Raw genomic sequence first — 57671 nt, forward strand, 5'->3', positions numbered from 1 at the left:
CGGCAAGCGGATCTGGCATTATCAAACGGTGCACCATGATGTTTGGGACCGGGACCTGCCTACAGCACCGATGCTGGTGAATGTAAAGAAAGACGGAAAGGAAGTGGCAGCGGTAGTACAGGTAACCAAATCAGGATTCATTTTTTTACTGGATCAGCGTACCGGGCAACCGCTGTACCCGGTTACAGAAACCCCTGTGCCGGCAGATACGGCCCTGCCCGGAGAGTACCTGTCTCCCACACAACCTGTTCCTACATTTTTTGCGCCTTTTGTCAGACAATCTTTACCCGTAGCAGACCTGAACCGCCTGGTGCCGGATAGCTCTTACCAGGATATCCTGCAACGACTACAGACTTATAAAACCGGCCATCTCTTCAACCCGCCTTCGCGGCAGGGTACCGTCATTTTCCCCGGCTTTGATGGAGGCGCGGAATGGGGCGGTCCGGCTATAGATCCCACCACTGGTGTGTTGTACGTTAACGCCAGCGAAATGCCATGGATACTCACTATGGTTGATGCAAAAGAGAAAGCGCCGGAAGTGAATGAAACACAGCTGCAGGCAGGAAAACGTTTGTACAACACGCATTGCATGGCTTGTCATGGTCCGGAACGTAAAGGCAGCAGCAACTTCCCTTCGTTGGTGCATACCCGTGATAAGTATAACGAGGCCGCTTTTATGCAACTGGTAGACGGTGGCAGAAGAATGATGCCTGCCTTCAAACAGCTGGACAGCAGCGAGAAAAAGGCATTGGCTGCTTTTATACTCGATATAAAAGCACAACAGTTGCACCCCTTTACCGCACCGCGGAGAAACGTGGACGCCTATACGGATTTACCTTACCGGGCTACCGGGTATAATAAATTTTTAACGAAAGAAGGATACCCTGCGGTATCGCCACCATGGGGCACATTGAGCGCCATTGACCTGAACACCGGGCAACTGTTGTGGAAAGATACCCTGGGCGATTACCCGGAACTCAAAGCCAAAGGGATTCACAGTGGCACCGAAAATTATGGAGGGCCGGTGGTGACTGCCGGCGGACTGGTATTCATTGCAGCTACGGCCGATAGTAAGTTCAGGGCATTTAACAAAAGAACCGGTCAGTTGCTATGGGAAACCACGTTGCCGGCCTGTGGTTTTGCCACGCCGGCGGTGTATGAAGTGAACGGAAAACAATTTGTAGTGATTGCCTGTGGCGGTGGAAAGCTGGGCAAAAAATCAGGCGATACTTATCTCGCCTTTTCGCTGTAAAGAAACGTATCTGTCAATATATAAATTAGCTTTCTTATGAGTATTTCAAGAAGAAGTTTCCTCAGGCAAGGTACCCTGGCGCTAGCCGGTACTGCCATGCTGCCAAAAGGTTTGCTGGCCACTGCTGCTGCCAAACCGGTGCTGGGCATCCAGTTGTATTCTATCCGCGCAGACATGAAAAAAGATCCGGCCGGTACGCTGAAACAACTGGCAGCCATGGGCTATAAAAACGTGGAACATGCCGGCTATGCAGCGCGCAAATTCTATGGCTATACGGCCAAAGACTTTAAGAAATTATTAGGCGACCTGGGCTTAGTAATGCCAAGCGGCCATACCGTCATGGGTAAACAACACTGGGATGCCGCCAAAAAAGATTTCACCGACGAATGGAAATATACGGTAGAAGATGCGGCTATCGTAGGACAGCACTATGTGATCAGTCCATGGCTGGATGAAGGTTTGCGTAAGAACTACGACGACTTCAAAGCTTATATGGATGTATTCAATAAAAGCGGCGCCTTGTGCAAAAAACAGGGGATGAAATTTGGCTATCATAACCATGATTTCGAATTCAGTCAGCAATTGAACGGACAAAAAATATTTGATCTCATCTTACAAAATACAGATCCTTCGCTGGTGGCACAGCAATTGGATATCGGCAATATGTATCATGCCGGTGGTGTGGCGTTGGATATTATTAAGCAGTACCCTGGCCGTTTTGAGCTGATGCACGTGAAAGATGAAATTAAAGCGGAGAAAGGAGAAATGGGTAGCAACTACGAAAGCACCGTGTTGGGCAAAGGTATTATCCCGGTAAAAGAAGTGATTGACCTCGGTAAAAAATCCGGTGGTACACGTTATTTTATTGTTGAGCAGGAATCCTACCAGGGTCAGGCGCCACTGGATGCTGTGCGCGACGATCTGCAGGTGATGCGGAAGTGGGGCTATTAATCATTTTTATCGACCTAAAATCAAATCATTGCATGAATGTATTTGCAAGGCTGCTGGCTATGGCCACTCTCAGCCTGCCGGTGACCCTTTGCGCGCAAATCCGTTTACAGGGCGCGGAAGGGGAGCTGATTGCAGGACCGGAGCAGCCGTCGCAACGGGCGCAGTGGCTGGACTCCCTGCAACGGTGGCGAACACACGAAAAAGATCACTTACAATATAACGGTAAAGCCTATACGGACAAAGCATTGAGCTGGATACCCGGTACATTTATGTATGCCCAGATCATGGCGCACGACCGTTATCTCTACGACCCGGCAACGCGGCAATATACCGTGAACCGCTTCCTCGATGACCTGACTACCCGCTACGGTGGTCTGGACGCCGTGTTGATATGGCCTACCTATCCCAACATCGGCATAGATAACCGCAACCAGTTTGACCTGGTAGCAGATATGCCAGGAGGGAAAGCAGCCCTGAAGCAAATGATCCGCGACTTCCACAAAAGAGGCGTGCGGGTATTTTTCCCGATCATGATATGGGACCACGGCACCCGCCGTATCAGTATTCCTATGGCTGATGAGCTGACGGCAGAAATGAAGGAGCTGGGCGCCGACGGCCTGAATGGGGATACCATGCACGGGGTAACGTCCGACTTCAAAGAAGCGTATACCCGTTTAGGTTATCCGCTGGCATTACAGCCGGAAATCCATATCGGCGATTTAAAAATGGTAGAATGGAATACCATGAGCTGGGGCTACTACTGGGAAAAATGGGGAAGCGCCGGCTTCAGGTATATACCGGGCGTGAGTTTGTACAAATGGCTGGAACCCCGGCACCAGGTACATGTCACCAATCGCTGGGCGATCGATAAAATAGACGACCTGCAATATGCATTCTTCAACGGCGTGGGGTATAATGCCTGGGAAAATATCTGGGGCATCTGGAACCAGGTACCACCGCGGTATGCAGCCATGATCCGCAGCATAAGGGATATATACCGGCAGTTCCCGGAAGTATGGAACAGCCCCCGCTGGGAGCCTCATATACCTACACTGCAGGCAGGCGTTTTTGCATCGAAATTTCCTGGCACTAACGCTACGGTATATACGCTGGTGAATCGCGACAGTACCGGTAAAACCGGTCCGCAGCTCACCATGGAAGCCATGCCTGGCGATCGGTACTATGATGTATGGAACGGGCAGGAGCTGAACGCTGTGAAGGCTGGTGATAAAGTAACCCTTGACTTTCGTATACCGGGTCATGGTTTTGGCGCCGTAGCGGTGATTCCGGCCACTGTTTCCAACAACACGCTGGAACGTTTCCTGGCCGGCCGGCGGCAGTTGCTGGCAACACCACCGGAGCAATTATCTGCTACCAGCGCGCCACTACCACAAGAGATGACGCCTATTCCTGCCACTAAAAAAGTGGCAACAGCACCGGAAGGCATGGTGCATATCCCTGCTGCCACGGCATATAAATTTGTATCTACGGGTGTGATGATTGAAGGGAATGAGCTGCCGGATGCCATCGGCGTACAATATCCATGGGAAGCACATCCGCAGCGCTCGCACGTAAAAGAGATGGCTATCGCCTCTTTTTTTATAGACCGTTACCCGGTCACCAACCGGCAGTTTAAACAATTTATGGATGCCACGCATTATCGTCCGGCAAATAGCCATCACTTTCTGAAAGACTGGAAGAACGGTACCTATCCGGCGGGCTGGGAGCAGAAGCCGGTTACCTGGGTGAGCATAGAAGACGCCCGGGCTTATGCTGCCTGGGCAGGCAAGCGGCTACCACATGAATGGGAATGGCAGTACGCGGCACAAGGTACTGATGGGCGGCTTTATCCCTGGGGCATGACGGCCGACAGCAACCGGATTCCCCCCGCAGATACCGGTCGTGTACTCCGTGGCCCTGCTAACGTAGACGCCTATACTAACGGTGCCAGCCCTTTCGGCGTTATGGATCTTACCGGCAACGTATGGCAGTGGACGGATGAGTATAGCGATGCACATACCCGTTCGGCGGTATTGAAGGGAGGCAGTTACTACCACCCGCAAACGTCTTACTGGTATTTCCCGCAGGCGCAACAACTAACACAGCATGGCAAATACCTGTTGCTGTCGCCAGGAATGGACCGGGCCGGCACGCTTGGGTTCCGCTGTGTTGTAGATCAATGATATTATCACTATTGGCGATTGCACGGAAGGCAATCGCCGGAATGAAAAAAACGAAGCATGAAAAAACGAATGATGGTGAGTACAGCACTGCTCCTGATGCTGGTGAATATAGCTACCGCACAAACGCCCCGTAAATTCAAGAGTTGGGAGCCTGCCACAGATAACAGCATCTATGCACTGGAAGGACAGGGCTGGCGCGGCGATACCAGTGATTATTATACCCGGCTGCCACCAGCCGCAAAAAGTAAAGTACGCGATCATGTATGGAATTTATCGCGCAACAGTACCGGGCTGAGTCTGCGATTCAAAAGTAATGCGGATGAAATAGTAGTGAAGTACCGCATTACAGGAAGCGCCAGTATGCCGCATATGCCGGCTACCGGTGTGAGTGGTGTGGACCTGTATGTTAAAAGTATAGACGGGAGATGGATGTTCTGCGCGGGCGACTATGCCTTTGACAGTACCGTTGTTTACCGGTTTAAAAATCTGAAGACAACAGATCAGCATGTAAAGAATGTAGAATATACATTGTTCCTGCCGTTATATAATTCCGTAAAATCGCTGAGTATATCGGTGCCGGAAGAGAGCTATTTTAAACCGATGCCGGTTCGTGCAGAAGCACCGGTTGTAGTTTACGGTACTTCTATTGCACAGGGTGGCTGTGCTTCCAGGCCCGGTATGGCCTGGACCAATATACTGGAACGAAAATTAGACCGGCCGGTGATCAACCTCGGCTTTTCCGGCAACGGGCGTATGGAAAAGGAAGTAGTGGCATTCCTGGCGGAGATACCTGCCAGCCTGTATGTGCTGGATTGCCTGCCAAACCTGACGCCTGCAGAATATACCAATGCGGAAATAAAAAGACGTATAGCCGAATGCGTTAAGCTGCTGCAGGAAAAGCGCCCGGGCATTCCGATATTGCTGACCGAGCACGATGGATACACCAACGAAACCAATGTGGAACGTATGGACTCTTACGTGCGTGTAAATAAGGCATTGAAAGAAGTGGCGGATTCTATGCTTAAGGCGGGGATGAAGAATATTACCGTACTTACCAAAGAAGAAATTGGCCAGGACCCCGACGCCATGGTAGACGGCACCCATCCCACCGATCTTGGAATGATGGCTTATGCCAACGCCTATGCGAAAAAAATCCACGCTATTTTTAGAGAAAGAGAAGGGAATACGGTTACTACCACGCCTGTTACACAGCGCCGCGATGCCGGTATTTACGACTGGGAAACCCGTCACTATGAAGTGTTGGCGTATAACAAAGCGCATTCCCCTAAAGTGCTCTTCATCGGCAACTCCATTACTAACTTCTGGGGTGGCAACCCGGTGTCTTCAGTGATCAGGGGCAGTAGTTCCTGGGATAAATATTTTGCGCCTAAACAAACCGTTAATATGGGCTTTGGCTGGGATCGGGTAGAGAATGTACTGTGGCGCATGCAACATGGTGAGCTGGATGGTATCCAGCCGGAATATATTGTACTGATGATAGGGACCAATAATTTGCAACTCAATACAGACGCAGAAATTGTAGACGGATTGAAAAACCTGTTACAGGTGATACAGGAGAAGCAGCCGGCTGCAAAGATCATCCTGATGGGAATATTGCCACGTAAGAATATGGAAGCCAGGGTAGCGGGGATTAACAAGTTAATCGCCCGTATTCCGGGAAATAATAAAATCCGGTTCGCTAATGCGGGATCGCTGTTTTTGCAGGCAGACGGAAAGCTCCGGGAGAACCTGTTTTCCGATGGATTGCATCCTAATGAACAGGGATATGAGAAGCTGGGAGCGTTTATTGATAAGTATTTGAAGTAAGAGCAGAAAGCTATTGAAGCGAATGATCGGAGCGAGTGATCGCTTCAATAGCTTTTTGCTTTCTGCTTTCAGCTTTCTGCTCCTTCGAGCCAGCTTTTGAATTCCGTAACCCTTTCACGGCTAATAATAACATCAGTATCAACATCGGGTGCTAATTGAAGAATTAATCTGCTATTGTAGTAAGTGGTGATTTTCTTGATGGCATCTATATGAATAATAAATTGCCGGTTAATACGAAAGAACTGATTCTTATCCAGTAACTTTTCTATCTGGTCCAGGGAATAGTCCAGCGGTACCCGCTGGTTGTTGCTGGTGGTGGCCCAGGTAGTACCTTTCGCAAATTGCAGCCAGGCAATATCTTTTGCTTTGACGTAAATGAGCTGGTTATTGATGCGTCCAATAAATCGGGTGCTGTCGCGACGCAGGAATTCTTCTGCCAGTTTACTGATATCTACGGTATAATTATTGGCGGGCCTGAACTGTTCATATTTTTTCAGGGCATTCCTTAATTCTTCCAGGTCAATAGGCTTCATTAAATAGTCGATGCTATTTACCTTGAATGCTTGTAACGCAAAGCCATCGTAGGCTGTGGTGAAAATAATAGGTGTGCGGACTTTCGTTTTATTGAATAATTCAAAGCAGTTGCCATCTGACAATTGTATATCCATCAGCATGAGATCTACCGGCTGTTTTTGTTCCAGCCATTTCAATCCCTCTTCTACAGATTCAAGCACCGCTACTACTTCCATGTCGGGGTTACACTTGTGCAATAATTGTGTAAGCCGCTCGGCGTTGTGCATCTCATCTTCAAAAATTACTATTTTCATGACGCTGTAATAATGGGTAGTTTTACAATAAACATTTCATTTTCCTGGTAAATTTCCAGGTTGTTGTTGCTGATCAGGGCATATCGTTTCTGAATATTTTCGAGGCCTATACCAGAAGATATTTCGGGACTGGCCTTGGGTCGGATATGATTGGAAACGATCAGCGAATTGCCTTCGCTTTTGATAGTGATCAACAGCGGATCCTGTGCGGAAAACCGGTTATGTTTGATCGCGTTTTCTATGAGCATTTGTAGGGTTACCGGTGGTATCATCCCTTTTGCTTTTACTTTTTCTGATATATCGCTTGCAAACTGAATGCTTTGCTGGTGGCGGATGCGTATCAGGAAAAGATAGGAGTCGAGGAAGTCCAGTTCTGTTTGTACCGGTACCAGGTTCTCAAATTTTTTATCTAATATATATCGATAAGTTTTGGCCAGTTGTGTGATATAGTCGGCCGACAAATCAGGGCTTTTGTATACCAGGTTGGTGAGTACACTGAGTGAATTAAAAAAGAAGTGTGGGTCTATCTGGTTTCGCAAGGCATCATAACGGGCCTGGATATTTTCGCGCATGAGTCGCTCTGTTTGAAGTTGGTATTCTTTCCATTCAGAGTAGTAAAAAATGATGCCATTGAATGTTAGTATCAGCAGGTAAAACATGAAGATACCGAAGTTCAGGTCGTAGCTGAAGTGACGGAAGCTTTCCCAGGCTTCATAGCGGTGAAACAGTACAATGTCGGCCACGCCGTAGCAGAAGCCGAAAGCGAAGGCTACCAGCATGCCATAGCCCACCTGGCTGCTACAGAGGAATACCAGGCGGCTGGCGGGTTTTCGTTGCTGTGTTTTTTTCTCTACCGTCCGGGCCAGCCAGGTGGCACCTTCCCAGGCGATGAGCCCGAATATGACATAGAAAATGCTGAACACCTGTCCCCTTAAATCCATCATCTGTAACCCGGTAGTGAAGGTATGATCGAAGGATTTGAAGATGGTACTGAAAGTGTACAAAATCAGTATCCTGGATAGATACAGAAATACTTTACTTGAAAATAATTTTTCGTTTTCCTGAAAATTCATTCCTCGTTTGTATAATACTAAATGTAGTTATTTTCCTTAAACCACGTGAATGCGCCGGAAACGGCGGTTTCTACCGGGGTATATTGCAAGTGTAATTCCCGCTCTGACTTTTTACCGGAATAGTAATTATCCAGGCATAGCATATATGCGGTGCTATAATTTAGTTTTCCGGAGATGCCCGGCAGTGACCCGATCATACCGGCAAATTTCAACACGAACCTGGGGATCCGGATCAGTAGTTGCCGTTTCCCGGAGATCTTTCTCAATAGCCTGAAAAACTCGCCATAGGAGAGGTTTTGGCCAGCCAGCAGGTAGCAGTCACCGGTTTTTCCTTTTTCGATGGCGTTGATAATACCGCGGCATACATCTTTGATATGCACGAAATTTTTGCCACCGGGAGGATAGAACAACAGCCGGTGTTTCAGGCCATAGAGGATAAGTTTCCCGGAACTGGGTTTCACATCGTTGGGTCCTATCATAAAAGTGGGATTAACAACTACGGCTGGTAATTGTTTGGCAGCTACCTGCTCCAGCACATATTGCTGGGCGAGGTATTTACTGTTGATATAGCCGGAGTTGGCGTTGAACAAGGTAAATCCGTTGAGTTCATTGCCTGGATTTTGTTTGTTACCCGGGGCAATAGTATTGGCGGTGCTTACATAAATAAACTGTTGTACCTGGTATGCCAGGCAGGCAGCGGTAATATGCCGGGTGGCGATGAAATTCACTTTCTCATATTCTTCAAAGGAAATGCCCCATTGTTCCGTGATACACGCTGCATGGATCACGATATCACAGCCTTTAACCGCATTGAGTACATGTTCGATATTATCAATCTGGCCAAAGAAAACTTCACAGGGGATGTCGGCAATACCTTTCAGATCGGCGTTAGGGCGCACAATGATCCGGATATCGTATCCCAGCCGGTATAATTCCCGGGTGAGGTTGGAGCCAAGGAAGCCATTAGCGCCGGTAATCAGTACTTTTTTCATATGTCTTAAACAGATAATGCAAATGGTATTTCTTTCTTTACTTCCCGCGACACGATCCGCATTTTGAGGGATAGTGGCAGCAGTTGCATGAGCAGGTGATTCACCTTATTCATCAGTCCGGGTATGATCACCGGATGTTTTGCCAGCGTGCCTTTGAGGGCAATCCGGGCAATTTCGGGGGTAGGCAGCAGGCCCATTTTTCCTTTGCGTCCCTGGCTGATAATACGGCGGGAGGTATGGGAATTGGTCATAATAGGACCGGGGTATACTACGCTGACGGATACGCCTGTACCGGTCAATTCTTCTTTTAATCCGAGGAAGAAAGAAGAGATGAAGGCTTTGGAAGCCGGGTATACCGTTTTATATGCGATGGGCGTAAAAGCCGCCATGCTGGCGATATTCATGATATAGCTCTGTGGGTGCTTCAACAGGTGAGGTATCAGCAGGTGCGTAAGCAATACGGTACTTCTTACGTTGAGCATGATAATATCATCTATCCGTTTCAGTGAGGTATGGGTAATGGAAGAAGTACCACCCACGCCGGCGTTGTTGATGAGAAAATTAATAGCATATTGCTCCGTGATGATATGCAGTTGTTGTTTTAGTATCTCACTATCTGACAGGTCGAATTCAAATACTTTAACGCTCACTTGGTATTCCAGTTCCAGGTTGTGTGCGATGGAGGACAGGTTACCTCCCGGCAGGGCGATGAGAATGATATTCATGCCCTTCCTGGCGCATTGGATGGCGAACTCTTTGCCAAGCCCGGAGCTGGCGCCGGTGATCAGTGTATAAGCAGGTGTTGACATAATCATTATTTTTCCAACAGGTCTTTGAACCGGGTCATTGTTTTGAACAGGTTATCGTGAATAATTGGATCAGATACCCAGCGGGGTACTTTTTTACTTCGGTCGGTGGTCACCATATAGGTAATTTTCATTTGTCCGCCAGCGACCGGTTCCATGATCCATTTGCCCCGGGTGCCCGTGATGCGGGTGGTTTTGTCCGGCAGCGGAAAGCGGCTGTCGGCGGTACTTTCAAAGATCACTTCCGCAGTATTGCCGGCGCCGGACGGGTGGCGGTACTGGTAAAGCAGGCAGCAGTCCTGGTCGTCCATGGGCCAGGGGATATTGTAGCGGATATAAGTAACCCAATGTTGTTCGTCTGCCTGGGCTGCAATTTTATAATCGCTGGCATTGGTGTTCCATTGCATGCCGCGGGATTGGTCCTTGAAGAGGCCGATGACCGCAGGTACGCCGGCTTTGACGAGAAATACCGCTTTTATTTCTCTTACGTTTTCACCACCGGCTCCCGGAATCCACCGTTCATACAGCGTTATCGCCTTGGTCTGCTTTACCAGCTTAAATTCGCTGGTATCGCCAAACAGGGAGCGGATAAAGAGTGCGCTGCTGATCAATAAAACAGGTAAGCTTTGCATACAGAATAATTTGAAGCAAATGTGCGGCTGGATATGTTGATGGCAAACGATTTTCCGCTGAGTTGTGGGATAAGGGCATTGACCTGTAGAAAATAAGAAGCAGAAAGCGGAAAGCATAAAGCAAAAAGCTATTTTCGCGAATATCTCCGGGGCAATGGCTTTTTGCTTTCTGCTTTCAGCTTTTGCCCTTTCACTTAAATACCTATATATGAAACGATACCTTTCCCTATTCCTTCTTTGTAGCAGTATTGGTGTAATGCAGGCCAGTGCTCAAACCAATGCAGAAAAAGCCAGAGAAAAAGTAACTGAAGCGGTAAAGCTGATGGACGACGGTAAAGCGGCAGAGTCTATCCCTTTATTGGAGGAAGCCATGATGCTGGATCCGGATAATAACAATATCCGTTATGAGAAAAGTTATGCGCTGTATATGATGAAGGACTACAAGGCAGCCCGCAATTTGTTAAAGAAATTAAGGGATGACAGAAACCTGGGGCCTAATGTGTATCAGCTGTTAGGGAATACCTATGATGATTCCGGAGATCCAAAGCAGGCGATTAAAACCTACGAAGAGGGAATAAAAGAGTTTCCTGAAGCCGGTAACCTATACCTGGAGCGCGGTGTGATGGAGATGAAAGTAAAGGATTATGGTAAAGCATTGAATTTTTTCGAGAAGGGGATAGAAGCAGCTCCTATGTTTCCTTCGAACTATTACCGTGCTGCCACCCTGTTTTGTTTGGTTACAAACGAGAAAGTATGGGGAGTGATGTATGGGGAGATATTTATGAACCTGGAGCCGAATACGGCTCGTACGGCGGAAATAAGTAAGCTGTTATTTGATACCTATAAATCACAGATCACATTTTCCGGAGATACAGGCATTGCTGTCAGCTTCTCTAAAAACAGGAATATTAACATTACCTATAACGTTGATTCCGGCCCGGAAGCCTTGATGGCAGCCTTGAAACAAATAAAAGTGCCTTTTGGTACCGGTGTTTATGAGCCTACGTTGGCGGTTGCACTGGCGGGAGAGCACAGTGTTGACCTGGCTTCATTGAGCCGTACCCGTGATCGCTTCCTGCAGGCATATGAACAGCTTGGGCATCAACAGAAAACACCTGTTGTTTTATTTGATTTTCAGCGGGAGGTGAAAGCAGCTGGCCACCTGGAAGCCTATAACTATTGGCTGTTAAGTGAAGGTGATAAAGTGGCTTTCAATCATTGGGAGTTAGCTAACAATGATAAATGGCGACGTTTTGCAGAATGGTTTTCTGAACACCACCTTACTATCACGGCGGATAACAAATTTAATATGACGAAGTACTGAGTATAATTTATTATTTTGTTCGCCACGCCACGCCTCGATTTAGCGTGGCGTGGCGAACTTGTTTATAGCAGATGGTTTTAAAAACAGCGCAACATATGAAGCGTTACCCGTTATTGATTGTTTTTTCTTTTATAATGTCTTCGCTGGCTGCGCAGCAGCGCTGCCCGGTGATTCCCCTCCCGGTGAAGGCAGTGCCAGGCACCGGCACGTTTATGATGAATGCACAAACCACCATCCGGGTGGAAGATGCCGCCTTGCGCCCGGTGGCTATGTATCTGCAGGAGGAGCTATGGCGCCGGTATCAGCTCCGTGTATCCGTAGGGGGTGGTAACAAAAAGGGTTCCATCTTGCTAAAAAAAGGGAAAACAGATAATAACGCTGAAGCCTATACGCTTACAATGAACACCGGCACAGCAGTCATTACAGCAGCGCAACGGGAAGGGATGTTCAATGGTGTTATTTCCCTGTTACAACTAACCACCGTGGCGCCTGCAGGTAAAACGCTGGCAGTTCCCTGCTGGAATATCAGTGATGCCCCGCAATATGGCTGGCGTGGAGTGATGCTGGATGAGTCGCGCTTTTTCTTTGGTAAAGAGAAAGTAAAGTCTATACTCAACTGGATGGCATTTTACAAGTTGAACCGTTTCCACTGGCACCTCACTGATGTGCCTGGCTGGCGGCTGGAGATAAAGAAATATCCTCTATTAACCACTGTAGGTGGCATTGGTAATATCAAAGACCCGAAGGCGCCGGCAGCTTACTATACCCAGGATGATATCCGGGAAATAGTGGCCTATGCGCAGGCACGTAATATTGAGATCATCCCGGAAATAGATATGCCCGGACATGCCGCTGCTGCAAATCGTGCGTATCCGGCGTTTGATGGAGGCGGTACGTCGCATTACCCGCAATTTACTTTTAACCCTGGCAAAGAAGGTACTTATCAATACCTGGCAGATATCCTAACGGAAACGGCTCAACTTTTTCCTGCAAAGATGATACATATTGGTGGCGATGAAGTGACTTTCGGCAACGCCGGATGGGACACGGATAGTGGTGTGATACGATTAAAGGCCGCCCATGGCTTACAAACACGTAAGCAGGTGGAAGACTATTTTATTCAGCGTATGGCCGACACCGTATTAGCATTGCATAACCGCGTATTGGCCTGGGATGAAATTGCTACCAGTAACCTGCCCGCCAACCGCACCATTGTATGCTGGTGGCGGCAGGACAAGCCGGAGAGCCTGGCGATGGCGCTGGGCAAGGGATATTCCGTGGTATTATGTCCGCGGTTGCCTTTTTACCTTGATTTTGTGCAGGACAGCAGCCATAAAATCGGGCGTCGCTGGAAGAATGGAGAGCTGAATAATTTGTCGGCTGTTTATAATTTTACGGCTGCTGACCTGCCAGCTATAGCAGGGCATGAGTCGTTGATACTCGGCGTGCAGGCTTGCGTCTGGACCGAAACGGTACATAGCAACCAGCGTCTTGACTTTCTTTTATTCCCCCGTATTGCCGCAGTAGCCGAAGCTGCGTGGACAGCGCCCGCGCAGCGGAATTTTGACGGGTTTAAGGACCGGCTGAAGGAGCAGCAGTTGCTCTACGCAAAAGACGGCCTGTATTATTTCGACCTTTTTGCACCAGGAAAACATACAGAATCCGGGCAGGCGCGTACGGATTATATTGATTAAAAGGTTGTAAATTTAGGTATGTACTACGCAACACTTCCACCACCTGCTCACCTCGCGCATGTGATCCGGTTTTTCTGGGTCATGGAAGGAGAGAATGGATATACCCACCATAACATGGCGGATGCCTGTGTGGAAATGTTGTTTCATTACCGGGGATGTTTTGATGAGATAGAAAACAACGGCAGCCGGACTACTTCTTTCACGGCCGGTTTGCACGGGGCTACGCATGTCCTGCGCAAATATACCATTGATGCCGGCTTCGGTATTTTCGGGGTATACTTTTATCCGCAGGCGATTCCTTTACTTTTTTCGATGCCTGCTTCTGAGCTTACCAATGCAACTGCTGAATTGAGTTATTTGTTGAAAAGCGCCGGCTTACAGCTGGAAGCGGAGATAGCAGAAGCTAAAAGTCATGCAGAACGTTGCCGTATTATCTGCCGCTTTACGGAGCAACGGATGGCTCGCCATTATGATGCAGAACCACCTGTGTTTGCAGCTATCCGGCATATTATTCATCACCAACCGGCGATTCCTATTTCAGAGTTGTCGAAGCAATATTACCTGTCGGAGCGGCAATTTGAGCGGCAGTTTAAGCAATATGCAGGCTTAACGCCCCGGTTGTTTTCGCGTATTATTCGTTTTCAGGCAGCTACTTCTTTTTACAAACGGGATGACCTGAGCTTAGGTAGTATTGCGCTGGAGTGCGGGTATTATGATCAGTCGCATTTTATCAGTGACTTCAAATCCTTTTCCGGGTTACATCCCAAACAGTTTTTTTCTGGTCGTTCTGCGGCTACGGCGTGGCGGGAATAATGTCGGTTTTTTCCAATTTTAAGCGCTTGACCTTCTTCATCTTTGTGTTGCAATATCACCTTAAAATTTTGTTATTATGAAATTACCTGAAGGACATCAGCGCGTGATACCTTACCTGATCCTGCAAAATGCAGTAGCTTTTTTCGATTTCACCAAAGCAGTATTTGATGCGGAAGAGCGTTACCGCGGCTACCAGGAAGATCAGCGTACACTGCGACATGGAGAGATCCGGATCGGCGATGCCACTATTATGTTTGGGCAGAGCAGTGAAAACTGGGGAACAGAAAATGCGGGTTTGTATATTTATGTAGAAGATGCAGATGCTACTTTTCAGAAAGCATTGGATGCAGGAGCTACAGTAGTGATGCCGGTGGCGGATCAGTCGTACGGCCGTTCCGGTGGTGTGAAGGATCCGTTTGGCAATACCTGGTGGATCACTGCCGTATAGAGTATTTGTCGATAAAGTGTTTTGCAGACATGCCGGCCTTAGGGCCGGCATTTTTTTATGCAGGGAGTTCCAATGTTAAGTTTTTATTATCGCCAAATAGCCGCAGTAGTACATTCTAATTTACAAGAATGCGTTGCAACACTGTAGCGCATTTGACCGGGAAACGCACCTGTGCCAGCCGCGTGCTGTTTGTCTCACCCACTAAATTTACTATGAAAATGATTATTGATGACTATCCTGCAACAATAAGATTTTTGTTATCAACCAAGTCTGAAGCAACGACCGAATCCTCACCTTTGTTACCTGTGCATTACCAGCATAATGCTTTAAGAGGTGCATTTGTAACCTATACAGAAGGAGGATTTGGTTGTTTTGCTGCCCAGGAAGTACGTAGTCCTCATTGGGTGATGGGATGGTTGAATTTTTCCATCCGGCACCCGGTAACGCTGAATTTTTCCGCCAGCAAACCGATGGTGGCATTGATATGTACGCTGAGGGGAAGGGCTGTGTATGAGCTGCCTGGCTTTGGTAATTTTTCATTGCCCAAGGGCAGGTATGGATTTTATTATATTCCACCTCACCTGGCCGGCAACATGTTCCTGGCCGAAGAAGAGCATCATACCGTTTACTTTTCTTTTTCTGCCTCTTTCCTGGAATCCTTTGCAGGGCAACATATTAACTTCCAGGAATTGTATGCCGCGCAGCAACAGCAGGTAACTGCCGCCAATGTGTTGCCAGTGTTTAAAATTGGTGTTGAGGAGCGTAAGATCCTGGATGCCATCCGGAACAGTAATTTAACAGGTCCGGCTAAACAGATATTCCTGCAGGCAAGAATCAACGACTTACTGGTAAGCTATTTTGCATCGCTGGAAACAAGCGATAAAGGCCGTTTGAGGATAGAAGATCAGCAGGAACGGTTTAAAGAGATTGAAAAGTTTATACAGGAAAACTATCACCTGCCACTTAAAATGCAATTTTTAAGCCGCAAAGCCGGCATGAACCTGCGTAGTTTTGAGAAGGGCTTTAAGGCCAGTTTCGGTGTCAAGGCCAAAGAGTATATAGAGCAGTTGCGTGTAAAACTGGCAGCAGATCTACTGAAAAGCAGCGACATGCCGATTACGGCGATCGCCTACCACGTGGGGTTTGCGGGAACGAATTATTTCTCTTTTGTGTTCCGGAAAATTCAGCATTGTTCACCGAGAGAGTACAGGCAAAGAAATGAAGGGAAGAAAACGGATAAAGGCGAAATATTGTAGGTTTTTATATTCGCGTTTTTGAACATTATTTTAAGATTAAGTTTTGATATTTGTAGGAGAAGGAACGAAAGCACGGAGTTTAATCCCTTAGAACCCGATTTTAAACAATCAATTATTTCCTGTTAAATATTTGAAGTACCCTCGAAATAACGTGTTTATGCCAACGAAGCGTTCAATAGATCAGCTACTGATCTGACAATATTGTATTTCCTGTTCTGATATCAATAAGTTGATTGTTTTGCCGTGATGGCAATGATCATACTTGCGTCCATGCCTGTAATGATGGGCGTAAGGGAGCGGCATGTCTAATGAAAAATCTGTTTTAATATGGATAAGCAGCATGAAGTAATAACTCAGGAGCGGAATGATAGTCGTGATTCCAATGGAAAGCCTTTGCTTGTGATCCCGGCGGGTATTGCAGATTATCAGGGATTGTTGGAAATGAATGGTATTGCTTATACAAGCGATGAAAATTTTCTCAGAGTGGGTGTGCCTGAGAATGTAAAAGGATGGATATTTCATTTATCAGTGATCAAAGTGCAGTTTTTGAAATTGTTTGAAATAGTGTATCCGTTTTTAGCGGAGCATAAATTACCCTATAAAATACCATCGGACGATATAACAAAAGATCAGTTAGTGGATGGTGCATTGGGATATGAGCGGCTTGGAAAAGTAATAACAATTTATATAGATAATGATAGGGCTGCGCTGCAGTTGGCGCGTCAGCTTATTACACTGACGGCCTCTTTTAAGGGGCCAGCTGTACCTACAGATATTCATTTGGGGGCTGTAGTTTATGTTCGCTATGGAGGTTTTAGAACGGAGATGTTGGTAGATGCCAATGGCAAAGTGGAAAACTATATGCACGGGAAGAGCGGAGAACGAATTAAAGATCCTTATAACATTCCATTTGTATTGCCTAAAGGTGTCTACTGGCCTTTTTCTGAATTAGCAAAACCGGTGGCGACAAAAATCCGACGGATTTTTAAAGGTAAATATCTTCCTTACATTTTTATAAAGCCCGATGTAAAAGGCCGTGTGATAAAGGGCATCAATATCAGTCAATGGTTTAACCCGCGTTGGTGCATTATAAAAGAGGGGAAAATGGGTATGTGCTCTGATGATGGCGGCAGAGATATGATTGATCGAATTAACTGGCAATTTGAATTACATACGGATCTGAGTGATGAGCTACCGTTACCACGCATTATAGATCATTTCTATAGTAACAATGATAGTTATCTCGTAATGGAATTTATTGATGGCGTGACCTTAGATGTAATTCAATCGTTATTGTATGGTGGAAATAGTTGGCAGGGAGTGAGTGAAGCCGTGAAGCTAAAAAGCATTGATTATTTGTTACAGATTATAAGCGTACTTATTTTACTTCATAGTAAAGGGTATATACATCGGGATGTTACCGTTGCTAATTTTTTAGTAGACAGGAAGGGAAAGGTATTTCTGATTGATATGGAGCTGGCCTATAATATTAATAAAGCAAAACCGGATCCGGCTTTTAGACTTGGAACACCCGGCTCAATGTCACCAGAACAGGCTAATTCTGCGGCACCAACTTTTGAACAGGATGTATATAGTCTTGGTGCTCTATTAGTGGTTTCATTTACTGGTTTCCGGCCGTCTACTTTCGATGTGGAAGACTCTACTTCACTGTATAGAAATATGTTGTTTTTTACAGGACATAAAAGGCTGGCTGCAACTATTGCCAATTGTCTGAGTATTGATCCGAAGTTAAGGCCTTCGTTAAGCGAAATAAACAAGGTTATGACTGATTTTAAATCAGACTTGACTTTGCGGGATCCAATTTTATTAACTGACGATGTAACTGATTATGAAGTGTTCATTAATGGAGCTTTAAAAGGCTTGTCTAATCCTTTGATGCTTACTGCTGAGGGAGGATGGTCCTCTGTTTATGCAGAAGCGGAGCGGAATGTAGGGAATCGCCGGAGCCAGCGGGCTTATTATATGGGAATCCGGGAAGGAATTAGTGGTCCATTGTATTTATTGGCCCTTGCAGGAAGGATGGGATTCAATATTGATTCCTGCCTGGAGGTGATAGAGAAGAACTGGCGCTATCTGCAACAGCATTTTCTGAATATTTTACCTGAATTACCTCCTGGATTGTATAACGGAGCGGGAGGTATTGCTATGGCGATCAGTAAGTTGTTTGCGGCGGGGATATTAACGGCTGATAAAGAGCATCTTGCTTATTTGAAAGGATGTCTGAATAAAAGTCCAGTGAGCTGCGATATCGCTTCCGGAGCAGCAGGGCAAGGCATCGCCTTGTTACATAGTATGCCATACCTGGAAAAAGATTTTGTTAATGGTTGCTTTGATACCTATATACAGTTTATTCTCAGCAACCAGTTACGTGACGGCTCATGGCTATCTGCTTCATGTGATATTGAGGAGAAGAAGGAAAAGATGACAGGGTTGTCTTGTGGAACTGCCGGTATCGTTTGGTTTTTATTGAATTGGCATCATCGTTTCGGGAATAATGTAGTATTGGATGCGGCATTGAAAGGGTTAAAGTGGTTGGAGAATCAGGCAAAGAAAGAAGATGGAGAGATATTTTGGTACAAATCGAAAGAGAATAAAGATATAGAATTTACCCTGGAGGATGGATTTTATGGGGTGGCAATGATTTTTATAAAAGCTTATGAGGTAACCGGAGATCTGGCCTTTAGAAAGATTGCGGAGAGGACTTTGTCTGTCTTTCCGTCGAAAGGCATATTGCCGGAATTGGCAGTAAGTAATGGAATGGCCGGATTGGGTGAAGTTTACCTGGAGGCATACCGGGTGTTCCGGGAAGAGATTTGGCGAGAGCGGGCAACCTGGGTTGCGGAGGTGCTGTTGCACACCGTGTATTATCATAAGGATGGAAACTATTGGCTCATTAACAGTCCTAAATTACCTAACGCAGATCTGTTGGCGGGGAACAGCGGCCTGATTTACTTTCTAATGCATTACTTAAGGCCGGATGAAATGGGCTTCATTCTATTACCACAGTAAAAGTTATCTGTATGAACAGGAAAAATATCACACAATTGATAGCGTCATTGCTGATATTATTATTCTCATATGCAGCAACAAGTAAGCTGGTTGATTACCAAACTTTCGTTATACAATTAGGAAAGTCTCCGCTGATAGACCAATATGCGATTCCCATTTCCTGGGGTATTCCTTCGCTGGAGTATGTGGTAGTAGCACTGTTATTGTTTAGCCGTAGCCGCCTGCTGGGATTTTATGCTTCTTTTTTTTTAATGATGTTGTTTACCGTTTACATCTATGCTATTCTCCATTTTAGCTATGATCTCCCATGTTCTTGTGGAGGTGTACTATCACAGTTGAGTTGGCAGCAACATCTTATTTTTAACATTGCTTTCACCATTTTGTCCTTGTTTGGAATCATTTTTCAATCACCTTATTATAAGAATTTTAGACTATCGTCTTTAAATATTTTGCTACGTAGTAAACAGGAAAGTCGCTGAACACCTGTAGAAAAAAGTAGGCATTCTATCAAAATGTGTCATTTTAGTTTTTATTGCTTTTTGATATTATAAAAGCATTATGCTATATGAAAAAAGTATCTTTAGGCCTTACCGCTATCGCTCTGTTGGTTGGTTTTGCAAGTGCATTTGCTTCTAAAACAACCGGTACTGGCAGAACTTTCTGGACAACTGTTGTTCACCACACTCGTGTTACATTGTCTCAGGTAAATGCTCTTTGTAAAGGTGGAGCTGTTACATGTGCAATACAATACACTACTGCATCAGGCGCTCCAACAGGTGCAATTGCATTTAAAGCACTCTGATTAAGGAAAACATAAGTTCTAAAAGACTCCTCAATGCAGATTGAGGAGTCTTACATTCAAACGCCATTTCTGGTATGAAGATTCTTTTATATAGTTTGTTCCTCGCAGTACTCTCTGTCATTGTTATTGGTTTCCTTTGGTTTATTGCCGACAGACCCAATAAAAGCCCTAATCATTTTCAAAGAGTGTTTATCGAAAGGGGGCCGGGGGCCTCACAAAGAGAGAGTTTGCCAGACAACGTGGGAGGCCCTATTGGCGGAATGTCCGATTCTGTTTTCTTTTCAACAGATGAACCGGGAAGGGTAATAATAACAGATAGTAAATTTAAGAAGAAGGGGGAGGTGCTATTTCATTTACCCGGTAGCTTAAAAGATAGTATTAAGCAAAACTTTTTCTCCCGGTTTGATGCACCCTGGATATATTTTTGCGCTTACAATATTCCTGCGATTATTTGTTGTAATATATATACCCACCAGGTGAGTGTGTATTACAAAACGGGAACAGCGTTTACAAATGTTTGTCCGGTATCAGAAGACAGGTTTTTATTTCGTCAGCTTGATTACAAGTCAAAAGACCAGGTATTTAGCTTACGCGATACCAGGCATTCCTTACCGGTTAAAGAATCAAGTCTGTATACCCCGTATGGTGATGGAGGACTGATATCCGGAGGTAATCTTCATTATGAAAAAAAGACAGGTATTTTTAATTATACATTTGTCTATGGAAATAAGATAATGCTGTTTGATACAGGTCTCAATATCATAAGAATACAGCATACAATCGATACATTTACTTTACCTGTACTAAAATCCGGACGCTTAGGTAAAGTGACCTATTCGAATCTTGGACCGGCGCGGCGAATTAATCACCTGACATGCATAAGTCAGAAGTTCCTTTTTGTTAACTCATTGGTTAAGGCGGATAATGAAGACGCAGGTATATTCAACAATAATACTGTTATCGACATATATGACCTTGATACGTTACGTTACAGGGGAAGTTTTTATATGCCCAGACTGGATCGTCAGTATATTAGTAGTATGCAGGTTGTTAATAAATCACTGATTGCGTTTTATAAGAACGAGGCTGTTGTTCATTCACTTGATTTCCTTAATTGATGAGTATCTGATCATTATTTTAACTATTAACTTTTACATATGAATAAGCTACATATTGGACTCACAGCCATTTCGCTTTTTTTAGGTGTGGCAAATGCTTTCGCTGCGAAAGCTGGTTTCTACGCAACATTTTGGCGGACCGTGCGTTATCAGACAATGGTTCGGTACGCTGCAGCGGTGGCGTTATGTCCCAATGGCAACTATACCTGTGCCATTCAGTATGAAACTATTTCGAGTCTTCCAACTGGTTATGTTTTATATCGTTCTCTCCCATGAGAAGGGAATACAAATATTAAATGTATAAATACCTGTAGTAGTTCGTTGGGAGTATAGAAGTGTTTGGCCCATGTTGGGCTATCGACAATTATTACTTCGGAGTTAAGAGCAGATCTGCTTATTGGACGCAATGAACAAATTGAATTAGCCAGCGTATTTGTTGCATAAAAGGCTAAAGTTTCCCCTTAGAAGGAAACTTTAGGTACTATTTTTTAATGCTGAATAAGTGTATGACTTATTTATCGGTGTCAGAAAGTACAAGGACTTCTGCCAGTCCATCCGGAACCTTGATAATATCCAGTCCATATTGATTCAGTATTTTTCGAACGGCATCATAATCAAGCGGTTTTTTTAGTGCGCCATCAAGCTCCCATTTTAGATTCAGGTCCATATTTACTCTCTCGTAATTATATCCTGTATTGTTTATAATAGGTAGGGGCCCCGGAAACCACCGGAAGAGTTCTACTACATCTGTAAATGGAACGCCTCTTACATTGAACAGGATCTCATGATTTTTATCGAAGTTGTAGTGTGAGCTTGTGTCTGTTTTAGATAACAGCAGATCATCGGTATTTTTCTTGATTTTTATAATTTCGTATGCCGGTATTTTTTTCTTCTCAATTCTGCCTTTCCATTTAAGACATCTGTTGAGGTCATCCAGGTAATATTTTCTAAAGAACAGGCTGTCTGACATTCCTTCCGGCAGGCTGGCGTTGTAACAATAGGTTTTTGATCTTTGATTTAAGTCAATTAATTCGTCGTGCGTGATTTTGTGAGAGGTATTGCCAGAATCGATATAAATATTGTTGGTATCTATTGCTCTGCTATTTCGGGCCATAGATAATGCAGGGTAGAATAGGGTAAATTCTACAGTGTTAATTGACAGGAAATCAGAGATCTGGTGTTTGTCGTCTACTTTCGCAACCCGTAGCCCGGAGAGTCCCGGGATTTCTTTTGTGAAAATTACTCTGTATAGAAAGTTGTCTGCTGTACCGCCATTGCCATTTACCAGGAACGGTTTTTTTCTGTCGAAATCCATTTGATCTATTTTCTCGGTCATTTCATATCCCGGATCAGCAAGCAATTTGTCAATGTTTTCCCGCGTAACTTCGTCCCCCCCGGTAATGGCTTTAATAGTTCCATCTCCGGTAATCCAGATATCATGAGGAATCATCCTATGGGGAAATAATGCATTCAATTTGGTGTCTTCAACAATACTGGGCAATTGAAACCAGGAATTGTTACTGATAAATTTTCTAACGGTTTCAGCGTCTTCTCCTGTAGAGGATTGACTATTAACCGGGATGATGGCGATTTTATCTCCATATTCTTTTTGTATGGAGTCCAATGTCTGCAGTGTCTTAATACAAGGAGAGCACCAGGTAGCCCAAAAGTCAAGTATAACAAGCTTTCCCTTGAATCCGGTGTAACTAATCTCGGTATCCTTGTAATTGATAATTTTACCCAACGACATATCCGGCATTTTATTACCTATTTTTAGTTGTGTCGCTATTTTGGGTTGTGCATACAGTATTCCTTGTAAAAGTAAGAAGGTGATGACAATCTTTTTTTGCATGTCGAAAGTTTTAGCAGGTTGTTATAACGACGATCTATTATTAATGTGTTTAATTGTATCCTGGGTTTTGAACTAATGTTGGATTGGCACTTATCTCAATAAGAGGGACAGGATAGGCGGAAACATTTGCACGCCAGTTACCCGGTTTTTGAGAACTGATACTATTAATACCTCCGGTTCTTTTTAGATCGAACCAACGGTGGCATTCTTCAGATGAGAGTTCATTTTTTCGTTCCTTAGCAACAGCTGCTAACGCATTGTTGAGACTTAAATTCAATGGTAAATCTGGTAGTGGGTTGGGAATGCTGATGCTGGGCGTTTGCCTGGCTCTATTCCTGAGGATATTCAGATCTTTTACTCCATCAGCTATTTTGTTATTGTTAATTCTGGCTTCTGCCCTTATCAGGTATAGTTCTGCCAATCTCATTACTACGAAATATTCGCTACTTGAAGTGGGCGTTCCGTTTAGTTTGTATTTATACGGATAATAATAAGTGACGCCGTTATACGGTAGACTATCTATCCATTTTTCCTGGCGTTTATCTCCAGGTTCCAGTGAATCAATAAATGATGGTATATAGGTAAGTAATGGGTTAAAGGACGGGATAATTTGAGCGGCAAGGTCGGTATAGCCATTTTGGACCCACAGTTGTAATATAGACTCCTGGTTATTAGCAAGAAATACGCTATCCAGATCAGTGCATAAAGCATATTGTGGGTTATTGATCACTGCAGTAGCCTGTGTTTCGGCATCCTCCCACTTTTTGTTGTATAAATAGATGCGGGCCAGTAAGGCAGTCGCCGCAGATTTATTGGCGCGCACCCGCTCTTTTGTAACATACGCATCTGATAGGCTTCCCTGTGCATTTTTCAGATCTGAAATGATCTGTGTATACACTATACTAGTCGATGTTCTTGGTGTGGTTGCATTCAGGTTTACTTTTGTACTGGTAAGCAGTGGTATATCTCCGTACAGATTTACTAGTTGGAAATAGCAGTAAGCGCGGATGAACAATGCTTCTCCTGATATCTGTGTTTTAAAACCTCCACTTAAAGCGCTGTTGTTTTCAAGTGCTTCCAGAATTGCATTGGCGTTGTAAATGGTGCTGTAGTAGCCACTCCAGATCAAATCATTCCATGCATCGTCTACCTTTATGTTGTTGGTATAGTAGTCAGTATAACTGTCTGTATAGTCTATCAGTTCATCAGCGGAGCAGCTGGTAGTTATTACCGGCAGACTGGTTGCACTGAAGTTGGCCAGTGTTAGGTAAAGTCCGGCCATAGCAGCAGTGGCAGACTTTTCATCGTTAAATACCTTTTCAGGAATTAATTGTCCTGTTGGAGGAGCAATTTCAATGAGCTTCCTGCAAGCGCATGTACTAAATATGACGCAAATAACTATGATATATTTAATGATGCTTTCAGCAAAAGAAGTTGTGAAGGCTATAGTATATTTGAATTTCATCTTCTTGTAATTTTATTTTCTAAATAGCGCTATTCCTGGACTAAAGAGAGACCTGCAGACCTGCGCAGATGGTTTTTAATGTTGGAATAACATATGATCTGCTGGTGATTTCCGGGTCAGAGCCTTTATAGTTAGTAATTGTCCATAGGTTTTGACCTTGTATATAAACTCTTACCTGTGTGAATTTGATTTTATCCATCCATATACGTGGTAAGTCGTATGACAGCATTACATTTTTTAACCGGATGTAAGAGGCGTCACTCCAGAATCGGTCCGAATTCCCGTAAGCATTGGCAGCTTTTCCAGCATCATTGTTGGTATTGGTTGTAGATGGAACCGGATTGTTGGAAATGTCACCGGACTTTTCCCAATGGTTTAAAGCGTCGATAGGAGTGAAGCGTGTGGCACCAGGCCACCAGGCAGGTTCATATCCTTGTTGTTTTACAAACTGGAAAAGGAAATTTAACTGTATACCATTGTAGCTTAAAGTATTACTTAGTCCGCCAAAAAAGTCAGGAATAGTTTTGCCCATTACTACATAGTCCGACAGCGCGGTAGGAGTAGTGGTATTGCCGCCACTGGCGGTAGAGAACAGCGGGATGCCGCTTTTGGGATCTATTTGCGTGAAATGAAACCCTTTGACAATGCTGATAGATTGTCCTTCTACCAGGGACTGACTGTAAGAAGAGGAGCTTAGGTTGGGGAAGGAGACCAGCTTATTGTCAGTAAAGGAAATATTAAAAGCGCTGGCCCATGAGAATCTCTTTGACCTTATATTAACGGTATTTAGTGTAAACTCTTCTCCGGTGTTTTGGACAATAGCGGGTAAGTTAAACTGGTAGCTTGTGAATCCTGTCTGTGAAGGCAGTGGATAACCTACAAGTTGATTATTACTTCTGTTTTTGAACCATGCCGCCGTCAGCAAAATTCTGTCATTTAAAAAGCCGAGTTCCAGTGCTGTTTCCAGTTTCCGATTAACTTCCCAGCTATAGTCAGGATTTGCAATTCTTACAGGAATAAGCCCGTTAACAGTTTGGTAACTGTTAATAGGTACATATGTAGATAGGTAACCATAGTCAGCTATTTTGTCATTGCCTACGATACCATAACTGGCTCTTAACTTACCATAGGAAAGGAAAGGGAGGGCATTCGCGATAAAGTGCTCATTGGAGAATATCCAGGCAAGGGCGCCAGATCCGAAATTGCCGAATTGATTTGCGGGGCCGAAACGGGAAGATCCGTCTCTTCTAAATGTTGCGGATGCAATGTATTTTTTCTTCCAGTTATAGTTTAACCGGGAAAAGAAGGAAATGTATTTATATTCTGAGTAAAGGGAATTAGGTCTTAGTACAGTTCCCGCTGATGCGAGGTTCTTTAGCAGCGCGTCATTACTGTAGTTTTGTCCGCGTATAGTCCATCCATTTGCTGTTGCGTATTGCCAGGTTCCTCCTATTAAAGCCTCCAGTTCTCCATCAGCAATATCCCTGGTATAGTTTGCCTGTGGCTCAATGATGTAAGTAGCCGTACTATTGGTACCGTAAGTTGCCTTGTTAATTGGATTTACTCCTTTAGGATCCAGGGCTGATAAAGGATAGGTTAGTACAGAATTAAAAGTATTGTAATTGTAGCCAAGGTTAGCTTGTATTTTAAGACCAGGAATAATAGTATAGCGAAGTACCGCACTGGATATCAAGCTATTGGTTCTGCTGGTACTGGTTTGGTTTAAAAGCGCCAGGGGATTACCATAGCGGCCACTCCACGTTAGCTTGCCGGTTGAGTCATATAATGGATAATTGGGAAAGAACGTTGTACTCAGCGTTTGGGAAATATTATTGTTTCTGTCGGCAGTGTAATTGACGGTGGCGGAAACATTTAACCGATTATCTACAGAGTTATGTTCTACATTCAGATGAGCGCCTCCGCGGTGATAAGTAAATCCGCCGGGAAAAACAGTTCCCTCATTTCTATAATTAGCTCCAAGTAAAAATCTGGTGTTGTTGTTTCCTCCCGATAGGTTTATTTGTGCATTGGTGACATTGGGCGTATTTCCAATTAGTAATTTTTGGAAGTCGGTATACTGCTGCTGATTATATACCAATAGTTCCGGCGCATTAGCGGGAGTAGGAGTTACATTATCGTTAGCGAATGCCTGTTTTCTGAGAGCAAGGTATTGTTCTGTATTTAATGTTTTAACAAGATGTGTTGCTTTTTCCGTTCCGGTATAGACATTCACATCCAGTTTTGTTTTTCCGGGCTTCCCTTTCTTTGTGGTAATAAGCACCACACCATTGGCACCTCTTGCCCCATAAATTGCAGTGGCGTCTGCGTCCTTCAATACTTCCACGCTTTCAATGTCGCCGGGGTTAATACTATTAAAGGGGCTCAGGTAGTCGTTGGCGCCGGCGAGCGAAGGACTGAAAAAGTTCATGGGAACGCCGGAAAAAGGAACGCCGTCCACAATAAATAGGGGATTGCCGCCATCCGTACCGGGATTAGTCACGATGGAGTTCATGCCCCGTATCTGTATCTGCATATTTGTGCCAGGAAGCCCCTGGCCATTTGTAATGAACACGCCCGGCATGGCTCCCTGTAAGGCTGATAAAGGATTGGCAACTGGTTGTTGCCCGATTTCTTTTCCGGAAACCTTACTTACGCTTCCTGTACTATACCTTTGCGTAGTTGTACCATAGCCTATCACTACAGTTTCATCCAGTTTACTGATAACCGGTTTGAGCTTAATGCTTATATGGGTCTGTTTTTTTAGTATCACCCGTTCTTCCGTATATCCGGTAAACGAAATCACCATCACCGCATCGGGGGGAACATTGTTGAGCTGAAATCTGCCATTCACGTCAGTAACTGCTCCTTTATTGGTATTGTCCACTTTTACGGTAGCGCCGATCAGGGGTAATGATTTTTCGTCTGTAATGTATCCGGTTATCATTGCCCCTGAAGCTAAAACACTACTGTCTTTTAATGGTTGTGGGAATTCTTTTCTAAGATAAATGCCATTATCTATATATTTCCAGGTGATGCCTTTAGAGGTGAATAGTTGACCCAGTACCGTATTGAGCGGGGCTTCATTGTAGCTCACATTTACTTTTTCACTGGTATTAACTTCCGTTTCACTATAGTTAAAACGTCGGTGTGTTTGCTTCTCTATATTCCTCATAATAGCAGATAGTGGTGTATTGGCTGCGAGGAGTGTTACTTTCTCGTTGTTGTTGTCCTGCGCAGATACGCAAATGCAGCATCGCAGGAGCATCATTACCAGGAATGACCGGCTGAGCATGGAGTGAATTTTTAAATTTTTTCTCATAAGTACCTGTTGAGAAGATTTGATTAAGACCCGATAAGTTTTTTGAGGGAAAAGAGATACATGACATGTACTAAGAAGGAACAGATTAAATCAGCAGGTACTATTCCTTTTCCTGGTTTTTGGTGTTAATATAATATGAACAATACCGAAACCTTTTTTTATTAACGTTCAGTTTACAGTTAAAGAAGGAATATTTATTTGATTGCAGAGGAATTTAATCATCATCCGTATGCATGAAATAAGCGATGAAGCATTATTTGATCTGGTGAAAACGGGCTGCAAAAACGCATTTAATAGTATTGTAATCCGTTATCAACAGCTGCTTTTCATGGCGGCCAGGCAACGGTTAGGATCGGAGGAAGAAGCACATGATGCCGTACAGGAAGTGTTTATATGGCTGTGGCAAAAAAAGAACAGCGTGCAGCTACAGTCTTCATTGAGAAACTATCTTTATGGGGCTGTCAGAAATTATTGCCTGAACATCCTTCGGTCTCAAAAAAGTATGAAGAAACGCCAACAACAATATGCCTATGTCAGGGAGCTTTTTACCAGTCCGACAGAGCTGGAAAACAAAGAACTGGGGCTCCGGCTCCGCCATGCCATTAATAACATTGCGCCTGCCAGCAGAGCCGTATTTGAAATGCAATACCTGGAAGGCGTCAGCCAGAAAGAAATAGCTGCGCGCCGGGGTATAGGGCTGCAAACAGTGAAGAATCAGGTGCTCACCGCATTGAAGGAGCTTCGTAATAGCCTGAAGTAACTTTGAATTAATAATTTTTTAACTCTGATAGTACCTGTTTGTGCTTTTTGTTCCTTATACATAGCATTAACTATGAAAACTGATAAAGAATATCTAACCCAATTGGTGCTTTTCGAGCTTTCAGGAAAAATCCAGGAAGAGGAAAAAGAAGCATTACATAAAATGATCCTGGAAGATCAGGAAGCTGCAGCACTTTATGCCCGGCTGCAAGCTACCCTGCTACCCGATGTCGCCAGTAACTGGGGACCAGATGAGGTATGGGAAGGCATTCGCCGTAGAAAGCAACAAAATATTATCCGGAGAAGTATAAAAGCAGCGGTTATGTTGCTAATTGCTGCTGCCGCCGGAATGTTTTTTATGACCGGCAAGAAACCCGACAAATCAGCACCATTAGCTTTTAATCAATCACATATTCAATTACAACTTTCCGGCGGAGAACAGGTGGATCTGAGTAATCAGCAAGGGCAGGTAAAAGCCGGCAGTGTAGCGCTGAATAACCATCAGCAACAACTAACCTTTACAAATACCTCCTCCCGCCCGCAATATGCCACCATTAAGGTGCCGGCAGGGAAAGATTATACTGTGCATTTGCCCGATGGTTCCTCTATACAACTAAATGCAGAAACGGAGTTGCACTTCCCTTTGGCGTTTAACGGATCTGCAAGGGAAATAACCGTTCGGGGAGAAGCTTATATGAAGATAGCTGCGGTAGCATCACAACCTTTCCTGGTACATCTTCCCGGAGCCACGGTACAGGTATTAGGTACAGAGTTTAGCGTAAATACATACGATAGTAGTAAAGTCAGCGTTGCTCTCGTGCAGGGCGCCGTGAAAATGAATGCCACCCATGATACTGCCTTATTGAAACCAGGATATGCAGCTGTCGTAATAGCCGGAAAGGAGCTGAATACGTATAAATTTGATCCCGACGATGTGCTGGCGTGGCGTCAGGGGCTACACCTGTTTAATAACGCATCTGTAGAAGAAGTAGCCACCCTGATTCATCGTTTTTATGGCATAACAGTAAAGCTGGATAAAGTACCTGATCATAGAAGTGCTTTCACGGGTTCCATCGATCGAAATAAACCAGTTGTCAATTTTTTAGAAGGATTGAAATTCTCCAGGTATGCGGAATATTATTTTGATGCTGATAGTACCCTGCATTTAAGCTCCTGGAGAAAGTGAAAACAGTTTTAATTTTTCTGCGATTAACAAAGAAAACGACAGGCATAGGATCATGGGAAAAACCTGGTACCTAAAAACAATGGGTGACGCCAGTATACTAAACCCTGCATTTGTGAAAAGTAGTAATGTGACCAGTAATAGGGACCGATTGAACAAGGATTCATTCTGCCTGTTTTTGATCCATATTACAAGGACCCAAATAAAACAAATATTCAAGACGAAGAATATCCCAGGAAACAATAGGAGGATAGCTCCCTGTATATTTGGCGAAATGGCAGTTACATGTGTGTCCCTGTAATGAAACCATTGGGCCGCAAGTGGATAAACTTCTATATTTCCCAGATTATATATTTCCAGTTTTTCCAATGGAGGAAAGCAGTAATTGATAGCATTAGGTAACAGAAAGTGTTGACTGAAAGCTATTGGATGGCGTAAGATCAAAAATTTTCCATAGCGGCCATAGATAGGGGATACTGACCCCCAGGCAGCAACACCATGAGTCGCATCTTCTTCCACGCTAAAATGATTGGTCAGGTACTGTTTTAAAGGCGCCTGAGGAAATTTAATATAAAACGCACCATCCCTCGGTGAAATGGTTTTCGCTTTTTCATGGTATTTCCCGAAAAATCGCTTCACCTCCTGGTCAAAGTCCTGGCACCCGGGCGGCGGCGTTCCTTCTTCGGTAATATACGGATACATATACAACGCATTATTCGCCATTTGCCAGCCACCGAAGATGGAAAATTGCCGATGCCCCGTGAGTTGATATGCACTGTTCTTTGTATAATTGATAAACAACAATATCAATACCAACGGCAATCCAATACCCGCCAGTTTCCATACCACCGCGCGCTTAGACATCAACAAGGCGATGGCACTAATGATTGGGTAAAATAAAGCATTATACCGGATGGTAAACAACGCCGCTATCAGCAGCGCATGGACGAAGATTTGTATAGGGCGGGGCCGGTGAATCATCCAGAGCAACTGTGTGGCCCATAGTAAGCTGAGTGCCAGGAATAACGCATCGCTGGAAATATAATTGCTTAAATACAACAACAATGGATTGAAAAACAGGCTGCCAAAAATAATGTGGCTAATCTGTTTCCCCGGGGTATAAAAATATAAGAGCGTGAAGAAGAAGTATAGCGCTATCAGTTGCCCGAACAAATATTGAAATGCCACTACTGCAGTATCTGAATGTGTGAGCTGATGAAACAGCCATAGAAATTTAGAGTATCCAATCGGCCATATATTAACATCCAGCCGCGCTGCCGCCGCAAAAATGTAACTATATGAATCCGAAAAGAAATCTGCGAAAGGATAGCACAGCTTAAAAATGATGAGCTGTATAATAGCGCCAATAGCTGCTACCAGCAGGTAAATGCGATTATCACGGGATAATACGAATGAGGGAAAAGTGGTTGACATATGCGTAGGGTTGTATAATAAATTACGGTACTACCACTGAAGTATTTTTTCGGTTTTTGTAAAACAAAAAATGATAATAATAACTTAACATGAAAGCTATGATTACACTGTTGCTTTGCAGCAGTACCCTTTTTGCACAGTCGCGCTGGCCGGCAGAAAAAGCTAATAAATGGTATCAGCAACAACCCTGGATGACGGGTGCCAACTTCATTCCCTCTACTGCTGTAAATCAACTGGAGATGTGGCAGGGTGCCACCTTTGATCCGGCTACTATTCAACGGGAACTGGGTTATGCAAAGGCCATCGGTTTTAATACGATGCGCGTATATCTCCATCATGTGGCCTGGCAGGAAGATGCCGCGGGGTTTAAAGCGAGGATACAACGGTACCTCGAGATCGCTGACGACGATCATATCAAAACCATCTTCGTTTTTTTCGACGACTGCTGGCGGGATCAATACCAGGCAGGTACACAGCCGGCGCCCATCCCGGGAGTGCACAACAGTGGCTGGTTAAAAGATCCCGGTGGTTATATCGATACCAACCCTGCATTAATGGATACCTTGCAGTGGTACGTAAAAGATATCCTGACCACCTTCCGGAAAGATGAGCGTATTGCAATGTGGGATCTTTATAATGAGCCGGGGCATTTTGGTCACGGCGACAAAAGCTGGCCACTCCTGAAAAATGTAGTAGCCTGGGCAAGAGCCGTGCAGCCAGAGCAACCTATTACTATTGGAATATGGAACAAGGACTTTGTGGCTTTTAACCAGTTCCAGCTGGAGAATTCCGATGTCATCACGTTTCATAATTACCGGGACACCGCTTCGTTATTAGCCGCCATAGATACGTTGAAAACCTATCAACGGCCTGTGGTCTGTACGGAGTACATGAAACGGCCCAATAACAGCACTTTTATTACGCATTTACCCATCTTCAAAGCGAATAACATTGGTGCTATCAACTGGGGATTGGTAGCAGGTAAAACACAAACCAATTACCCGCAGGGAAATAAAGGAGGTGAACCCGAGCCCGCAATTTGGTATCATGATATTTTCCGGCCTGATGGATCGCCGTTTGATGAAAATGAAATTGTTTTCATCAAACAAATGAATGAATAGTTATATTGCCATCAAATGGCAAGCATATGTTATCTGCTATTATTGCTGACCTGAAAAAGACCGAACATGGTTTCAAGCATATCATGGAAGCCGGCGATAAAATCATTGCAGCAGAAAAAGGAGATCACCTGAAAACAGCCACCGCTTTGATCGGCGGGGAGAGTTACCAGGAGAGGATGCTGGGCGTATATATGTTAAGCCTGTTATCGCCGGAAAATGAAAAGGCTTTACAGTTACTCAAAACCAGGGTGGTGACCGACGATAACTGGCGGGTACAGGAAATGCTGGCCAAAGCTATCGACTATTACTGCAGTGTGATCGGCTATGAGGCTACGTTGCCGGAAATTAAGTACTGGGCCACGCATAAAGATCCTCTCTTAAACAGGGCCGTAGTAGAAGGTTTGCGTATCTGGACCAGTCGGCCTTATTTTAAAACGCATCCGGAGGTGGCTATTGCCCTGATCAGTCAACTGAAATCGAAAGAGAGTGAATATCTCCGGAAGTCGGTTGGAAATGCTTTAAGAGATATCCGGAAGAAACATAAGGACCTGGTGGATCAGGAAATGAAGAACTGGGACCTTACGCAACCGCGTATTGCTTTTGTACACAAGCTGGTGATGAAATAAAAACCGGTTCACGGGCGGCGAAACGCTTTCCATGAACCGGTTTTTTTATCAGGACGTCTATAAGACTATTCCCAGTATTTATCCCCTTTCTTCATTTTCTCCAGGGTAGATTCGTAGTTCTTTTTCTCATCGCCTTCGGCTTTATTCAGGGCTTTTTCTTCCCAGGCCAGGGCATCTGCTTTCTTACCGGATTTATACAGCAGGTTAGCATAGGTATCCATGTAAGCAGGAATTTCCTGGTCTTTGAAAGAGCGCTTGCTCCATTCCAGGGCCTGTTCGATGCACTGCATATCATTACATTTTTCGAAGATGGTCCAGGCATATTCATTCAGCGACTGTGGATCTGCTTTGTGGCCATATTTTTTCATATAGGCTACAATGTTAGTCACGGCATTATTGGCATCTTTTATATAGCTGTAATATTGCACTTTTGTTTTCAGGATCAGTTCTTCTGCGATAGCAGGATATTTGGCCTGGAGGTTTTTTTCAACACCGGCCCAGTCTGGCGCGCTGTTGTCTTTTTTCATCAGTTGCGGATATACTTCTTCCTTCGCCACAATTTCCATTACTTTATTTTCTGCTTTGCCGGCGCCAATTACTTTGTTTACTTTATCGGCGTGGTGCAGGAACATGTCGAAGCCAACATCTTTGCTGCTGCTGGTGAATTTCTCGATGAAGTCGAGGTTACCCGGTGTATACAGGTTTTTCTGTTGACTCAGGTACAGTTTGGCAATGTCGGAGGCATTTCCCTGGTCGTATTTATCTAATGCCAGCAAAGCCAGTTGGCGCAGGAAGGCCGTGTCTTTCTGTCCTTTTTTGAATTTATCCAGCTGTGTATAGTATTGGGTGGCTGGCTGGAGAGAGGCTGCGCATCGCTGGATAAATCCATCTGCATCAGCACCACCTACCTGGCGGTCAACGATATGACCATCCGGCGCAAATACCAGGAAAGTAGGGTAGGCGCGGATGCTATAGTCTTTTTCAATGGCTTTAGCTGAGGCGTACCAGTTTTTAACGTCTTCATTATCTTTTGCAGTTTGATCCATCTGCACTTTTACGCTGATGAATTTGTCGTTCATGAAGCTGCCGACTTTTTCCTGCGGAAAAATATTGGCGGACATATACTTACAGGGGCCACACCACGTGGTAAAGCAGTCCATGAAGATATACTTGTTTTCCGCTTTGGCTTTGGCCTGTACATCGGCCCAGGAAGTGCCATGTTCGAAATGGATACCCTGGTCCTGCGCTACTGCCATGAACGGCAACAGGAAGGAGAGGAGAAATAATTTTTTCATAATGCTGGTTGGATTTTAACCCACTAATTTAAGGTAGTTCAGGAACAAAACCGGCCGCCCCGGGAAATAATTTAACAAGATAAGTTAGTGTTTAATGCACCGGAGTACGGTGTTCCCGGTGGATCTGTCCATTAGGTTATTGTTAGCAGGACTGTAACTTCAGCTGGTAGCAGGGCGTTAAACAATATATCTCCCAATATCTAAATTCATTGCTGTATGAAATATTTTTACGTAACAGCCTGTGCATTATTGTTTGTAACCGGTTTAATGAGTTGTAGAAAAGACGATGATTTATCACTGTCGCCATTGTTAGGAACCTGGGAAGAGGTAGCGCAAACGGGTGTGAATGGCACCATAACCTATCGCCCCGGAGAAGGGTTTCGTCTCAAAATGTATAAGGACTACACTTACTTCATGCATACCGGGGGAATAGCAGATGTCACCGGCACCTTTAAATTAGCCACTGTTGATGTGTCAGAAACTGCGACCGTAAAAGTGATCGACTGGAGCAGTGGCGCGAGTAATAGTTATACATTTATAAGAGATACCCTGGTATTAAAGCCATTTAGCAGGTATCCCACCAATATTGATGATGAGATATGGGAGATGAAATATGTTCGGAGAGCTAATTAGGTAGAAGCGCTAAAGCACGGATAAATAAAGCAGAAAGCAAAAAGCAGAAAGCAAAAAGCTATTAAAGCGAATGACCGGAGCGAATGGCCAAAGTAAATATTTAAATTAATCATTCGCTCCGGTCATTCGCTTTAATAGCTTTTTGCTTTCTGCTTTTTGCTTTCTGCTTAATAAAACGCCGGCGGCGGATTCAGCGTAAGATTCTGCCGCTGATGCCAGTATGGATAAATGGTAGGCACTTCACTGGCTGCATCCAGTTGTTTCACCTGGTCTGTTGTCAGGTTCCAGCCGGTGGCTCCAAGGTTTTGAATCAACTGTTCCTCGTTACGGGCGCCAATGATGATACTGGAAACAGTAGGACGTTGCAGCAACCAGTTAATGGCTATCTGGGCAACTGTTTTGCCGGTTTCGGCGGCAATGGCATCCAGGGCGTCAATGATATTATAGAAGACATCATCGCGGATAGCAGCTTCCGGCACCGGGCTTCCGCCCTGTGCTACCCGGCCCTGCGGAGGAATAGGACTGTTGCGGCGGTATTTGCCTCCCAGTTTACCTGCGGCCAGCGGCGACCACACAATAGCGCCAATGTTTTGATCGATGCCCAGTGGCATCAGTTCCCATTCATATTCACGGTTAGCGAGCGAATAATATACCTGGTGTCCAACATACCGGTTCCACCCATATTTTTCAGCGATGGCCTGAGATTTCATCAGGTGCCAGCCGGAAAAATTGGAGGCAGCGATGTAGCGCACTTTACCGCTCTGAATTAAATCATCCAGTACCCGCAAGGTTTCTTCTACGGGTGTTACGCCATCAAAGCCATGCATGTGATAGATATCGATATAGTCAGTGCCATGGCGTTTCAAACTGCCCTCTATTTGTTTCAGTATATGAAAACGGGAAGAGCCCTGGTTGTTAGGTCCTTTGCCAAACGGGAAGGTGGATTTGGTGGAGAGCAGGAGCTGATCTCTTTTGCCGGCGATGGCCTTACCCAGGATTTCTTCTGAAAGCCCTTCAGAATAAACATCGGCCGTATCGAAGAGATTCACCCCGGCATCCAGGCATAAATTTACCAGCCGGGTGGCTTCTGTTACCTGGGTGCTGCCCCAGGCTTTAAAAAAATCATTGCCTCCGCCAAAGGTGGCGGTACCAAAGCTAAGCACCGGTACCTGTAGACCGGATGCACCTAATTGTCTGTATTCCATCTGAGATGATTTTATATGTTAAGCTGCAACAAAGGTGAGGGAAAGATGGGACGTAGCGGTTGTAAATTTAAAGCATATAATTGTATTTTTGTGAGATGAAGAAATTGAAGCAGTTCGATACGCTGGTTATTCATGCGTTTGAAGAAGCAGTATTTCACCTGCCGGTTCATAGTCATACGTATTATGAGATCGTGTATATCTTTAAAGGCAGTGGTATTCATCATCTCAATAATAACCAGCTTCCCTATAAAGCAGGCGACCTGTTTCTGATTGCGCCGGAAGACGAACATTATTTCGATATCAGTAAAACTACCCGTTTCGCTTTCATTAAATTTACCGATAGCTATTTCAGCACCAAAAGTCACCTGGCGCCAGATGCTTTCCTGATGGGCAAGCCCGAGGCTATGATGCGGCATAAGCTGCTGAAAGAGGTGAAGCTAACCCTGGAGGAGCCCTGCAAAACCATTTTGCGTAATACCATTGAAAGTATTGTGGCGTATAACTGCCGCCAGGACGTAGCTACGTCACCGTTAGTATATTACCAGATCCTTTCCGTGTTTGGGTTGGTGAAGGAGGCTGTTTCCAGGCTGGATATCCGCATCGATCACGGTGCACCGGATAAAGAAGCCCTTATCTCTTATATTCACCAGCATATTTATGAACCGGAAAAAATCCAGGTGAAAAATATTGCTGCGCACTTTAACATTGCTGTCAATTACTTCAGTGCCTGGTTTAAAAGGAATTTTGACATCAGCTACCGGGAGTATGTCAACTGCTACCGCACGAAGCTGATAGAAAAAAGAATTACCTGCGGACAGCTAACGTTGAAACAAATCTCCGCCGAATTTGGCTTTGCTGATGAAAGTCACCTGTCGCATTTTTTCAAAAGCCGGCATAAGATGACGCCGGTGTCTTTCCGCCGTAAATCGGAAAAGTAGACGGCACAAAAAAAATAGGGCCGTTTTGAAATTATTCCTATATTTATGTAACTGATTACGTAATTGACTACAATATGGAATTCTTTAATAAAACCGGTAAAGCAGCGCTAGGCAGCAGACTGCGTATGTTAACGGAAACCATCACCGAAGGGGCTGCCCGGATCTACGAATTATACGACACCCGCTTACAGCCCAAATGGTTCCCCGTATTCTACGTGTTATCAGAGGGCGAAGAGAAAACCATCACCGCCATCGCCAAAGAAATAGGGCATTCCCATCCTTCTGTCAGCAAAATAATTGGAGAAATGAAGAAGCAGGGACTGGTAGTGGAGAAAAAAGATAAAACAGATGGCAGGCGGAACATGGTTCGCCTCACTAAAAAAGGCACGGATATTAACGTCAAACTTGCTGATCAGCTTATCGATGTAGGGAACGCTATTGAAGCTATTTCCGCGCAAACGGCCCACGACCTCTGGAAAGCGATCGAAGAATGGGAATACCTGCTGGAGCAGCGATCGCTGTTAGACCGTGTGAAAGAACAGCAAAAGAAGCGGGAAGCCGCCAGGGTGCAGATCGTTGACTACCGACCGGAATATAAAACGGCCTTCCGCGAGTTGAACGTGGAATGGATTTCCAAATACTTTAAGATGGAGGAAATGGATTATAAATCGTTGGATAACCCCGACGGCTATATCCTGAAAAAAGGAGGGCATATTTTTGTGGCCCTCTATAACAATGAACCCGTTGGGGTTTGCGCCCTGGTAAAGATGGACGATCCGGACTACGATTACGAGATGGCTAAAATGGCAGTATCTCCCAAAGCCCAGGGAAAAAGTATAGGATGGCTACTGGGGCAAGCCATTGTGCAAAAAGCGATTGAATTAGGTGCGCGCAATATTTACCTGGAAAGTAATACCATCCTGAAGCCTGCCATCAGCCTGTATGAGAAGCTGGGCTTTAAAAAAGTAGGCGGGCGCCCAACGCCTTATGAACGGGCCAACATACAAATGGAACTACCACTTAAATAAACCACAACAGGCCTCTCTTACAGGAGGCCTTTTTGTTTCCTCCAAAGTACTGGTGATTATTAAAACTGCGCCGTATATTAGTACCTGAGAACTATCCACGTTATACATCAAATAAAAACTCAGGAACATGATTTCACCCGAACAGGAAACATTCCAGACGGCTACACATTCCACCACGTTATTACCCGCCAGATTCACGGAAAAGAAATACGTTATTACGCTGATCTTCGTCACCTCGCTGTTTATGTGCTGGGGTATTGCGTTGACCATGGGCGACGTACTGAACAAGCATTTCCAGAATGTATTGCATGTATCTAAATCGCAATCGGGTTTGGTACAGTTCTCTATTTTCGGTGCTTATGCGCTGATGGGTATCCCGGCAGGATTATTTATTAAGAAGATGGGATACAAAAACGGCGTGTTACTTGGCCTCACCTTATACGCCATGGGCGCCTTTTTGTTTGTGCCTGCCGCCAATGCGGCTTCCTTCACGGTGTTCCGCATCGCATTGTTTGTGCTGGCCTGCGGCATGGCTACACTGGAAACAGTGGCACATCCGTTTATGGCGGCATTAGGGGATCAACGTACGAGCGACCAGCGCATCAACTTCGCACAATCGTTTAACGCGGTAGGCGCTATGATAGGTCCTACGCTGGGTACCCACTTTTTACTCAGCGCAGGCCATGAAGCAGGCGGAGAACTGTTGTCTGTAAAAACATTATACATCTATATCGGCGCGGTGATTGCCGCCATTGCGGTGGCCTTTGCATTGGTGAAAGTACCGCCGGTAACAGACCCTCACGATGGCGCTGCGGATGCCCCGGTGACAGCCGGCGCCGGCAAAAAATTATTTCAGCAGAAGCATTTTGTGTGGGCAGTAGTAGCGCAGTTTTTCAATGTGGCCGCACAGGCCGGTACCTGGGCATTCTTTATTAACTATGGCCACGAAATGATGGGCTTTTCTGATGAAAAAGCCGGCTACTTCATGTTGCCTTTTATGGGCATGATGCTGGCCGGAAGATTTGTAGGTACTGCCTTAATGCGGTTTATAGCGCCCAACAAATTACTGGCGGCATTTGCGCTGGGAAATATATTGATGTGTTTACTGGTAGCGCAGGGATGGGGCTGGACTTCCTACATTGCACTGCTGATGATTAACTTCTTCTTCAGCATCATGTATCCTACTATTTTCAGTCTCGGTTTAAAAGACCTGGGCCCGAAAACGCAGCAGGCATCATCGTTTATCGTGATGGGTATGTTTGGCGGCGCTATTTTCCCCTTCATCATGGGGCGCCTGGCGGATACCAATATCGCTACGGCGTACTATCTGCCCATCGTTTGCTATGCGGTGATTTTCATCTTCGGATATAAACTATATAAACTCAGGTAGTTACTGCCGGCCAATAGCAGCATATAACGGGTAAGCGTATATGATCAGATAAATTATAGCCCGGATGTACGGAAGTTGGAGAAAAAGCCGTTCTAATAGGAGCGGCTTTTCTTTTGCACCAAAACCTGAACAAAGCACTGTCCTGCATTGTTGCTATAGCGTACATTCAGAGAAGGGCTGTTAAAACGTTTGCTATGCTCCAACATCCCAAAGATATCATCACCCGTCTTTTATCTGTCGCCGGTATTACTGTCAACGGTCAGCAGCCATGGGATATACAGGTACATGACGAAGCTTTTTACGGGGAAGTACTCAACAGCGGTTCGCTTGGACTGGGCGAGTCGTACATGAACAACTACTGGGACTGTCAGCAACTGGACCAGTTTTTTACGAAGATATTGCTGGCTAGCCTGGATGCCCGTGTTAAAAAGAGTTTCAGGTTTAAGGCAGACATATTGCTCGCCAGGCTATTGAATCATCAAACACCGGCCAAAGCTTACCGCAATGGCAGCGCACACTACGACACCGGCAACGATCTTTTTGAGGTGATGCTGGATAAACGGATGACCTATACCTGTGCCTTCTGGGAGCAGGCCTCCAACCTCAACGACGCACAGGAACAAAAGCTAGATCTGAGCTGCCGGAAATTGCAGTTGAAGCCGGGTATGCACGTACTCGACATCGGTTGTGGCTGGGGAAGCTTCGCTAAATTTGCGGCAGAGAAATATGGCGTACGGGTAACAGGTGTTACCATCTCCAAAGAACAGGCGGAACTGGCCCGGGAACGCTGTAAAGGCTTACCGGTAGAGATCCGGCTGGCAGACTATCGCACCCTGCAGGAGCCTTTTGACGCCATTGTTTCGCTGGGCATGTTTGAACACGTAGGCTATAAGAACTATGGCGACTATATGAAAGTGGCACATCGCTGCCTGAAAGACGATGGCTTATTTCTACTCCATACCATCGGTGGCAACGTCCCTAATGCCTTTACAGATCAGTGGCTCAATAAATACATTTTCCCTAACGCCATGATTCCTACCATCCGGCTCATCGGGCAGTATATAGAAGGCTTGTTTGTGATGGAACACTGGCAGAATTTCAGCGTCAACTACGACCGTACACTGATGGCCTGGTACCAGAACATTGTACAGAATTGGGATCAGCTGAAGACAAAATATGACGCTACTTTTTTCCGCATGTGGAAGTATTATCTGTTGTCCTGTGCAGGTTCTTTCCGGGCAAGGAAAAGCCAGTTGTGGCAAATTGTGTTGTCTAAAAATGGTGTTCCCGGAGGGTATCGTTTTTGAGGTTGTTTTTTCTCCTTCAAATATTTCTCATAAGTGGATTAAGAGAGCAATGGCTTTAGTTTGTTGAGTACCGTTACCATATTGATGCCTTTCCCGAGCAAACCTTTCAGCAGGTCGCCTTCGCGGGCAATCCGCCTGGGCATATTATAAATATTGAAATCACTTACTTTCAGTCCTTTTTTTACTTCTTCCCAGCGTAGTGGGGCAGACACGGTGGCGCCGGGGCGGGGGCGGAGGGAGTAGGCGGATGCCATGGTTTGTATCTGCCTGTTTTGGAGGAAGTCGAGGTAGATCTTTCCTTTTCGTTTAGCGGGCGTTCTGAGTACACTGGTGTTATCAGGAAGGCGGCGGTTCGCGATGCCCACTACCAATTCGGCCAGCATGCGGGATTGCTCGAAGGTATATTTGGCACCCAGTGGAATCAGTATATGCATGCCCGTGGCGCCGGATGTTTTCACAAAGGAAGGAGCGCCGATCTGATCGAGGATGTCTTTAATGACCAGGGCTGTTTCAATGACCTCATTAAAAGTGTTGGTATCAGGATCGAGGTCAATGAGGCAGTAGTCGGGATAGTCCGGGGTATTGATCCGGCTATGCCAGGGATTTAATTCAATACAGCCCAGGTTGGCCATGTAAAGGAGACTGGCTTTATCGGTGCATACCATGAATTCCTTCGTGTCCCCATCAGATTCACTGGTATAGGGGAATCGCTTTATCCAGCCGGCAACTTTGTCTTCCACATTTTTCTGGTAGAAGTTAAATCCTTTGATGCCTTCAGGGAAGCGGTTGAGCGACTGTGGCCTGTTGGCCAGGTAGGGGAGTATGGTATCGGCGATGGCCGCGTAATAGTTGATCATATCTCCTTTGGTAATGCCTTCATCCGGCCAGTATAGTTTGTCGAGGTTCGTAAACTTAAGGAGCTGTCCATCTAACTTAACTTCTGCCTGTTTTTCTCCTGCCGGCAGGATGTTGGCGGCCACTTTACGGGTAGCCCGTGGGGTTGCTGCTGCCGGCTTTTTTTTAGTGAACGCTTTCGTGCTGGCCGGCGACGTGTGCGCAGCGGGCTTTTTGCCTGCTGTAGCCGGATTTTTTCTTTGGTTATTGGCTGCGCACATAAGCGGTGTTTAAGTATGTTTCTTTGGAATAATAAGGCTGTCTGGTGGATTGGTAGCGGCAATTTGTTGGCGGATACCTTCCAGCCAGTTAATCAGTGTTTGTTTTTGTTCCTTACTGAGTACGGCATTTTTATGGATAAGTGTATAGGAGGACAGCGGCATTTCTCCTTCGTTGATCTCATCTATACATTCGTCCAGTTTTTTATATTGTTTGCGGATGCGGTATTGCATGAATTCGGAAAAATTCAGTTCGCGTTTGCCTTCCACCACATGATGATTTAACCACCATGCCACGGGCTGTATATTGGCGTACCAGGGGTACACGGTATTATTGCTATGGCAGTCGTAGCAAGCCTTCTGCAGGATATCGGTTACAGCGGCGGTAGCGGGATAAGCGGTGGTAATATGGTTAGGCTGTACCCCTGCCTGGATATTTTTGGCAGGATGAATGAATTGTATCAGCACTAAAATTACCAGGAGTATCCAGCCTGTTCTTTTGATTATTTTCATGTCCGGTGGTTTGTCAGCTAAAGTTAACAATAAACAGGTCGCGAAGTACATTCCATTGAATTTTGTTGAGTTCGCAATTTGTTAACCCAGGTGCATGAAAAGGAGAAAGATACCTGCTAGCTTTGTGGGCATAATAAATCTGTTTTTGATTATGCTGTTATTTAATTTTCTCCTGCTGACACACTTTGCTGCCTTTTTAATTTACTTGTGCCGCCTGGCGTTATTATTTCCCGTAAAAAATCCGCCAAAAGATAAATGGGGCCTGCCGTTAGGCATTACCATCCTGCTTACCGGGCTGGCATTGGTATGGCTGAAGTACCCGGTAGTGAACTATTATAAAGTAGGACCTAAGCTGGGGCTCTTTTTGGTAGTTACGGTGGTTAATGCCATGCATGATAAGAAGCCGCTGAGTAAGAGTGCGTATTATGTGTTGCTGGCATGTACGGTGTTGGCGGGGATGATTGCGGTAACGAGAGTATAGTTTTTCTTGAAATTATCATGACGGTAAGGGATATACGTAGTAAACTTCTATCACATATTTATGCTATTTAGGGATTAAAATTTTTCCGTGTTGCGAAAGCGGTATACATTTGCGGGCTGTTATTATTATACCCAAAAAGTAAACTTATAATTGTACACGTCACTTTTTTAAATCCCTAAATATACCTGATGAAAAAGATCATGTTGTTAGCCATTGCCTGTATGGCTGGTTTTAGCTCGTATTCCCAAAGTTTTATGCATGGAGCGGGTGTGGTACTGTTTGTTGATCACGCAAAGAATACGGATGCAAATGGTATCGGCGGCCTTACTTATTCTCCCCGTTTTAATTTTGTTGAGCAGGATGAGATGTCTGTATCCGTTGGTATTCCACTGAGTATAGGCCTCTCCGGTAGTTATTCTGCTCACTATGGCGACTATGAAAGCGAATCCAACTCATTGAATTTTATGTTTAATGCGCCACTGATCGTTAACCTGAATATGGGTTGTGGAGCGACGAAAGAATCAGAGCGCAGATTTGGATACTTTGTAGGAGCCGGTTTTGGTTATCATTATGGTAGCCGAAACTATCAGGTCCTGGGAGATGGCAATGATAGAGCTAACGAGAAGTTCAGCACTGTTGGACCTGTAGCTAATGCGGGTGTTCGCTTTGGTGTTGGCAGTAAAGCACGGCATAATATTGAAGTGAAATTATCTTACATGAAAGGTTTGAATGCTGGTAATCCTGATATCTTTAGTGTAGGAGCTTTGTTTAACTTCTAATGATTGTATGAATCACTGAGCGGAGGCATTTAATGGCTTTTTTACCTGAATGGATTGATTCTCCAGGAGAAATAACAGGAAAAGAAAAACGGGGCGGTTAAGTATCAACGATGCTTGACCGCCCCGTTTTTCTTTTCATAGTGGTTAAACTATTTTATCTTTTAAAAATAATATCTCCTGATACCTGCATTCCCCGTTTATCCGTTACTGATAGATACCATACCAGCGTACCAACTGGCGGTACTGCTGCTTCAACCCGTTCTCCTTTTATATTCACCGGCATAACTTCCCATATTTTATCTTTCAGCAGTGTAGCCGTATCCGTGGTATAATGAAGATACGCGGCAGCAAGTGGCTCCGCTGATATTACTTTCGCGGTAATGCCCGTTTGGGTGATACACGTTTTTGTAATTCGTGGTAGCGGTGTAGTATGATTCAGATAGCTGTTGATGAAAGCAAAAATTTCCTCACTTTGCCAGCCATCATGATGGCTGTGGCGCAGACGTGGCTTAATGCTGAGTTGCGCGTTTTTTACCTGTTCGTATGTTTTTTTATAGCTGTCGAGATAGAAGTGGCTGTCGTTGGTGCCGTTAATAAAGAGCATCGGCATTTTTGCATGGCGGATATATTGAGAAGGATCGTATTGCTGTATCCAGGTTTGCTTATCCGCGGGAGAGAGTTGGTCGAGATCTTTGAGCATGGCAGTGTTGTAGAAGAGGTAGCCGCAACCGTAAACAGGTACTACGGCTTTATACCGGTTGTCGATACCGGCTATAAGGCAGGAGAGGATACCGCCCCAGCTGATACCGGTAAGGGCTATACGATTACTATCTACCTCGGGGAAGCTGCGTAGCAGGTTGTTAGCAAGGATTACATTGGCAACCGCCTGGTACATCCATTGATCGGAGAGGGTTGGTGTGATGGTGAAATAGGGCGTTTTATTATCTGGTTCCACAAAACCATGTGCGAGGTGTTGCCTGTTCGGGCCGTTGCCGCGCAGGTCCATGGCAATGGCGGCGTATCCTTTCTTTGCCCAGAGGATAGCCCATTCCTTAAATGCGATGCCACCTCCGCCATGTACCAGCACTACGGCAGGCAGATCATGATCCAGGCTTTTATTGCCGGAGAGGGTGCCGGGTGTGGCATACCAGGCAAATACCTGTTGCGGGCCATCGTGATAGGGAAGCCCCTGGTAAAGAATGCCTTTTACAGAGTCGTTGCTGATCACCTCGTAAGTGGGTGTCTGGTAGATAGCGGGTACATCCCAGATGGTATGCCGAAGTTGGCTGTGGGCTTGCATGGCTATAACAGCCAGTAACAAAAACGCGGAAAGCTTTTTACGCATAGGATTTGAATAAGTAGCTTAAATATATACTAAACTACCTGGAAAAGATGCGTAATTCAATATAGTACTGATATTGGCAAAAATAGGAGAAGTCGGCTGTGCCACTCCCGGTTTTTCGGTACCTTCCCGGAGGTATTCATCTCCGTAAAAAATATCATATGCTACAAAACAGGGTAGATCCATATGGCCGGCTCATTTTTACCCAGGCTCGCGGTGCCTGGATGGGCAACAGGGGGATCTTGCATGACGAGCAGCAGCAGGTTTTGAGACCGTTTAAACTGAAAGCCTGGATTACCTGTGTGCTGGAATTCAAAAACCGCCATAGAACCGTGATGGCGCCTCATCGTTATACGGAGCTGTTTTTCCGGGACGAAGCCACTTCCTTTGCCGCTGGTCACCGGCCCTGTTATGAGTGCCGCAGGGCAGATTATAATCGGTTTAAAACATACTGGCTGAAAGGGAATCCGGAGTATGATTTTGATGACCGGGTATCTATCCAGGAAATTGATAAAATATTACACCGGGAACGGATAACACCACGACTTGAAAAGGTAACATATATAGATACACTCCTTCAGTTGCCGGATGGCTGTTTTATAGTATATGAGCAGCAGCCCTGCCTGGTGTATGAACAGGCCTTGTATAGGTGGTCGCCCGATGGATATACAAAAAAAGACTGCTTTCCCAAAGATGAACAGGTACAGGTATTAACGCCGTTATCAGTGGTCAGTGCTTTCCGGGCTGGATATAACCCACAGGTGATAATCAGATAATCAGTTGAAAGAAGGCGGTGCGTTTTACAACATTATATACCATCGGGGTGTTACCACTACAACAACAACCTGAAATCAGCGAATATGCGGAAAATATGCTTCTTTTTATTATTACTGCCGCTTTTCAGCGCTGCCCAAAGCAATAAATTACTCAATGGCTACCTATATGGTATGGTACATGACGGTACCGGTGGCGGTGGTATTATCGGGAACCTTTCCCTGTTACATAATACCCTGGCCGTAGGGCCGGGCGTTGAATTGACGGCTTATAACGACCACCTCCTGGTTCCTGTATTTGCCGATGTGAAATTAAAGCACCGCTTCCTGCATATTGAACCCTACATCACCGGGCAGTTTGGCCGTAATGTATATGATGTAAGTCGTACGGAGAAAATCAATGCCACCACCGGCGGACAACAATCCATCACCTTTAATGAATCCGGTAAATACTTCTACGGCATTGGTGCTGGTGTTGCCTGGCACTTCCCCAAAATCGGCGTATTTGCTTCCTATATTTTCCGTGGTTATAAGTACCGCTACCCCACACAGGTAACCACCGGCAACCAGGTGGATTTCGGCGATAAATCCGTTAACACAAGTGTGATTGCAGCAGGGATTGTTTTTTGAGCAGAAAGCGGAAAGCGGAAAGCAAAAAGCTATCGCAGCGAGTAAAAAGAACATATAAATATTCGCTTTGCTTATCCGCTGCAATAGCTTTTTGCTTTCTGCTTTCTGCCTTCAGCTCTTTACAACGGAGTTGCAATCTTTTTTCCGCAAAGATCTGTATGAAGTTCTACCTTTATCCTGTTGAAAGATGAGCACATTACAGCTGTACCTGTAAATACTTGTTTACCCTTTGCTGTATGGCAATTCCTTAGTTAACTTAGTTTAGTCGTTACCGTTATAGTGTTTTCGTGCCTGCGGGTACTGAAATGAATAATTTTATAGCTAAAAAGAATATCATGATGAAGTCCGATGACAATAACAGTATTCAGACTGTAGCTCAACCCACGGCAGCACCTGCAGCCGCCTGTAACAAAGACCACGACCATAATAGTGATCACGATCATAGTCATGAACATGGCGGTATTTTCGGAAAAAATACCGAAGTGGTTTTCAGTCTTATATGTGGCGCATTACTGGGTATTGGCTTTGTGATCACCTTTGTGTCTGCATCGCTCGCCTGGCTGAGTTTATCATTATATATCGGCGCCTATTTCTTCGGCGGATTTTATACTACCAAGGAAGCCGTGGAATCTATTGCCAAAGGTAAATTTGAAATTGATTTCCTGATGTTGGTAGCCGCCATCGGTGCTGCTATTTTAGGCGATTGGGCAGAAGGAGCGCTGTTGCTGTTCCTGTTTAGCCTGGGACATGCGTTAGAACATTACGCCATGAATAAAGCGCGTAAATCCATTGCTGCACTTGCGGAACTGGCGCCCAAAACAGCCATTGTCAGACGTAACGGGGAAGAAAACGAAGTGGCTATAGAGGAGCTGTTGGCCAATGATATTATCATCGTGAAACCCAACAGTAAAATATCTGCCGATGGTATTGTGATCAAAGGTAGCAGTAGTGTAAACCAGGCGCCTATTACCGGGGAAAGTATCCCGGTAGATAAAACCCCGGTGCCGGATCCGCAGCAGGCCGATAAAAATGTGAGCGCCGAACATAAAGTATATGCAGGTACCATCAATGGTAGCCAGGTACTGGAAGTAAAAGTTACCAGCGTGGCCGCAGATTCCACACTGGCACGCTTAATCAGGCTGGTGAATGAAACGGAGGCACAGAAATCGCCTACGCAATTGTTTACGGATAAATTTGAAAAATACTTTGTACCGTTGGTATTAGGACTGGTAGTACTTTTACTCTTCGCTTTCCTGGTGATTGATGAAACCTTCAGCCAGAGCTTTTATCGCGCTATCTCCGTGCTGGTGGCGGCAAGCCCTTGTGCATTGGCCATTTCCACGCCCAGCGCCGTATTAAGTGGTATTGCCCGTGCTGCCCGCAGCGGGGTATTAATTAAAGGTGGTGGCCCTCTCGAACAATTAGGTAGCTTATCCGCCCTGGCATTCGATAAAACGGGCACTTTAACCGAAGGGAAACCACAACTCACCAATGTAGTGGCCTTCAATAACGCTACAGAAGACCAAGTGCTGGAAGTGGCCGTGGCCGTGGAGAAATTAAGCGATCACCCGTTGGCAGCAGCCATTGTAAAAGGTGGCCTCGAACGACTCAAAAGAGAGGTCCCCACTGCAGAAGGACTCACCGCCGTTTCCGGACGAGGCATCAAAGCGGCGTACCAGGGAAAAGAAGTGGTGATCGGTAACCTTGGTTTATTCGAGCATCTGGGGCAGCCTATGCCGGCGGAAGTAGCTGCCAAAGTAGATCAGCTGGAACAGGAAGGAAATACCACCATGGTGATACAATTGAATGGCGCCGTTATCGGACTAATTGCACTGATGGATGTACCCCGTAAAGAGGCTACCTCTGCGCTATCGTTATTGAAAGAAATCGGTATTAAAAAGATGGTAATGCTTACAGGAGATAATCAGCGTGTAGCCACCGCCGTAGCCAATAAAATTGGTATTACCGATGCCTGGGGAAGCTTGCTGCCAGAGCAGAAAGTAGCCGCCATCGAAAAACTGAGCCAGGAAGAAGGCCAGGTAGCTATGATCGGCGACGGTGTAAATGATGCTCCCGCTATGGCCAAAAGTACGGTAGGTATTGCTATGGGAGCTGCGGGATCGGCCGTAGCCCTGGAAACCGCCGATATCGCTTTAATGGCAGACAACCTGGATAACCTGCCTTTTGCCATTGCCCTGAGCAGGAAATCAAAAGGTATTATCCGCCAGAATTTGTGGATGAGTTTAGGCATGGTGGCGGTGCTGATTCCGCTCACTATTTTAGGCGTTGCTACAATAGGTGTGGCTGTTATTGCCCACGAAGGATCTACTTTGTTGGTGGTATTCAACGGACTTCGGTTACTCGCTTTCCAGGTGAAGAAAGTATAAAGTAAAGCGCTACTGAGGCGAATGATGAAAGCATATCACTATCCGCCATGATCATTTGCCTCAGTAGCTGTTGAAATATTATTTAGTCGCTTTCCTTTTCCAGTACGCGGGCAATATTTCGATCAGGAACCAGCCAGATAATGGCTACCAGCACAAACAGGCTACCGGATAGCACTGCGCTGTAAAAAGCCATCGGGATCGCCAGTATATATAGTCCTACGGAGATAAGCGCTTTCTTGCGTTGTTGCTTTAAAACGTTTACCATGGCAGGGTCATAGGATGGGTGGCACTTTATGATCACCTGTTGTAATATGGTAAATGCTACACCACACATCATCAGCAGCAGGGCATACAGGATCAGCGTATGCGGTGCAAAGTGGTTGTCGCCCATCCACGCAGTAGCAAAGGGGATGAGGGATAGCCAGAACAGTAAATGCATATTGGACCACATAATGCCCGGGCCTACTTTCTTCACCGTATGTAAAAGGTGGTGATGGTTACACCAATAAATCCCTACATAAATAAAACTGATAATGTAACTGAGTACAGTAGGATAGAGTGGCAGCAAGTCTTTCCACTCTTCACCATGTGGTACTTTAATTTCCAGCACCATAATGGTGATGATGATAGCGATAACCCCATCGCTGAAGGCTTCAAGGCGACTTTTATTCATACAGATTGTTAAATGTACCTGTGAATATAGAATAAACGCACGAATTTTAACCCGGCAGGAGTGGGCTGGCTTCATTATTTTTGTGGCATGAACTATATCAATTGTGCCGGCCTGGTGGTAGTAAAAGACCGTAAATTATTATTAGCATTTAGTAAGAATAAAGGCGCCTGGTATTTACCGGGTGGAAAAACTGATCCCGGCGAAACCCCGCTGGCAGGCTTGCAACGGGAAATCAGGGAAGAATTGAACCTGGATTTACCAGCCGATAGTCTTCATTGGTATTATCATATTACGGCGCCGGCGTTTGGAGAGCACCAGCTGGAAATGCGCCAGGATTGTTTCCTGCATGATCTCCGGCAAATACCCCGCCCTTCCGCTGAAATAGGTGCTATCCGTTATTTTGACCTGGCGGAATATTTAAAAGAAGAACACCAGGTAGCCGGGGTATTGATAGCATTTAGGAAATTACAGGAAGATGGATTAGTAGATGTGGTTTCGTAAAAAGCGCACTTTTATCCTTGCATAATTCGCCGTATTTTATCGCTCCTAAAATATGATGATGAAAAAAATCTTCTTTTTTATACTGTGCTGCGGACTGGTAAAAACTGCTGTCGCCCAACAACCGGTTTACCTGTTTTCCTACTTTAAAGATAACGGGCAGGATGGGTTGCACCTGGCGTATAGCCGTGATGGATATACCTGGAAAGAACTGAATCATGGCCGTGCTGTGCTGGCCCCCACGGTAGGAGAGGATAAACTGATGCGGGACCCCTGTATTATCCGGGGAGCTGATAGCCTGTTTCATATGGTGTGGACGGTGAGCTGGAAGGAGAAAGGCATTGGCTATGCGGCTTCTCCGGATCTGTTGCACTGGTCCGAACAAAAAGATATCCCGGTGATGAAGCAGGAACCAGGCGCACGCAACTGCTGGGCGCCGGAGATCACTTATGATGCGCGGCATAAAACCTATATGATTTACTGGGCTACCACCATACCCGGCCGGTTCACTGCCGGGGAAAAAACCGGGGATGATCAGTATAATCATCGCTTGTATTATGTAACCACCAAAGACTTTAAGCAATTCAGTTCCACCAGGTTATTATATGATCCCGGCTTCAACGTGATAGACGCCACTATTGTACCCGACCACGGGAAATACCTAATGTTCCTCAAAGACGAAACAAGAACCCCTCCACAGAAAAATATCCGTATTGCTACCAGCAAAAAATTAACGGGTGGATATGGGAAGCCATCTGCGCCTATCACGGGTAATTACTGGGCCGAGGGCCCTACCACATTGAAAATTGGCAACCGCTGGATCGTATATTTCGATAAGTATACGCAACACAGTTATGGAGCGGTAACCTCTACCGACCTGGTTCATTGGGAGGATATTTCCGATAAATTAGCGATGCCAGCCGGCCTTCGTCATGGAACAGTGGTGGAGATAACGGAAGCGGAGCTGGACCAGGTACTTAAAAATACCCCTTAAAGCGTGATTTTCGCGTTGTCGGTTTTGTTCTATTTTGAGGTGAATACCCGTAGTAATTTGCACCAAGAAATAAAACAACAACGACATGTTTAAGTTTTCAACGTTAATGCTGGTTATCACCGCTACTTCCACCGCCCTGATGGCGGGTCTTTTCTACGCCTGGTCCTGTTCTGTGACCATTGGTATTGCGCGCCTCCCGGATGCCGCTTACCTGTCGGCCATGCAGGTGATGAACCGTGCTATCCTGAACGGATTCTTTCTGAGTCTCTTTATGGGTACGCTGATATTGCTACCGATCTGCACGTATATGTATTATCAGCAGCCACTCAACGGTACTTTCCTTTGCCTGCTGTTTGCAACCTTGTTTTATGCCATCGGCGTATTTGGAGTAACTATGGTTGGTAATGTACCGATGAATGATGCATTGGATGTCTTCAACATCCAGGGCGCTTCTGCCGCCGAACTGGCTGCGCAACGGCTCCGTTTTGAAGGCCCATGGAACAGTCTTAACCTGGTAAGAGCTATCTGCGGTACTATCTCCCTGGTATTTGTCATTATTGCCTGCATCCTTTCAAATAAATCGAAATGAGAACCCACTCCATTGTAACCATGCTATTGCTGGTAGTATCCTCCGGCTATCCTTTTCAAACAAATCATGCGGCTACTGGTCCCGGCAATATCACTAAACTACAGCAAACCGCTTTGTCTGTGCTGACACAAAAATGCAATGTCTGTCATCGCACCAATAACCCGGGTAAAGTCTTTACTGCGGATAACATGGAAAGCCTGGCGCCTAAAATTTACAAACAGGTGTTTGTGAAAAGAAGAATGCCCAAAGGCCGCGACATAAAGTTAACGGTGGAAGAAGAACAACAGTTGAGGGATTGGTTGGATACAGTGGCACGGCACGAGTAGAAGCAGAAAGCAAAAAGCAAAAAGCAAAAAGCTATTGAAGCGATTGATAGGAAGCGAATAAGTAATTTAAATACTCGCTTTCCTCAATCGCTTCAATAGCTTTTTGCTTTTTGCTTTCTGCTACATTAATATTGTTTCAGCGTTATCGAATTCGCCACTTTCATCGGCATTTCTATCATCATATTTTTCCATGGGGTATAAGGGAGAATTTTCCATATTTTTTCACTCATCCAAAGTTTGAAGGGTGTGCTGGGAACAAACCAGTCGGCGCCATCTGCCATTTTTTGACCGGCGGTAACGAAATCACGCATTTGTGCTTCATAGCGGGCAAAGGCAACGGTATGTTCTCCACTGGCAGCTTTGAGTTCTCCTGCTAAGACATAGGCGCCTACAACTGCCATACTGGTACCCATGCCAGATAGGGGAGAGGAACAGTGCGCAGCATCGCCCATTAAGGTGACCCGTCCGGAAGACCAACTATCCATTTTTATCTGGCAGGCGGCATCGAAGTAGAAGTCGTCGGTTTGGTCCATGTATTCAAGTAATTGTGGTACCACCCATTCATCGTTGGCAAAGCGTTCGCGAATAATTTGTTGTTGTACTTTGGTATCGCGGTAGCTGTATGAAAAGGCAGGAGCGCTAAAATAAAGACTGGCTCTCGCTTCCTTGTCTTCCCTGGCGCTGAAAACGCCTATGCGCTTGCCAAGTGAACTATAGAACAGACCTGCCATATTTTGCAATTGCATGAAGTTGGGAACCGTAAATATCGCAAAGTAAATGCCAAGGTGATGGCTAAATTGTGACTCCTCTCCGAAAGCAATGGAGCGGACTTTCGAATGCAGGCCATCAGCGCCTACTACAATATCAAAACGGCGGGTGTTGCCGCAGAGAAAGGTGACGGTTGCACCAGTCGCATCTTCCGCGATGGCGGTAATGGAATTGTCGAAGATATATTCCACATCGTGCCGGGTGGCTTCATAGAAAACGTTGGCAAGATCACCCCGCAAGATTTCCAGTTCTCCGCTGGTGAAACTGTCGGGCATTCGCGCCACTTCTTTGTTTCGTTTGTTGACGATGGAGATTTTGCCGGAGCGGGTTTCGAATTGCCGGATGTTACCGGTTAAATCCATGCGATCCAATACCTGCATGGCGGCGCCACGAAAATCTACGGCGTAACCGCCGGGGCGGATATGAGGAGCACGCTCTACGATGGTTACCTGGAAACCATAACGATGCAGCCAGTAGGCTAAAGCTGGACCGGCAATGCTGGCGCCGGATATGAGGATGTGTTTTGTTTTCATGAAGGCGAAGCTAGGATAGCGGGTAACCAATATCCATCTGAAACAGGCAAGTCCGCCGGATAAGTCGGTGAAAACGGCCCGACGGCCGGTAAAGGGAGGCGCCACGGATGTTATATATCTCCCAATGTAACATTCCTCCCGGTGAAAAATATATCAGGTGCGGCGACAGCAGTGACTACCTTTGAAGATTGGTATTCCCAGTTAATTTCCATTTGTTGCGAAGGGCTTTTAGCGCCTTCCAGCGATAACAGTGTAGCCTTTACCGGTAGTCCGCCGGCGAAGCCTGTCAATGCACCGGAGGTAGCAATAACGCGGTGGCAGGGCAGTATAATAGACACCGGGTTTCTGCCATTGGCTGCCCCTACTGCCCGTACGGCTTTAGGATTATTTAGTTGTTCCGCTATCTGCAAATAAGTACGGGTTTCGCCGTAAGGAATGGTGGCCAGTATAGCCCACACCGCTTTCTGAAAGGCAGTGCCCTGTAAGTCCAATGGTATAGCAAAGGTAGTTCGCTTTCCTTCAAAATATTCCTGCAATTGTTGCATGGTGGCTACCAGCACCGGATGTTGGTCCGCTTTGATATCCGGCGTTGCCCGCACCCGCCCGGGACGATCATCTTCCCAGAGAATAGCCGCCAGCCCTTTGTCGCTCCCAACCAGGGTAAGTTTGCCTACCGGTGTATCCATGTATGTATATACAAATCCCATCTTCCTGCAGTTTATAATCAATAGCAAGATATTTACTTTTTGTTTCTTACTGCTATATCCGGAGGAATTAACTAATTTAAGGACTTATTTAAAACGCTATGATACACCATCTATTCAAACTATGCCTCTTATGTTGCTTTTGTTTGCCGGTAATGGCACAAAAGAAAGCCAACGAATTACATTTTACCAGTAGCCAGCGACAATTAATTACGGTATATAAAGGCAATATTTTTGTAAACGGTAATAAAGCATTTGTATTCCATGAAGATATTATCAACTATCCCAGCAAGCGTAACCGCCTGGTAGAAGATGGTGCTTCCGTATTCCTCTTCCTGGAAGTAAATGGCAGCCCTAAGAAAAACAAGCTGTATGTTTTCCGGATTGACCATTCCCTGGCAGATTCTGTGTTGACAGCCATCAGCTCCGACGTAAAAGACTACGACCATGATGGTAACCTGGAATTTGGTGGTAGCGAACAGGCGCCGCCTAATCCATCCGCAGATACGATTTATTACGTGCCTTCCCGGTTTTATGAAATCAGGAAAGGCAGGATTAATTTTGATGCAGCACTGACTGAAACCACTGATAAAAAAGTGAATGGTATTTATATGCCGGATGCCTGGGATGAAAAAGGCACCTTTCAGTTGATTCCCAAACCGAAGAAGAAACACTGATTAAAGGTGAATATGCAAAGGGCCACGGAACAAGTGTTTCGTGGCCCTTTGTATTTTGATCCGTACATTTGGGCTTTAAAAGTAGCAGGCTTACCAGATGATAAACGCAGGCATATATATCGGCAGCACGTCATTGCTGGATGATACCGTTTTTGAAGAAACGGTGATACTCATTACGGAATACAATGAAAAGGGTGCGATGGGATTTGTGGTCAATAAATTGTTCCCCCGTACCTTCAACGAGCTGCAGGAATTCAGTCATAGCAAGCCTTTCCCATTATACGAAGGAGGCCCGGTAGACCAGGAACATCTCTTCTTTGTGCATCGCCGGCCCGGGCTGATTACGGGAGGTGCGTTGATTGCGGGAAATATTTACCTGGGCGGAGATTTTAAAGCTGCGGTTAAACACATCAATAACGGTATTTTAACCGAAGAAGATATCCGTTTGTTTATAGGTTATTGTGGATGGGATTTTGGAGAGCTGGAAGCGGAAATAGCGGAAGGTAGCTGGCAGGTGTTGGAAGAAGCGAAATTATTTTAGTATACTTATCAACAAAAGAAAGTCAGGATTTTTCGCAAAGCTTTCAGGCTGCCTGCAACATGCTTCTCCAGCGTGCTTACAGGTACATTCACTAGTTGTGCAGCTTCCCTCCATGGAGGCCGCCTTTTACTTTTAATCTGTTAACAGGAAATGTCAGGAACTTCCAGTGCCATGATCGCTTCTCCTAAACCCAGCCCTAGTTCCTGCCTGGCCAGTATTATTATTTCCAGGGTATTACAGATCCCCATTTCCCTCAATATGGGTGGTAGTTTTTTGAGATTAGCAAGATCATTGTCGTAAACCTGGTGAAAGGTTTTTATCACTGCTTCCGGAAATTCTATTTTAGGTATTGACATAAATAGCAGTTGTTAATTTGGAATCTATGGCAAAGAAAGAAAAATTTTCTGCACGATTTTATTTTACCTTGCATCTTTATGCCCTATGCCAGGGAATGGTTACAACAAATAAATAGACCTTCATGTTTTTCAACCAAAAAAAATCCGTTTTCGTTATTGCCCTCATTTGTTCCCTCACCAGCGCTATCACCGGCCGCGGACAAAATTCTGCCAACATTTTTACCAGCGATATAGATCATTTCTGGGAGGCGTTCGACAGCGTTCAAACGGTCAAAGACAGCGTCCAACAAGTGGCGGTCATGCAGCGATTGTACATCGATAAGGGTACCGAAGGACTGAAACACTTCATGGTACTCCGGAATTTTAATGCCGCCAGACTGGTGGTGGCAATTAATAAATACCCTAAGTTTTGGGCTTCTATCAGGAATAGCACATTGAGCATAAAAGGGCAGTTACCAGCCATAGAAGCTAATCTGCAGAAATTTGATGCGCTGTACCCTGAACACCGGCAAGGGAAAATATTCTTTACCATCACAGCTGTTCGTGCAGCCGGCACCGTTAAGGATTCCATAATGCTGATTGGTTCAGAAATAGCTACCGGGAATATACATACCGACATATCGGAGTTCCCCGACAAAAGACTGGCAAATTTTTTTAAAACCAAAACCTCTGATAATATCGTCCCGGTGGTGATCCATGAATATGTACATACCCAGCAAAAAGGCAATGCCAAAAAACTGCTGGAGCAAGCAATTTGTGAAGGCGCCTGTGATTTCATTGCAGAACTGGTACTGGATACCCCTTTGACCAATTCTTACCTCGAATATGGCCGGCAACATGAAGCGGAATTGAAGCCGCAGTTCCAAAAAGAAATGATGGGAGAAGACTGGAGCAACTGGCTGTATAATGGCGCGGTGACCAAAACCATGGGCGACCTGGGTTACTTCATGGGATACAGTATCTGCAAATCTTATTATCAAGAGGCTGAAAATAAATCACAGGCAATAAAGGATATTCTCCGTTTGGACTATGGTGATGGTGCCGCCGTGCTGAAGTTTTTAAAAGACTCCCGTTACTATTAATATCAACCGTCAGAAATGACGGTTTTTTTGTGTGTTAAGCGGATCGATTAATGATCTGTTGCAATAAGTAGCTGCTTCAAACTCGCTGATGTTGATGGATACAAAGGAGATGTCGGGTAACAGTGGCGCTATTTTTTCGATGATCACTTTGGCAAGGTGGGCTTTCTGATCAGTGGTCCGGCCTTGCATGATATAACCAAAGATATGCAGGAAGCTGTTTTTACCTGCACCCAGTTTATAATATTCAAAGGGTACAATGCGTACTTTAATATCATTGTCTGCAAACAGCCCGGTAGCTGCAGCCGTATCGTGTACGGTATCCATGAGGACCTCCGCGGGTTGTATGGCTAACACATTGGCGGAGCATTCAATAATGAAATGAGGCATATGTAATTTTTTTGGGAGATGACCACCGGGAAGGTGTTGCATAGAAGCAATTCCCTCCCGGTGATGCGATCCTCTAATATCGGCTATAACAGCTGCTTTAAAAAATTAACTATTTCATCTTTGGCCAGTCGGGCTTTTTCTTCAACAGCCAGTCGCAATAAAAAAGCATGTTTGGTACCGGCATAGAAGGAGTACCTGACGTCCACACCTGCCGCCGTAAGCTGCAACAGTAACTGTTTGCCGTCATCATGCAGGGGATCCTGGTCAGTTCCGATGATCAGCGTTGATGGAAATCCGGTGAAATCATTGAAGATGACAGCGGCGGAGGGCAGTTGCCTGTCTTCCGGATGCGGAATATATGCTTCCCAGAAGCCTTTCATGAGCTGCGTGGTTAAGCCATAGCCGGTCGCATACTTTTCGTAGGACGCCGTTTGGAAGTAGTGATTTACGGGCGGATAGGCTACTACTAATGCTTTAATGGGAATATGCTGTGCCTGCGCCTGCGCCGCCAGCGCAATCGCAATATTTCCGCCGACACTATCGCCACCAATCGCCAGGCGATGAGTATCTACGGCAATATCGTTTGCATGTTCCAGTATCCAGCGAAGCGCCAGGAATCCATCTTCTACCGGTGCGGGATAAGTATATTCAGGCGCCAGCCGGTAATCAACGGAAACAATGGTAAATGCGCCTGTTTCCGCCAGGTGGCGGCATAGATAGTCGTGCGTATCTATACTGCCTCTGATCCAACCGCCGCCATGCAGATAGACAAATGCCGGTAGTGGCTCGCCGGTAGCATTATTCCGGTAAATGCGTATACGAAGGGTGTCATTGATCTGGTGGTCGGTCACCATTCCGACGCCTGGTGCCGGCTTCACGTTGTGCTTTACAATGAAGTCATCCAGTTCCTGCCTGAGTGCGGGGATATTCAATTTTTCCATGA

At 45.3% G+C, this 57671-nt stretch carries 54 protein-coding genes (1 of these 54 running past the window's edge); 34 read left to right on the forward strand and 20 right to left on the reverse strand.

All coding sequences use genetic code 11. From position 1 onward, the window contains the following. The 4 genes in view from J7623_RS16185 to J7623_RS16200 are tightly spaced (at most 57 nt apart) and all read left to right on the forward strand, a layout consistent with a single transcriptional unit that may run on beyond the window. Window positions 1-1252 carry the 3' portion of a PQQ-binding-like beta-propeller repeat protein gene (locus J7623_RS16185; RefSeq protein WP_291922179.1) on the forward strand. The gene continues 899 nt to the left of window position 1, outside the view, so only the last 1252 of its 2151 coding nucleotides appear in the window; the start codon falls outside the window, past its left edge; the stop codon is at window positions 1250-1252. A gap of 36 nt (window positions 1253-1288) precedes the next feature. Beyond that, window positions 1289-2203, forward strand: coding sequence for a TIM barrel protein (locus tag J7623_RS16190; RefSeq protein ID WP_291922183.1), 915 nt, complete (start codon window positions 1289-1291; stop codon window positions 2201-2203). Between the two features lie 32 nt (window positions 2204-2235). Next, window positions 2236-4386 carry an SUMF1/EgtB/PvdO family nonheme iron enzyme gene (locus J7623_RS16195; RefSeq protein WP_291922186.1) on the forward strand — a complete coding sequence of 717 codons (2151 nt, stop codon included), beginning with the start codon at window positions 2236-2238 and terminating at the stop codon, window positions 4384-4386. A gap of 57 nt (window positions 4387-4443) precedes the next feature. Continuing rightward, the gene (locus J7623_RS16200; protein ID WP_291922189.1) at window positions 4444-6213 is read left to right on the forward strand and encodes an SGNH/GDSL hydrolase family protein; all 1770 of its coding nucleotides are present in this window, start codon (window positions 4444-4446) and stop codon (window positions 6211-6213) included. Window positions 6214-6281: 68 nt separating this feature from the next. Here J7623_RS16200 and J7623_RS16205 read toward each other — a convergent pair whose 3' ends face one another. The 5 genes from J7623_RS16205 to J7623_RS16225 are packed head-to-tail and all read right to left on the reverse strand — an operon-like array spanning window position 6282 to window position 10543. Continuing rightward, window positions 6282-7040, reverse strand: a complete 759-nt coding sequence (locus J7623_RS16205; protein WP_291922192.1) for a LytTR family DNA-binding domain-containing protein — start codon at window positions 7038-7040, stop codon at window positions 6282-6284. Then, window positions 7037-8113 (reverse strand): sensor histidine kinase, encoded by a 1077-nt coding sequence (locus J7623_RS16210; RefSeq protein ID WP_291922194.1) that lies wholly within the window; start codon window positions 8111-8113, stop codon window positions 7037-7039. The genes J7623_RS16205 and J7623_RS16210 overlap by 4 nt, the downstream gene beginning before the upstream one ends. A 17-nt stretch (window positions 8114-8130) precedes the next feature. After that, window positions 8131-9105, reverse strand: a complete 975-nt coding sequence (locus J7623_RS16215; protein WP_291922197.1) for an NAD-dependent epimerase/dehydratase family protein — start codon at window positions 9103-9105, stop codon at window positions 8131-8133. Between the two features lie 5 nt (window positions 9106-9110). Beyond that, the gene (locus tag J7623_RS16220; protein ID WP_291922199.1) at window positions 9111-9914 is read right to left on the reverse strand and encodes an SDR family NAD(P)-dependent oxidoreductase; all 804 of its coding nucleotides are present in this window, start codon (window positions 9912-9914) and stop codon (window positions 9111-9113) included. Window positions 9915-9919: 5 nt separating this feature from the next. After that, entirely contained in the window at window positions 9920-10543 is a 624-nt protein-coding gene (locus tag J7623_RS16225) for an START domain-containing protein (RefSeq protein ID WP_291922202.1), read from the reverse strand. A gap of 208 nt (window positions 10544-10751) precedes the next feature. Here J7623_RS16225 and J7623_RS16230 point away from each other — a divergent pair, with 208 nt between their 5' ends. The 9 genes from J7623_RS16230 (at window position 10752) to J7623_RS16270 (ending at window position 21028) form a co-directional block, all read left to right on the forward strand. Then, the gene (locus tag J7623_RS16230; protein WP_291922204.1) at window positions 10752-11867 is read left to right on the forward strand and encodes a tetratricopeptide repeat protein; all 1116 of its coding nucleotides are present in this window, start codon (window positions 10752-10754) and stop codon (window positions 11865-11867) included. 95 nt (window positions 11868-11962) lie between these two features. Further along, window positions 11963-13561 carry a beta-N-acetylhexosaminidase gene (locus J7623_RS16235; RefSeq protein ID WP_291922206.1) on the forward strand — a complete coding sequence of 533 codons (1599 nt, stop codon included), beginning with the start codon at window positions 11963-11965 and terminating at the stop codon, window positions 13559-13561. A gap of 18 nt (window positions 13562-13579) precedes the next feature. Then, complete coding sequence (locus tag J7623_RS16240; RefSeq protein WP_291922210.1) at window positions 13580-14374, forward strand: helix-turn-helix transcriptional regulator; 795 nt, start codon at window positions 13580-13582, stop codon at window positions 14372-14374. A 76-nt stretch (window positions 14375-14450) separates the two neighbouring features. Beyond that, complete coding sequence (locus J7623_RS16245) at window positions 14451-14822, forward strand: VOC family protein (RefSeq protein WP_291922213.1); 372 nt, start codon at window positions 14451-14453, stop codon at window positions 14820-14822. 212 nt (window positions 14823-15034) lie between these two features. Continuing rightward, window positions 15035-16078 carry an AraC family transcriptional regulator gene (locus tag J7623_RS16250; protein ID WP_291922217.1) on the forward strand — a complete coding sequence of 348 codons (1044 nt, stop codon included), beginning with the start codon at window positions 15035-15037 and terminating at the stop codon, window positions 16076-16078. Between the two features lie 327 nt (window positions 16079-16405). Continuing rightward, a complete protein-coding gene (locus J7623_RS16255) occupies window positions 16406-19108 on the forward strand; it encodes a lanthionine synthetase LanC family protein (RefSeq protein WP_291922220.1) in 2703 nt (900 codons plus the stop codon). Window positions 19109-19119: 11 nt separating this feature from the next. After that, complete coding sequence (locus J7623_RS16260) at window positions 19120-19587, forward strand: MauE/DoxX family redox-associated membrane protein (RefSeq protein WP_291922223.1); 468 nt, start codon at window positions 19120-19122, stop codon at window positions 19585-19587. Window positions 19588-19673: 86 nt separating this feature from the next. Continuing rightward, on the forward strand, window positions 19674-19910 hold the full coding sequence (locus tag J7623_RS16265) for a hypothetical protein (protein ID WP_291922226.1): 237 nt from the start codon (window positions 19674-19676) through the stop codon (window positions 19908-19910). 74 nt (window positions 19911-19984) lie between these two features. Then, window positions 19985-21028 carry a hypothetical protein gene (locus J7623_RS16270; protein WP_291922229.1) on the forward strand — a complete coding sequence of 348 codons (1044 nt, stop codon included), beginning with the start codon at window positions 19985-19987 and terminating at the stop codon, window positions 21026-21028. Window positions 21029-21539: 511 nt separating this feature from the next. On the opposite strand, the gene J7623_RS16275 is transcribed toward J7623_RS16270, so the two are convergent. Genes J7623_RS16275 through J7623_RS16285 form a run of 3 tightly spaced genes read right to left on the reverse strand, consistent with a single transcriptional unit; the run spans window position 21540 to window position 27664 of the window. Beyond that, a complete protein-coding gene (locus J7623_RS16275; RefSeq protein WP_291922232.1) occupies window positions 21540-22880 on the reverse strand; it encodes a TlpA disulfide reductase family protein in 1341 nt (446 codons plus the stop codon). A gap of 49 nt (window positions 22881-22929) precedes the next feature. Further along, window positions 22930-24345 (reverse strand): RagB/SusD family nutrient uptake outer membrane protein, encoded by a 1416-nt coding sequence (locus J7623_RS16280; protein WP_291922235.1) that lies wholly within the window; start codon window positions 24343-24345, stop codon window positions 22930-22932. Window positions 24346-24385: 40 nt separating this feature from the next. Next, entirely contained in the window at window positions 24386-27664 is a 3279-nt protein-coding gene (locus J7623_RS16285) for a SusC/RagA family TonB-linked outer membrane protein (RefSeq protein WP_291922237.1), read from the reverse strand. Window positions 27665-27893: 229 nt separating this feature from the next. On the opposite strand from J7623_RS16285, the gene J7623_RS16290 reads away from it, so the two are divergent. Together J7623_RS16290 and J7623_RS16295 are read left to right on the forward strand one after the other, a co-directional pair. Beyond that, a complete protein-coding gene (locus tag J7623_RS16290; protein WP_291922240.1) occupies window positions 27894-28424 on the forward strand; it encodes an RNA polymerase sigma factor in 531 nt (176 codons plus the stop codon). Between the two features lie 72 nt (window positions 28425-28496). Further along, window positions 28497-29609, forward strand: coding sequence for a FecR family protein (locus J7623_RS16295; RefSeq protein WP_291922243.1), 1113 nt, complete (start codon window positions 28497-28499; stop codon window positions 29607-29609). Here the strand turns inward: J7623_RS16295 and J7623_RS16300 are convergent. Then, entirely contained in the window at window positions 29589-31040 is a 1452-nt protein-coding gene (locus J7623_RS16300) for a hypothetical protein (RefSeq protein ID WP_291922245.1), read from the reverse strand. The genes J7623_RS16295 and J7623_RS16300 overlap by 21 nt on opposite strands. An 89-nt stretch (window positions 31041-31129) precedes the next feature. On the opposite strand from J7623_RS16300, the gene J7623_RS16305 reads away from it, so the two are divergent. Continuing rightward, window positions 31130-32161, forward strand: a complete 1032-nt coding sequence (locus tag J7623_RS16305; protein ID WP_291922248.1) for a cellulase family glycosylhydrolase — start codon at window positions 31130-31132, stop codon at window positions 32159-32161. 26 nt (window positions 32162-32187) lie between these two features. Continuing rightward, entirely contained in the window at window positions 32188-32787 is a 600-nt protein-coding gene (locus J7623_RS16310) for a DNA alkylation repair protein (RefSeq protein WP_291922253.1), read from the forward strand. Between the two features lie 65 nt (window positions 32788-32852). On the opposite strand, the gene J7623_RS16315 is transcribed toward J7623_RS16310, so the two are convergent. After that, window positions 32853-34082 carry a thioredoxin fold domain-containing protein gene (locus J7623_RS16315; protein ID WP_291922256.1) on the reverse strand — a complete coding sequence of 410 codons (1230 nt, stop codon included), beginning with the start codon at window positions 34080-34082 and terminating at the stop codon, window positions 32853-32855. Between the two features lie 216 nt (window positions 34083-34298). On the opposite strand from J7623_RS16315, the gene J7623_RS16320 reads away from it, so the two are divergent. After that, window positions 34299-34715, forward strand: a complete 417-nt coding sequence (locus J7623_RS16320; RefSeq protein ID WP_291922258.1) for a hypothetical protein — start codon at window positions 34299-34301, stop codon at window positions 34713-34715. 167 nt (window positions 34716-34882) lie between these two features. Here J7623_RS16320 and J7623_RS16325 read toward each other — a convergent pair whose 3' ends face one another. Continuing rightward, the gene (locus J7623_RS16325; protein ID WP_291922260.1) at window positions 34883-35920 is read right to left on the reverse strand and encodes an aldo/keto reductase; all 1038 of its coding nucleotides are present in this window, start codon (window positions 35918-35920) and stop codon (window positions 34883-34885) included. Between the two features lie 95 nt (window positions 35921-36015). On the opposite strand from J7623_RS16325, the gene J7623_RS16330 reads away from it, so the two are divergent. From J7623_RS16330 to cfa, 4 genes are all read left to right on the forward strand, one after another. Next, complete coding sequence (locus tag J7623_RS16330; protein ID WP_291922263.1) at window positions 36016-36858, forward strand: AraC family transcriptional regulator; 843 nt, start codon at window positions 36016-36018, stop codon at window positions 36856-36858. Window positions 36859-36932: 74 nt separating this feature from the next. Further along, window positions 36933-37886, forward strand: coding sequence for a GNAT family N-acetyltransferase (locus J7623_RS16335; RefSeq protein WP_291922264.1), 954 nt, complete (start codon window positions 36933-36935; stop codon window positions 37884-37886). A 127-nt stretch (window positions 37887-38013) separates the two neighbouring features. Beyond that, window positions 38014-39276, forward strand: a complete 1263-nt coding sequence (locus tag J7623_RS16340; protein ID WP_291922266.1) for a sugar MFS transporter — start codon at window positions 38014-38016, stop codon at window positions 39274-39276. 194 nt (window positions 39277-39470) lie between these two features. Next, window positions 39471-40583: a cyclopropane fatty acyl phospholipid synthase gene (cfa, locus tag J7623_RS16345; RefSeq protein ID WP_291922268.1), complete on the forward strand. Its 1113-nt coding sequence runs from the start codon at window positions 39471-39473 to the stop codon at window positions 40581-40583. A gap of 38 nt (window positions 40584-40621) precedes the next feature. On the opposite strand, the gene ligD is transcribed toward cfa, so the two are convergent. Beyond that, window positions 40622-41698 (reverse strand): non-homologous end-joining DNA ligase, encoded by a 1077-nt coding sequence (gene ligD / locus J7623_RS16350; protein ID WP_291922270.1) that lies wholly within the window; start codon window positions 41696-41698, stop codon window positions 40622-40624. 9 nt (window positions 41699-41707) lie between these two features. Then, entirely contained in the window at window positions 41708-42208 is a 501-nt protein-coding gene (locus J7623_RS16355) for a heme-binding domain-containing protein (protein ID WP_291922272.1), read from the reverse strand. A gap of 151 nt (window positions 42209-42359) precedes the next feature. Here J7623_RS16355 and J7623_RS16360 point away from each other — a divergent pair, with 151 nt between their 5' ends. Beyond that, window positions 42360-42689 (forward strand): hypothetical protein, encoded by a 330-nt coding sequence (locus J7623_RS16360; protein WP_291922274.1) that lies wholly within the window; start codon window positions 42360-42362, stop codon window positions 42687-42689. A gap of 188 nt (window positions 42690-42877) precedes the next feature. Further along, a complete protein-coding gene (locus J7623_RS16365) occupies window positions 42878-43468 on the forward strand; it encodes a hypothetical protein (protein WP_291922276.1) in 591 nt (196 codons plus the stop codon). A gap of 154 nt (window positions 43469-43622) precedes the next feature. Here J7623_RS16365 and J7623_RS16370 read toward each other — a convergent pair whose 3' ends face one another. Beyond that, window positions 43623-44813 (reverse strand): alpha/beta fold hydrolase, encoded by a 1191-nt coding sequence (locus J7623_RS16370; protein ID WP_291922278.1) that lies wholly within the window; start codon window positions 44811-44813, stop codon window positions 43623-43625. 158 nt (window positions 44814-44971) lie between these two features. Here J7623_RS16370 and J7623_RS16375 point away from each other — a divergent pair, with 158 nt between their 5' ends. The 3 genes from J7623_RS16375 to J7623_RS16385 all read left to right on the forward strand — a co-directional run bounded on the left by J7623_RS16375 (window position 44972) and on the right by J7623_RS16385 (window position 48600). Continuing rightward, window positions 44972-45586, forward strand: coding sequence for a hypothetical protein (locus tag J7623_RS16375; protein WP_291922280.1), 615 nt, complete (start codon window positions 44972-44974; stop codon window positions 45584-45586). Between the two features lie 84 nt (window positions 45587-45670). Further along, window positions 45671-46213 (forward strand): hypothetical protein, encoded by a 543-nt coding sequence (locus tag J7623_RS16380; RefSeq protein ID WP_291922282.1) that lies wholly within the window; start codon window positions 45671-45673, stop codon window positions 46211-46213. A gap of 335 nt (window positions 46214-46548) precedes the next feature. Then, window positions 46549-48600 (forward strand): heavy metal translocating P-type ATPase, encoded by a 2052-nt coding sequence (locus J7623_RS16385; protein WP_291922284.1) that lies wholly within the window; start codon window positions 46549-46551, stop codon window positions 48598-48600. A gap of 82 nt (window positions 48601-48682) precedes the next feature. On the opposite strand, the gene J7623_RS16390 is transcribed toward J7623_RS16385, so the two are convergent. Further along, window positions 48683-49273, reverse strand: coding sequence for a TMEM175 family protein (locus J7623_RS16390; RefSeq protein ID WP_291922286.1), 591 nt, complete (start codon window positions 49271-49273; stop codon window positions 48683-48685). 87 nt (window positions 49274-49360) lie between these two features. Between J7623_RS16390 and J7623_RS16395 the strand changes: the two genes are divergently transcribed. The 4 genes from J7623_RS16395 to J7623_RS16410 all read left to right on the forward strand — a co-directional run bounded on the left by J7623_RS16395 (window position 49361) and on the right by J7623_RS16410 (window position 51680). After that, the gene (locus tag J7623_RS16395; RefSeq protein WP_291922288.1) at window positions 49361-49774 is read left to right on the forward strand and encodes an NUDIX domain-containing protein; all 414 of its coding nucleotides are present in this window, start codon (window positions 49361-49363) and stop codon (window positions 49772-49774) included. A gap of 52 nt (window positions 49775-49826) precedes the next feature. Continuing rightward, window positions 49827-50765, forward strand: a complete 939-nt coding sequence (locus J7623_RS16400; RefSeq protein WP_291922290.1) for a glycoside hydrolase family 43 protein — start codon at window positions 49827-49829, stop codon at window positions 50763-50765. An 85-nt stretch (window positions 50766-50850) separates the two neighbouring features. Next, window positions 50851-51354 (forward strand): anthrone oxygenase family protein, encoded by a 504-nt coding sequence (locus J7623_RS16405; protein ID WP_291922292.1) that lies wholly within the window; start codon window positions 50851-50853, stop codon window positions 51352-51354. Continuing rightward, window positions 51351-51680, forward strand: coding sequence for a hypothetical protein (locus tag J7623_RS16410; protein WP_291922293.1), 330 nt, complete (start codon window positions 51351-51353; stop codon window positions 51678-51680). Before J7623_RS16405 ends, J7623_RS16410 begins: the two co-directional genes overlap by 4 nt. A gap of 125 nt (window positions 51681-51805) precedes the next feature. Here the strand turns inward: J7623_RS16410 and J7623_RS16415 are convergent, their stop codons facing one another. Continuing rightward, a complete protein-coding gene (locus tag J7623_RS16415) occupies window positions 51806-52981 on the reverse strand; it encodes an FAD-dependent monooxygenase (protein ID WP_291922295.1) in 1176 nt (391 codons plus the stop codon). A gap of 110 nt (window positions 52982-53091) precedes the next feature. After that, complete coding sequence (locus tag J7623_RS16420; RefSeq protein WP_291922297.1) at window positions 53092-53688, reverse strand: methylated-DNA--[protein]-cysteine S-methyltransferase; 597 nt, start codon at window positions 53686-53688, stop codon at window positions 53092-53094. A 98-nt stretch (window positions 53689-53786) separates the two neighbouring features. Here J7623_RS16420 and J7623_RS16425 point away from each other — a divergent pair, with 98 nt between their 5' ends. Together J7623_RS16425 and J7623_RS16430 are read left to right on the forward strand one after the other, a co-directional pair. Then, a complete protein-coding gene (locus tag J7623_RS16425) occupies window positions 53787-54362 on the forward strand; it encodes a hypothetical protein (protein WP_291922299.1) in 576 nt (191 codons plus the stop codon). Between the two features lie 97 nt (window positions 54363-54459). Beyond that, entirely contained in the window at window positions 54460-54903 is a 444-nt protein-coding gene (locus J7623_RS16430) for a YqgE/AlgH family protein (RefSeq protein ID WP_291922301.1), read from the forward strand. Between the two features lie 140 nt (window positions 54904-55043). Here the strand turns inward: J7623_RS16430 and J7623_RS16435 are convergent, their stop codons facing one another. Then, entirely contained in the window at window positions 55044-55259 is a 216-nt protein-coding gene (locus J7623_RS16435; RefSeq protein ID WP_291922303.1) for a hypothetical protein, read from the reverse strand. 122 nt (window positions 55260-55381) lie between these two features. On the opposite strand from J7623_RS16435, the gene J7623_RS16440 reads away from it, so the two are divergent. Further along, window positions 55382-56341: a DUF2268 domain-containing putative Zn-dependent protease gene (locus J7623_RS16440; protein WP_291922305.1), complete on the forward strand. Its 960-nt coding sequence runs from the start codon at window positions 55382-55384 to the stop codon at window positions 56339-56341. Between the two features lie 9 nt (window positions 56342-56350). Here J7623_RS16440 and J7623_RS16445 read toward each other — a convergent pair whose 3' ends face one another. Together J7623_RS16445 and J7623_RS16450 are read right to left on the reverse strand one after the other, a co-directional pair. Beyond that, window positions 56351-56728, reverse strand: coding sequence for a 5-carboxymethyl-2-hydroxymuconate Delta-isomerase (locus tag J7623_RS16445; protein WP_291922308.1), 378 nt, complete (start codon window positions 56726-56728; stop codon window positions 56351-56353). An 83-nt stretch (window positions 56729-56811) separates the two neighbouring features. Beyond that, window positions 56812-57669 carry an alpha/beta hydrolase gene (locus J7623_RS16450; protein ID WP_291922309.1) on the reverse strand — a complete coding sequence of 286 codons (858 nt, stop codon included), beginning with the start codon at window positions 57667-57669 and terminating at the stop codon, window positions 56812-56814. Window positions 57670-57671 lie beyond the last annotated feature (2 nt).

The sequence above is a fragment of the Chitinophaga sp. genome, assembly GCF_017745275.1.
In the GTDB taxonomy this organism is placed as follows: domain Bacteria; phylum Bacteroidota; class Bacteroidia; order Chitinophagales; family Chitinophagaceae; genus Chitinophaga.

Excerpts from the sequence above, each read along its gene's own strand:
- J7623_RS16325 (WP_291922260.1), bottom strand. The coding sequence starts at position 35,920 with ATGGAATACAGACAATTAGGTGCATCCGGTCTACAGGTACCGGTGCTT.
- J7623_RS16440 (WP_291922305.1), top strand. The coding sequence starts at position 55,382 with ATGTTTTTCAACCAAAAAAAATCCGTTTTCGTTATTGCCCTCATTTGT.
- J7623_RS16230 (WP_291922204.1), top strand. The coding sequence starts at position 10,752 with ATGAAACGATACCTTTCCCTATTCCTTCTTTGTAGCAGTATTGGTGTA.
- J7623_RS16245 (WP_291922213.1), top strand. The coding sequence starts at position 14,451 with ATGAAATTACCTGAAGGACATCAGCGCGTGATACCTTACCTGATCCTG.
- J7623_RS16435 (WP_291922303.1), bottom strand. The coding sequence starts at position 55,259 with ATGTCAATACCTAAAATAGAATTTCCGGAAGCAGTGATAAAAACCTTT.
- J7623_RS16340 (WP_291922266.1), top strand. The coding sequence starts at position 38,014 with ATGATTTCACCCGAACAGGAAACATTCCAGACGGCTACACATTCCACC.
- J7623_RS16430 (WP_291922301.1), top strand. The coding sequence starts at position 54,460 with ATGATAAACGCAGGCATATATATCGGCAGCACGTCATTGCTGGATGAT.
- J7623_RS16365 (WP_291922276.1), top strand. The coding sequence starts at position 42,878 with ATGAAAAAGATCATGTTGTTAGCCATTGCCTGTATGGCTGGTTTTAGC.
- ligD (WP_291922270.1), bottom strand. The coding sequence starts at position 41,698 with ATGTGCGCAGCCAATAACCAAAGAAAAAATCCGGCTACAGCAGGCAAA.
- J7623_RS16360 (WP_291922274.1), top strand. The coding sequence starts at position 42,360 with ATGCTGTTATTTAATTTTCTCCTGCTGACACACTTTGCTGCCTTTTTA.
- J7623_RS16295 (WP_291922243.1), top strand. The coding sequence starts at position 28,497 with ATGAAAACTGATAAAGAATATCTAACCCAATTGGTGCTTTTCGAGCTT.
- J7623_RS16445 (WP_291922308.1), bottom strand. The coding sequence starts at position 56,728 with ATGCCTCATTTCATTATTGAATGCTCCGCCAATGTGTTAGCCATACAA.
- J7623_RS16205 (WP_291922192.1), bottom strand. The coding sequence starts at position 7,040 with ATGAAAATAGTAATTTTTGAAGATGAGATGCACAACGCCGAGCGGCTT.
- J7623_RS16335 (WP_291922264.1), top strand. The coding sequence starts at position 36,933 with ATGGAATTCTTTAATAAAACCGGTAAAGCAGCGCTAGGCAGCAGACTG.
- J7623_RS16390 (WP_291922286.1), bottom strand. The coding sequence starts at position 49,273 with ATGAATAAAAGTCGCCTTGAAGCCTTCAGCGATGGGGTTATCGCTATC.
- J7623_RS16305 (WP_291922248.1), top strand. The coding sequence starts at position 31,130 with ATGAAAGCTATGATTACACTGTTGCTTTGCAGCAGTACCCTTTTTGCA.
- J7623_RS16420 (WP_291922297.1), bottom strand. The coding sequence starts at position 53,688 with ATGGGATTTGTATATACATACATGGATACACCGGTAGGCAAACTTACC.
- J7623_RS16260 (WP_291922223.1), top strand. The coding sequence starts at position 19,120 with ATGAACAGGAAAAATATCACACAATTGATAGCGTCATTGCTGATATTA.
- J7623_RS16380 (WP_291922282.1), top strand. The coding sequence starts at position 45,671 with ATGCGGAAAATATGCTTCTTTTTATTATTACTGCCGCTTTTCAGCGCT.
- J7623_RS16270 (WP_291922229.1), top strand. The coding sequence starts at position 19,985 with ATGAAGATTCTTTTATATAGTTTGTTCCTCGCAGTACTCTCTGTCATT.
- J7623_RS16285 (WP_291922237.1), bottom strand. The coding sequence starts at position 27,664 with ATGAGAAAAAATTTAAAAATTCACTCCATGCTCAGCCGGTCATTCCTG.
- J7623_RS16290 (WP_291922240.1), top strand. The coding sequence starts at position 27,894 with ATGCATGAAATAAGCGATGAAGCATTATTTGATCTGGTGAAAACGGGC.
- J7623_RS16330 (WP_291922263.1), top strand. The coding sequence starts at position 36,016 with ATGAAGAAATTGAAGCAGTTCGATACGCTGGTTATTCATGCGTTTGAA.
- J7623_RS16425 (WP_291922299.1), top strand. The coding sequence starts at position 53,787 with ATGATACACCATCTATTCAAACTATGCCTCTTATGTTGCTTTTGTTTG.
- J7623_RS16395 (WP_291922288.1), top strand. The coding sequence starts at position 49,361 with ATGAACTATATCAATTGTGCCGGCCTGGTGGTAGTAAAAGACCGTAAA.
- J7623_RS16300 (WP_291922245.1), bottom strand. The coding sequence starts at position 31,040 with ATGTCAACCACTTTTCCCTCATTCGTATTATCCCGTGATAATCGCATT.
- J7623_RS16190 (WP_291922183.1), top strand. The coding sequence starts at position 1,289 with ATGAGTATTTCAAGAAGAAGTTTCCTCAGGCAAGGTACCCTGGCGCTA.
- J7623_RS16310 (WP_291922253.1), top strand. The coding sequence starts at position 32,188 with ATGTTATCTGCTATTATTGCTGACCTGAAAAAGACCGAACATGGTTTC.
- J7623_RS16275 (WP_291922232.1), bottom strand. The coding sequence starts at position 22,880 with ATGCAAAAAAAGATTGTCATCACCTTCTTACTTTTACAAGGAATACTG.
- J7623_RS16265 (WP_291922226.1), top strand. The coding sequence starts at position 19,674 with ATGAAAAAAGTATCTTTAGGCCTTACCGCTATCGCTCTGTTGGTTGGT.
- J7623_RS16320 (WP_291922258.1), top strand. The coding sequence starts at position 34,299 with ATGAAATATTTTTACGTAACAGCCTGTGCATTATTGTTTGTAACCGGT.
- J7623_RS16225 (WP_291922202.1), bottom strand. The coding sequence starts at position 10,543 with ATGCAAAGCTTACCTGTTTTATTGATCAGCAGCGCACTCTTTATCCGC.
- J7623_RS16210 (WP_291922194.1), bottom strand. The coding sequence starts at position 8,113 with ATGAATTTTCAGGAAAACGAAAAATTATTTTCAAGTAAAGTATTTCTG.
- J7623_RS16410 (WP_291922293.1), top strand. The coding sequence starts at position 51,351 with ATGAGAACCCACTCCATTGTAACCATGCTATTGCTGGTAGTATCCTCC.
- J7623_RS16400 (WP_291922290.1), top strand. The coding sequence starts at position 49,827 with ATGATGATGAAAAAAATCTTCTTTTTTATACTGTGCTGCGGACTGGTA.
- J7623_RS16415 (WP_291922295.1), bottom strand. The coding sequence starts at position 52,981 with ATGAAAACAAAACACATCCTCATATCCGGCGCCAGCATTGCCGGTCCA.
- J7623_RS16200 (WP_291922189.1), top strand. The coding sequence starts at position 4,444 with ATGAAAAAACGAATGATGGTGAGTACAGCACTGCTCCTGATGCTGGTG.
- J7623_RS16220 (WP_291922199.1), bottom strand. The coding sequence starts at position 9,914 with ATGTCAACACCTGCTTATACACTGATCACCGGCGCCAGCTCCGGGCTT.
- J7623_RS16280 (WP_291922235.1), bottom strand. The coding sequence starts at position 24,345 with ATGAAATTCAAATATACTATAGCCTTCACAACTTCTTTTGCTGAAAGC.
- J7623_RS16370 (WP_291922278.1), bottom strand. The coding sequence starts at position 44,813 with ATGCGTAAAAAGCTTTCCGCGTTTTTGTTACTGGCTGTTATAGCCATG.
- J7623_RS16240 (WP_291922210.1), top strand. The coding sequence starts at position 13,580 with ATGTACTACGCAACACTTCCACCACCTGCTCACCTCGCGCATGTGATC.
- J7623_RS16315 (WP_291922256.1), bottom strand. The coding sequence starts at position 34,082 with ATGAAAAAATTATTTCTCCTCTCCTTCCTGTTGCCGTTCATGGCAGTA.
- J7623_RS16215 (WP_291922197.1), bottom strand. The coding sequence starts at position 9,105 with ATGAAAAAAGTACTGATTACCGGCGCTAATGGCTTCCTTGGCTCCAAC.
- J7623_RS16450 (WP_291922309.1), bottom strand. The coding sequence starts at position 57,669 with ATGGAAAAATTGAATATCCCCGCACTCAGGCAGGAACTGGATGACTTC.
- J7623_RS16405 (WP_291922292.1), top strand. The coding sequence starts at position 50,851 with ATGTTTAAGTTTTCAACGTTAATGCTGGTTATCACCGCTACTTCCACC.
- J7623_RS16250 (WP_291922217.1), top strand. The coding sequence starts at position 15,035 with ATGAAAATGATTATTGATGACTATCCTGCAACAATAAGATTTTTGTTA.
- J7623_RS16195 (WP_291922186.1), top strand. The coding sequence starts at position 2,236 with ATGAATGTATTTGCAAGGCTGCTGGCTATGGCCACTCTCAGCCTGCCG.
- cfa (WP_291922268.1), top strand. The coding sequence starts at position 39,471 with ATGCTCCAACATCCCAAAGATATCATCACCCGTCTTTTATCTGTCGCC.
- J7623_RS16375 (WP_291922280.1), top strand. The coding sequence starts at position 44,972 with ATGCTACAAAACAGGGTAGATCCATATGGCCGGCTCATTTTTACCCAG.
- J7623_RS16385 (WP_291922284.1), top strand. The coding sequence starts at position 46,549 with ATGATGAAGTCCGATGACAATAACAGTATTCAGACTGTAGCTCAACCC.
- J7623_RS16255 (WP_291922220.1), top strand. The coding sequence starts at position 16,406 with ATGGATAAGCAGCATGAAGTAATAACTCAGGAGCGGAATGATAGTCGT.
- J7623_RS16235 (WP_291922206.1), top strand. The coding sequence starts at position 11,963 with ATGAAGCGTTACCCGTTATTGATTGTTTTTTCTTTTATAATGTCTTCG.
- J7623_RS16355 (WP_291922272.1), bottom strand. The coding sequence starts at position 42,208 with ATGAAAATAATCAAAAGAACAGGCTGGATACTCCTGGTAATTTTAGTG.